Raw genomic sequence first — 57671 nt, forward strand, 5'->3', positions numbered from 1 at the left:
AAATCTTACCAAAGAATGGAGAGCTTATGTAAGCATGAATTACTACGGAAAACGTTTTCAGGATGAGAAAAATGCGCAGACTCTGCCTTCTTTCTCAGAATTTGGAGCGGGAACTTCTTATCAGTTAGGCAAAATCCGTTTTGCGGTAGACGGAACCAATATCTTTAATACCATCGGTATTACAGAAGGTGATCCAAGAGCCGGATCTCCATCGGGAGACGGAATTATTATGGCAAGACCAATTATGGGTGCTGCGGTAAGAGCTTCTATTACGCTGGATTTCTAAAATTACTTTCTTCATACAATTGATAAAACCGTCAGGATTTTTCTGACGGTTTTTTGTTATTAAAGAGTTTAAATGATTGCAATTTATATTAACCTCAGTTCGGAATAAGAAATAAATTTAAATAATTGATTTATAGCGTTGTATTATTTTATCGCAAAGAAAAACAAAAGATTTTTTTTACTTATTGAAAGTTTGTTAGCTAAACAAAGGCACTTCGTTTATTTAAAAAAGACAAAAATGGTATTACTTTGATAAGTTTTACGCCTTTGTATATCTTAAAAGCTGAATTCCTGATAATTGAATCTCTTTGTTTAACCTTGCGTTTAAGAAGACTTATCCCGCATTCAGGTTACATTATTCCCAGTTCTTTTTGCCATTCATATAATCCTCCGCTGTCAAATACATTGCCTGCAAGAAATCTTTGAAGAAACTCATTAACAGAAGAGGTCATCACTTTATCGGGATGGCTGTCGTTAAATATCTCAAACTCACCTTCTGACGTACGTCTCAGTCCCCACATCTCCGAATAAATCATATATTCGGAAAAATGAAACCAATTCTTCCCGAAGTTTTGCGGATATTTTCTGATATTTTGGAGAGGAATCATATTAAAGATATCTTCATTGCAGCCAAAACCATTGCAGGTTAAATAGAATTCTCTAAAGTCTGATGGTAGTGAAAAGCCGATTTCATTTTCAAATTCTGTAATGTCTGAAAATGTTGCCGGAGGATTGATTTCAATTCCGCTTTGATGATGTTTCTCTTGTATTAATTTGATTAGAATTTTTATATTCACAGTTTATAACTTTCTTTCAGTTTAAACATCTTGACCTTTAGCCAGTTTTCTCAAATTTTTCAATTTCTCGGTAATCTGATCTGCTCCTTCTTTGTTTTTTTCTTTTTTCAGGTTTTCTCTGGCTTTTTTGAAGGATTCAATATAATGATCAAACACTTTTTCTTTAATTAACGGGTCATCTACAACTTCGTATAATCCGCTTAAGATCCATTCGAAAATACCATATTGGCTTAAGCTTTCATCTAAAAAGTTAGTGAGACCAGAAACCATTTCTTTATTCCATACACTGGTATTCATAATAGTTCTAAATACAGCACTTGTCGCAGAATAGATCGACATAAACCATTCACTAAGATCGTGAAAATAGGTGGCTTCCTTATCTTTTCCTTGTTCTTTATAGTATTTTGAGATAGAATTACAGGCGGTTTTGCAGCTCATAAATCCATTGCTTGCCCATAAAAAACCGGACACATCAAATACTCTGTTCAGTAATCCATTAATAAAAACGGACAGCCCTAACAAATCATACTTTTTATCGGTGAGAACTAATTCTTCATGATTCGGTAGTTCTGTTATAATCTCGTCATATTTATCTTTCAAATCCTGATGGTTTGCCCAAAAAGGAAAAAGATTGACAAATAATGCACGTTCTATGATTTCCTGATTCAGTTCTCCGCCATTTTTTGCATAATCCGGCAATTCGCTACATGCTTCTAAATATTCTTGAAATGAATCTCCCGCTAATTTTTTTATCAGTTCTTCTTTATTCATGTTTAATAATTTTATTTTAAATTTTAGGTATTAGTTAATTTACAATTGTTGTTTTGAAAGAATATGAGTAACTTTTTATTTATATCCAAAAATTCTCAGTCCTTCTTCTGTTATTTCATATTCCAACAGTCCCAAATTTTTTATGATCTGTTCAATTTTATCTATCGGCTGAAAAAAAAATTCTGATGTCAGTTTTTCATTTCTGTTCCAGCGTTCTGTTTCATGTTTTTCGGGGATCATAATCCATTCAATTTCTTTATATCTGAATGGTCCTAGTTCGCTTACGTCCCCAAAACCATTTGTGTTAAAACCTCCAAGATGAAATTTGTACTTTCTGTCGTTCAGCAGAAACTTAATATATGCAGACTGAATATTAATTTCTGCATTCTGCATCTCTGTCAGTAACCTGAACCATTTTGAGTTGTTCATGTAGGAAACCCGTTTCAGAATTTCTTTCTCCAGTTTGTCCATAGAGAACTTATTTATTTTTTAGGGATAAGCTCATCAATGTATTTTAGCATAGTTTCTTTTACCGTACTTTCATTAAAATCTATGGTAACGGTTAAATTTCTTTCGTTTTCTGTAAATCTTATTGTATTGTTATCAGGCTCTTCAATCTGTCCGTCAACGATGAAAGTGAAGTTTTTTCCAAAAGCTGTTCGGGAAAGCTCAATATTCCAATCGGGAACATCATTAAAATTTAATTCTCTTACCGGAAAAATACTTTCAAAATTTAAAATAACAGAGTGATCTGTACGTTCTGTGGATAATAATTTGCAGGCACTTCGTTCTCTGTTTTGTACTTCAATAATTCCATCGGTACCAATATATTTGTTTAATTTCTGTTCCATATTTTTAGTTATTTGTTTTTATGAAAGTTATTCAATTTCAATAGAATGATAAGCCATCCAGCGTTTTAAATTTCCAACCATCCTTTTTAAATGATCTTCATTCAGGAAGATATTTGTCCAGAATTCAAATCTGTCGCACTGCACACTGATGTAATACGTTATGACAGCTAAACAGGCGTAAGATAAGAACTTTTTTTCTTCGTTGCTGATTGTTGTTACCGTGTCATAACCCTGTAAAAAACTTTCTGCTTTTGTCTGATATTCTTCCTCGTTCAGGTTGGTTGCCAGAAGCTGAAACAGAAAGTAAGAAATATCAAAACATAAATAGCCGTTTCCGCAGAAATCAAAATCGAAAAAAGTAACTTCCTTTTCATTATCAATGTGCAGATTATCAAACCAGACATCAAGATGTACGCTTCCGTATCTCATTTTTTGTCTGTCGAAAGTTTCGAATTTAAGGCTTAAAAATTCAGATAATTTCTCCAGAAAAATAACTTCCGGATTACCATCGTTAAAGAATTTTTTTATCTTTTCAACAGGGTTTGTAAGCAGATTTTTTAAATCATAAGAAATCCTGTTCAGTTCAAAATGCTCTGACGACTGATGAACTCTGGCTAAAGCCTGTCCGATCAGAAAACTTATTTCAGGCGAAAATTTTGCCGTCTTTATGCCTTTCGCATAAGAAAATAAAACCCCAAATCTTTTTCCTTCCGGGGCTTCAATTTCCTGAATATAGTCACTGAATTTATCTGCAATCGGAAAAGCAGCCTGCCGGTTTTCGTCTTTTAAATGAAGGAGAAGCTTTAGTTCTTCCTCAACTTCAGATTTTGTCCGCCAATGATGAGTATACACTCGGAAAACAAATTTCTTTTCCTCATCATGAATAATGTACAAATGATTCATGGCTAGGCGGAAAATGCTGCATTTTGTTTTGTTACTCAGCCCGTATTTTTGCTGAATAAGATATCCGAGATGTACGGGATCAAGCGTACTGTTTATAGCAGGGAATTTTTCTGTCATTAATTTAATTTATATAGTACTTTATATGAAACAACTTTGTTTGTAATCAAATGCAGGTGCAGGCAGTCTAAAACAACCCTGTTTGTAACCAAATGCAGTTTACATAACTCTGAAACAATCTGTTTGTAATGAAATGCAAATGCAGGTATTCTGAAACAACCCTGTTTGTAATCAAATGCAAATGAATGTAGTTTAAAACAACCTTGTTTGTAACAAAATGCAAATCAATTTAGATTAAAACAGAAAGGTTCGTATCTAAACTCTCTTAGTTCACCCACACTCAAACAGTCTTACTTAAAAAACGGATTATACTCCTTCTCAAACCCGATTTTCGTGGGATTTCCATGTCCGGAGAAAACCTGAGTGTCATTATCCAAAATGAAAAGTTTGGTTTTGATTCCTTCAATTAGCTGCTCGTAGTTTCCTTTATAAAGATCAGTCCTTCCGATACTGCCTTCAAACAGAACATCACCGGAAATAATGAATTTCTGATTTTCATTGTGATAAACCACACTCCCCGGAGAATGTCCCGGAACATGATAGATTTTGAATTTTTCTCCGTCAAAATCCAGTTCGTCACCCTCATCAATATATTGAATTTCCACATGAATATGATCCAGCTCAAAACCAAACCTCATCCCGCTGATCTGGAACATATTCAGCACTTCTTTGTCTTCTCTGTGCATCAGAACAGGAACTTTATACGTGTCAAAAGCCCATTGTAAGCCCAAAACATGATCAATATGAGCGTGCGTTAAAAGAATTTTTTCAATTTTCAGTTCATTTTCTGAAATGAAACTTTCGATCGCTTTGGTTTCCTGTCCGTTCATATTTCCGGGATCAAATAACCATGCTTTTTTATTTTCGTTATAAAGGATATAAGTGTTTTCGCTTGCAAAATTGAATACGAAACCTTGGATCTGAAGCATATTCTGAATATTTTTATTGAAAACAAAGGTAGCTACAAAAGTCTTGGTTTAAAAGTTTTAATAAATTTTTAATTGATAAAGATTCCCGTATTGTATGTTTAAAAACGATTTTTCGTTATCTTCGTCATAATGAAAACATTGCAGCTACTTTTACTTTCTTTGGGCGGACTGGTTTTTGGACAGAATATCCAGAGTATTCAATTGTTTAATCCACAGACCAATGACGAAACACCGGTTATTAATTTTAATCAGCAGTTGGTTTTAAGTTTCGATGATCTTACCAATGCAAGCGAAATTTACAGATACACCATTAAGCATTACAACAGAAACTGGGAAGACGATAATCTCTTTTTTACAGAATTTGCCAATGGAAGTTTAAACGGTTTGCTGGATAAATTTCAGTACTCTTTCAATACACTGCAATCATACACCCATTACACACTGAACTTTCCGAATGAAAAAATGCAGCCGAAAATATCCGGGAATTTTGAGCTTATTGTGTACAAAGATTCTGCTGAAAAGCCGCTTTTCAAAAGAAGGTTTTATGTGGTGGAAGATGCAGCAACTTTAGCAATAGGGGTTTCAAGATTTGCTGATGCACGAAATCCTGATGCGAACCAAAGGATAGAAGTGAAAGCAGTTCCCAAAGGCGGAGATATAACATCGAATGTAAATTCCATGACGCTGAATGTAATGCAGAACAATAATCCGAATGTTACAATAAATAATTTAAAACCTAGTGCGACATTGGGAAACCAGCTTCTTTTTCAGCAGCTTTCCTTGATATTTCCTGGGAATAATGAATTTTATTATTTCGATAATAAGAATATGAATATGGCTGCAGATATGGTTCGTGCAACCGAACTTTTGGATGGAGTTAACCAGACTTATCTTCATCCGGTCTGGGCTTTCCCGCTGAATTATCAGTATCAGCCGGACGTTAACGGCGCGTGGTATTACCGTAGAAATGATCTGGGAAGAGAAAGGGATGCTACGAGAGAAGCAGATTATTCATGGGTACATTTTTACCTTGATTCTGAGCCGGTCGACAAAGAAATTTTTGTTTTGGGAGGGTTCAATAATTTTAAACCAGGCAAAGAAAACCAGATGCAGTATGATGAGACATTAAAAAAATATGTGGCAAAAATATATCTGAAGCAGGGTTTTTACAACTATATTCTGGCAACAAAAAATCCCGATGGAAGACTTAATTTCGGTGAAGTGAACGGTAATTTCTGGCAGACGGAAAATCTTTATCAAGGATTTTTATATTATGCCCCTTTCGGAAGAAATTATGACGGATTAATGGGGTATGGTGAACTCAGAACGCCGGTGAGATAATCTCAATGAAAAGAATATTTCTGTCACTTTCTATTTGTTTTCTTTTTTTATCATGTAGAAAAGAATATGACGTTAATGATTTCAGTGGAAATTTAAAACCTTATTTGGAAAGGCTTTCTAAAGAGAAAGCAGTTCCTGTTTCTGATACAACTGCCAAAAATTTTCTGGAAAGAAATGCATCTAAAGAAGAATTGATAAAACTTATGGATGCAAAGAAACCGCTGTTGAGAGTTGTGGCTTACGGAGCTATTGTCAACAGAAATGAACCTGAATACTTTGATCTGCTGATTAACCATCTGAATGATACTGCTAAAGTAGAATGGTGGTATTATGAGGATGCGGTAGGCTATTTTTCAGTTTCAGATTTAATGATAAGAAAAGCTTTTGATGAAAACGGATTGTCTCCCATTCAGAAAAAAGTATTGACGGAAGAAGTATTGCTAAAACATCCTTATTTAGATGTCTCAAACTGGATGATCCAGGACATTGATCCTGATGAAAAATATTATCATTTGATTAAAGAACGTGCGAAAACTAAAAGCAAGGACTGTGGCAATCAGCTGATATCATGCTATGCATTAAGTAAATTTAGAAAAAAACAGGATGCTAAACTTTTGTTGTCTGTTTTTAAACAAAATATTAATGGCTATTGTCAGGAGAATATTTTTAAAAGTATCGAGATATTTCCGGATGCTGTATTTTTTCCTTTATTGAAAAGTTATTTTCAAGATAATATTAAAGATAAACTCTCGGAAAAGAAAAATTTAGACAATAATGTGCTTTATTTTGTAAAAGCTGTTGCTGCCTATAAAAATTCAGAAGCTTTTGAAATTCTAAATTATATAGCACAAAACAACACCTATATAAATAAAGGATTCTGGCCTCCTGCTAACAAAACGGATGTTTTGAAAGCTCTTAAAATTCATTATACTCCTGCTTATGATCCTCTAATAAAAGAAATCGAAAAAGAAATGAATCCTTGTGATTTACAATCACTGATTTCTGAGATTGGGTTTGAAATACGAGGAGATGACCGGCAGAAATGGTAAATCTACAATTAAAAAACCTCACAGATAAATCCGTGAGGTTTGAATATAATAATAGTCTGGAAGTTTTGGTGATTTATGTTTTGAATACGGCAGTTATTAAAATGTTTTCTTCATCTTCAAAAAGATAATGGATATTTACTGGGAAATCATGCATTGTTTCCACGAGAGTTTCCTGAATCTTTTTTCTCTCTTTTTTTGAAATTCCATTTACACATTCTTTTAATTCTTCTAAAAAATCAGTTCCTTTATATTCTTTTTCCGCATTAAAAACTCTCATAAGAAGTCTTATGTCGTTTTTGGCAATAGAAGAGAGTAATACATTCATTGTTTAGGCACAGTACTTTTTCAGCTCCGAGATATTTTCGTAGAAGTCCAGTTTAGTGTCGGGATTTTCCCTGTGAAACTGAATTCTATATAAAATTTCGTCCAGATAAAATTGCGATATCGCTGTTTTATTTTTCATTTCAAGACTTTCTACCATCTTCGCAAAAGTTTCCAGCATTTCCGGATTTAAGTTTTCGATTTTATTTTTTAGAATTTCGGCAGTTGCATTCATCTCATCTGTCTTTTTAATTAGTAATGTGATTTTATAGGGTAAAGGTAGTAAAAAATATTTATTTTCAAAATATTTGCTATTTAAAAAAGGGGGTGTTTTGTTTATTTTTAATTTTTTTTAAAAAAATTTTAAATTTTTTAAGGGGTGTAGATGTGTTTTTTATTTTTTAGCATTGTCGTGAATCTCTAGCTATTTCTTATATAATTCATACACCTTTGAATTATAATGCCCTGCATAGTGAAAAAAATAATTCATAAATTAATTATTTATGTTAAATATTTTAACATAAAATATATTTAATGGATTAAATTTTACATTAAACAAGTTGTTTATTGTAAAATTGTGATTATGATTTTTTTGCTGATTTATAAATTCTATTGAATATTTAATATTTATTTCGTTAATTTGGTATAAATATTTTGTTAATTAAATTTAAAACCAATAAATATTTATTATGAAAATGAAATTTATCTTAGTGTCAAGTGTTGCTGTATGTTCTTTTGTTTTCGGACAAAATGTACCATCTAAACTAATTCCAGCTAAAGACGGACTACATGCAGATTTTATGAGATTCGAAAAAGACAGACCTGCTTTTCAGGGCAGTCCGGTTTTATTTGATGAAACTTCACAAAGACTATCCCAAGCTCAGGGTCGCAAGTTGGGTTTTGAAAAAGATCAGTTGGGATTTGAAACGCACAGATTCCAGCAGACCATCGATGGAATTCCTGTAGAATACGGGATGATGGCTGTACAGACCAAAGACGGCAAAATTGTAGGAGAATCCGGAAAATGGATTGTTAAGACGCCTAAAAATTTAGAAAAAAGTGCTAAAATTTCCGAAAGCATCGCATTACAGAACGCGATGGCATTTGTAGGCGCAGATTCTTACAAATGGCAGAATAAAGAAGAGGAAGAATTTATTAAAAAAGAATCAAATGATGCCAGTGCATCTTTCGCTCCTAAAGGAGAAGTGGTTTATTATTCTGATCCTGCTGATGATAAAATGAAGGATTTGAAGCTGGCTTACAAATTCGACATCTATGCTGAAAAGCCATTAAGCAGACAATATGTTTTTGTAGACGCAAAAGACGGTAAGGTATTGGGAGTTGATGCAATTATCCACGAAGTTAATACTCCGGGAACAGCTGTTACAGGGTACAGCGGAACCAGAAGCATCGTTACAGATTCTTACAACGGAAGCTACAGATTAAGAGAAACAGGAAGAAACGGCGGAACGGCTGTTCAGACTTTTGACCTTAAAAAAGGAACCAACTATGCTTCTGCAGTAGACTTTACAGATGCGGATAATACATGGAATAACGTTAATACCAACAAAGATCAATATGCAACTGATGCGCATTGGGGAGCAGAAATGACGTTGGATTATCTGTATACTAAATTCGGAAGAAAGAGTATCGATAACAATCATTTTGCAATAAAATCTTATGTACATTACTCTACCAATTATTTTAATGCCTTCTGGGACGGAACCAGAATGACGTATGGTGACGGAAGTTCCACAACAAACGGAGGAAAACCTCTTACAGCTTTAGATGTTTGTGGTCACGAAATTACTCACGGGATGACCTCTAAAACAGCAAATCTAGCTTATCAGAGAGAATCCGGAGCTTTAAATGAAGGCTTTTCCGATATCTTTGGAAATTCAATAGAGCGTTGGGCAAGACCTACACAAAATAGTTGGAAATTAGGAGAAGATTTCAGTTATGTAATCAGAGACATGGCAAACCCAAATGCTTACGGACAGCCGGATACTTATCTTGGAACGTACTGGAAAGCAACTACTACAACAGGTTGTGCAAGTCCTACTCAGACCAATGATTACTGTGGAGTTCACACGAATTCAGGAGTTCTTAATTTCTGGTACTATTTATTGGTAACAGGAGGAACCGGAACTAATGATAAAGGATTTGCTTACAATGTTACAGGAATCGGTCTGGATAAAGCGGCAGCTATCGCTTACAGAACACTGACTACATATTTATCCTCTTCTTCCACTTATCTGAATGCAAGAACGTATTCTCTTCAGGCGGCTGCAGATTTATACGGTGCAGGAAGTGCTGAAGTTACTCAGGTTACCAATGCATGGAATGCTGTGGGAGTAGGAGGCGGAACGTCTGCTGCAGGAAAAACTGCCGTTTCAGATGCTTCATTATACACAATAAGTCCAAATCCGGCAACCGATAAATTTACCGTATCATTTGAAGGTAAAGAAGGAAGCGGAGTAGTAGAAGTAATGAGCTTGACAGGTAAAAGAGAAATTTCCGAAAAAGTGAAATTAACAGACGGAGCGAACAGAGTGGAAATTCAGCTTCCGGGTAGTATGCTTCCTGGTATTTATGTAGTAACTGTAAATGGACAAAAAGCAGGAAACTTAATTAAAAAATAACAGTAGTAATATCATAATTAAAAAAAGTAAGACCATAGGATTTTCCTGTGGTCTTCTTTATTATGTTAATATCAAAAAGATTATTATACGAGATAAAACTCATGAAGCTTTTCTTCGCAAAGTGTTTTTACCACTTCAATCCATCGGTCTTCATCATTAAGACATGGAATGTAATGGAAATTTTCTCCGCCGCCGTGTAAAAACTGCTCTTTTCCTTCCACTGAAATTTCTTCCAGTGTTTCCAGACAATCGGAAACGAAAGCAGGGCAAACAATCGCTAGATTTTTTACTCCTTTTTTAGGAATGGTTTCCAGTGTTTCATCGGTGTAAGGTTCGATCCATTTGTCCTTTCCTAATCTCGACTGGAAAGAAACAATAGTTTTTTCTTTGGGGAGATTCAGTTTTTCAATTACCAGATTCGTTGTTTTGAAACATTGGTGACGGTAGCAAAACGTATGACTTGGATTGCTTTCTCTGGAACAGCAGTCGTTCAGATTACACGTTTTCGTTGGATCGGTTTTATAAATATGTCTTTCCGGAACACCGTGATAAGAAAACTGCAAAGCGTCGAAATTTTCAGGAAGTTTTTCTCTGATGCTTTCCGCTAAACAGTTGATGTAAATATCACGATCGTAAAAAGGCTGAATATAATTGATCTTTACCTTCGGAAACTTTTGTTTTCTTACTTCTTCTGCTTTTTCCACCACCGTTTCTGTCGTGCTCATCGCATATTGAGGATACAGCGGGAAAAGTACAATTTCGGAAACTCCCTGATCTACCAGTTTCTGAATTCCGGCTTCAATACTCGGCTGCGCATATCTCATCCCGATTTCCACAGGAACATCCACCACTTTCTGAAGCTTCTTCTGAATTTTTTCTGTGATCACGATAAGCGGTGAACCTTCGTCCGTCCAAACCGTTTTATATGCTTCCGCAGATTTTTTCGGTCTTGTGTTCAGGATAATTCCCTGTACCAGAAGCGCACGGAAGAACCAGCGGTAGTCGATCACTTTTTCATCCATCAGGAATTCATCCAGATATTCTCTTACATCATTTACTGCCGTAGACTTCGGCGAACCAAGATTTACTAATAAAATTCCTTTCATAAAATATAAATAATGAGTAATGGTAATGAGTAATTTAAAAGAGCTTATTACTGATTACTTATGTTTTTATCCGTTTACAGCTTCCACTTTTTCTACTAAATCCGGAACAAACTGTTTTAAAATATTTTCAATTCCGCCTTTTAATGTAGCTGTTGAGCTTGGACATCCTGAACAAGCGCCCTGTAAAAGCATTTTTGCGGTTTTATTTTCTTTGTCATATTCCATTAAAGAAATTTTTCCGCCGTCGTTTTCTACTGCAGGAGCTACATATTCATTTAAAATATCTGAAATTTTCTGTTCGTCGTCTGTATATTCTCTGTTGATGATTTTTTCAACCGGATTTTCATGCTTTTGAGCCTCAATATTTGAAATTTCGCCACCGTTCTGAAGATATTCTGCAATTAATGCGCGAACCGTCATCATTACCTGATGCCATTCCACAGAATTGTCTCTCGTAACTGCTACAAAATTATCTGAAATGAAAACTTCCTTCGCAAAATCAAATTCATTGAAAATTGCCTGAGCCAAAGGAACGCCTTCAGCTTCCTCTCTCGATTTTACCTCTACAAAACCTTCAAGCAATAATTTGTTCGAAACAAATTTCATTACATTCGGGTTCGGAGTCATTTCCGCATAAATCTGGTACATTTCTTTCTTCTTCTGAAGATAAATTCTAGGGTTTGCAAGCAATTCATCCTCAATTACATTTTTAAGGCTTTCTGCCACATGTTCCCATTCTACCGTATCCTGTTTTGCAACTGCCACAAAATTTGCCGTGATGAAAATTCTTTCCACAAACGGATAATTGAAAAGTTCCTGAGCAATCGGAATTTCTGAAATATCTGAATCTCTGTCCAACTCCAAAGATCCCGGAATGAGATTGTAATCTGCTACAAATTTCATCACTTTCGGGTTTTCGGTTGGCTCTATAAGTATCGTACGCATTTTTTCTTTAAATTTGAGATACAAAAATACGCATAAGAAGTGGGATTGAAGAAAATGGATAGTTAGATTTTTGCTATTAGTGTTATTATTGATTTGAATCCATGAATTTCAGTTATAAAATTTCCTTATTTAATATTCTCGCTCTGATACTCTTCATTTTTGCTTTGTATACAGCTTGTAGAACAGAAGGGGAGTTTTTGCTTTATGGAGTGGTTTTGTTTTTCGGAATCTTTGTTCCCATTTTATTGTTAATCATTGATTTTGGATTTCAATATGTTATTAAAAGTAAACTAACCATTCTTTTTTTAGAAATAATAGTATCAGTGATAGGAGGAATGCTCATTTATCTTTATGTGTCACTTTTAAATTTGTTAAATTAACATTACATACATATGGCTTTAATAAAAGAACTTTTAGGTAAAACACCACAAATAGGAGAAAATACTTTTCTGGCAGAAACAGCAACAATCATTGGCGATGTTACCATGGGAAAAGACTGCAGCATTTGGTATAATGCGGTGATTAGAGGAGATGTTCATTACATCAAAATGGGGAATAAAGTAAATGTTCAGGATAATGCAATGTTACACTGTACCTATCAGAAACATCCTCTGAATATCGGAAATAATGTATCTATTGGTCACAACGCAATTGTTCATGGTTGTACTATTAAAGACAATGTGCTTATCGGAATGGGAGCGATTGTGATGGACGACTGTCTTGTGGAAGAAAACTCAATCATCGGTGCCGGTTCTGTGGTAACGCAGGGAACGCATGTGAAATCCGGAGAAGTCTGGGGCGGTGTTCCGGCAAGAAAAATTAAAGACATCAATTCACAGCTTCTGGAAGGAGAAGTAAACAGAATTGCAGATAATTACGTGAAATATTCTTCTTGGTATAAGGAAAATGTGAAAAATGTAGAAGGATAAATTTTAATTCAACGATGAATGGTGAATTTGCTTCGCAGGTAAATTTTCACAATAAATTCAAATTCATAAGAACAAAAAAGCATTGCTGAAAATCTTAGCAATGCTTTTTTTATCCTTAATGAAATTCCTGAAAGAATTTAATGGTTTTAATTAGTAAATTAGTTCGGCTTTGCCTTTTATACATTTAATTGCAGTAGGAGGATTCACCATCATGCAGTCCGACATAATTCCGTATTTTTGGTTAAATGCTTTTACTTTTTCAGTATAATCATCAATTCTGCTTAAAATACTTTCTTCCATTTTTTTAGGATAGGCAATATAGAATTGAGGTCCGCCACAGGATTTTGCACCCATCGGAGCGAAAGCCCACTCGTTTGCATTTGTGCATTTTTCTTTTGCAACTTCAGATTCTATGGAAACCCGGATTCTGTCGAGCTGTGCCTGATCGTATTTCTGGCTGCTTTCATCGGCAGGTCTTTCCGCGATATCCTGAGGAAGATTGGCGTTTGCTTCTTTTGCGGTTCCACACGAAACAAATAGCACCGAAACACTGAATAATACAGCAGAAATATAAGAAAGAGGTTTTAGCATAATTACTTTTTTCTGTTTCAAAATTTTCAAAACTTATGCCAAGATAAGGATTTTAAGTTTCATTTCCGTAATTTTGACGACGATGAACAATCATTTTTTTGACTTAATAGAACATACCAACCGAAGCGTATTTTTAACGGGAAAAGCAGGAACAGGAAAGACGACTTTCCTCAACGATTTTGTAAAACGTACCAGAAAAAAACACATCGTTGTGGCTCCTACAGGAATTGCAGCCATTAATGCAGGTGGCGTAACCATTCATTCTATGTTTGGACTGCCGTTGAGAACGTTTTTACCGACCACGGAAAGAATTGATACGAGTCTGGCAAATAATATTGCCGACCTGATGCCTCATTTCAAATACAGAAAAGATAAGCTTAAACTTCTGCGTGAAGTAGAGGTGATTATTATTGATGAGGTTTCCATGCTTCGATCTGATGTTCTGGATATGATGGATTTTTCTCTGAGATTTATCCGTAGAAATAATCAGCGTTTTGGAGGCGTTCAGATGTTGTTCATCGGAGATTTGTATCAGCTTCCGCCGGTTGTGAGGGATGAGCATATTCTTAAAATGTACTACAATTCGCCTTTCTTTTTTGATAGCCATGCGATTAAGGAAATCCCATTAATTACCATAGAACTTACCAAAGTTTACCGTCAGTCGGATGAAGATTTTCTTGCCATTCTGAATGCCATCCGTGACGGAGATACTGCGAATATAGATTTTGAAAGGCTAAATGAAAGATATGATCCGGATTTTAATTCCGGAGACGAACCTTATGTTTATCTCTGTTCACACAATAAAATGGCAGACGATATCAATCAGGAAAAACTCGACGAAATAAAAATAACTTCTAAAACCTACGAAGCGAAACTTTTCGGAGAATTTAAAGAAAATCAGTTCCCGAACGAACAGTTTTTAGACCTAAAAATCGGAGCGCAGATCATGTTTATCCGAAATGATATTTCAGGAGAAAAAAGATATTTCAACGGAAAACTGGGCGAAATTTCTGCTTTGGACGAAAACGAAATTAAAGTAATTCTGGATGGAAGCGAAAGAGAAATTACCGTAAAGCGTGAAGTCTGGGAACAGAAAAAATATTTTCTGGATACCGATAAAAACATCAAGGAGGAAGTTTTGGGAAGCTTTGAACAGTTCCCGATAAAACTTGCCTGGGCGGTTACCATTCATAAAAGTCAGGGTTTAACCTTTGACCGTGTGATTATTGATGCCGGAAAAAGTTTTACCGCAGGACAGGTATATGTTGCCTTATCGCGTTGCCGTACTTTGGAAGGGATTGTTCTGAAATCTAAAATTACGCCTGAAGTTATTTTCAAAGACAACAGAATCCTTCATTTTCATTCCGATACAGTTGCCAATGATCAGGTTGATAAGATTTTAAATAACGAAAAATACGATTACAGCATCAGGAAAGTGCTTCGTGCAGTCGATTCTCAATGGCTTTTAAAGGAAATTGAAGACTGGAACAATCTTTCAATCGTAACGAAAAGTCTGGATCATCTTAAAACGAAGCAATTATATAATCAGTTAAAACCTGAAATCGTCAATCTCGGAAAGATTTTCGAAAAACTGGAAAGGGTTATTTCCCAAAAGGTGAATAATTTCATTGAGCAGAAAGAAGAATGGTCTGAAATTGAAAGCAAAACCAAAGGTGCGGTGAATTTCTTTTTTACCGCAATCAGAGATAAGGTTTTCAGTCCGCTGAAAGATTTTTATGCCGAAATTAAAGGAACAAAAGGTCTGAAACAATATAATGAAGATTTTCGTGTTTGGCTGGAAGATATTGAAGAATATTTAAACAGTTTAAAGGAAATTCATTTGCTGGAAACAAAACTTCTGGATGAGATCAATAACAAGGAAGTGAGCATGAAAGTCGCAAAGGTTCCGTCTCAGGTTCTCACGTTTCAGTTGTTTGAGCAGGGGAAAACCATCGGGGAAATTGCTTTGGAAAGAGGACTGGTGAAAGAAACCGTGATTGGTCATCTCGCAAAATTTGCAGAACAGGGATTGCTCGATATTTCAAGAGTGGTTACTTCGGATAAAATAAAAGCCTTTGAAGATATTTTCTACAAAGATCCCAAAGAAACTTTAACGGAGTGGAAAAATGTTCTCCCAAGTCATTTTGAATTTAACGAAATCCGTATTCTGATCAATCATTTCAATTATCTGAAAGAGAAAAATCAATAAAATATTGCTGATTTATCAGTGACAAACCTCACAGGTTTTTAAAACCTGTGAGGTTTTTTCATCATAAAATTCTGGAAGAATAAAATTCAGATGAATTTTTGTATTTTTAGATCTTAAATCCTCATCACAATGAAATATCTATTTACTTTTTTGTTTGCGTTTTTACTGAATGCAGATCACGGTTCCAAATTCAATTATGATCTGCTTATCGGTTCGTGGTCGCAGAAATCCATTGCGAACAGCAATTCTACTGGAATATTCACCTTTAAAAAAGACAGTACGGCAAGTCTTGAAATGATCGATCAGGCTTCCAACGGGATGATTGGCGGAATGAACGGACCTTACAAAATTGAAAGAACCAAAGGAAATCTGAAAATTACGTTACTGGGAAAAGAAAAAACATTTGAAATTCAGGAACTGAGCAAAGATATCTTGGTAATTCAGAATAAAAAAGAAGGTAAGGAAAAACAGATTTTTAAACGGTATACCGAAGAAAAATAAGACTTTTCTGAAAAAAATAAAAGGTCAGCAATTGAGAAAATTACTGACCTTTTTTTATTTGCTAAGCATATCCTGATTGACACGATAGCCTACAATTTTTATATCTCCGTTTTCATCTTTTTCTAAAGTGAAAGTTTCCTGTGTTTTTTCAGTTCCTCTTTTCACATCGTAAACGAAAAGATATTCACTCTTGGGATTGCTGCCTTTTACAACCATTGTTTCCCAGTGAGAAAGATTATATTCTTCAACCGGACCTATTTGCCCTGTTACATTTAAAAGTTCTATAAGTTTTTCTTTACTCGTTACGCTGAAAAATTTTTCTCCAAACAGCTTATAAATGTCGTCCTGATTTCCACCATATCGGATTTCCCAATAGAACTTCTGCGGCACTTTTTCACCATCTGCTTTATCGGATTCCCGGTCTTTGTAAAACTGGTTGAAGTTGCAGCTTAGTAACAGAAAGGATAAAAGAAGTAGATAAATGCTTTTCATTTTAAATTATTTTTTTTAATCGTTATATGTTATTTTTTCTTTTGCTGAATTTTTTGAAAATTTAGTAGTAATTATATTGAAAATGCTGTGCACATCGAAGATAAAATAAATTTGTAATCAAGAGATCAATTTCGTTAACAAATCCATTGAGCTCCTGAATCCGCTCAGTTTTTTCCTTTGCTGTAGATTCTTTATCAATTTTAACCTCGTCGTCGATCCTTTGTCTCAGAGACTGTATATAAAGTTTCTTTTGTTTTGAAACATCATATTCATCTTTGGATTGACTGTTATCTGATTCAGAATGAAGATAGACAGCATATTCAGCATCTGCAACAAGGCGGGATTGCTGATGCCCGAAAAATGTTCCGCCATTCGCGAGATAGCCAAAAATCGAATTGATAGCAGAGTAAATTCTGATTAATTTTTTACGATGTCGGGCATTCTTTTCTATTCCGTTTTTTTGTGCCAGAAAATAAGCGTACAGATTATAATACTGATCTTGTCCGGCTTCACTGCTGAAATCTGAACCAAAATTTCGGTAAGTAATATCTGGGCTTTGGATTATTTCATCGAAAAATTCAGGGTGATTATCTACTATTTTGTTGAAATCTTGTCTGCTCAGTTTTAATAAAAAATCATTTTCATTACGTATCACTACAGTATCGAGTGTTGTATAATGTTTTGAATTTAAATTTTTTATTTTTTGACTTTCATATTTTTTCTGTTTATCTTCAGCAATCTTTGAAAAAATATCTTTGTTTGTAGTCAGTGAATCTTTGTTTTCAGTTGTCTCTTTTACAATTTCGTTTTTTTCACAGCTTATAATGAATAAAAGCAGTAAGATTACACTTTTCTTTTTCACCGTTTAGTTTTTAGAATAATAAAGATATAACATAAAAGGCATATATTAAATAGTAGAGAATTAAAATTTTTCTACCGAAATAAAAACGCCTTTATGATCACTCACCACATTTTTATCCACAAAAATTCTGCATTCTGTATCGTCTGAAAAAACTTTCGGAATCACAATATGATCAATATTTTCTTTAATTTCTGAAGTTACAGGGATGATATTCAGTTCATCAAAAAGATTTTTTAAAGCTTCTGTTGTTTTTAAATTAATTGAAAATTGTTCCTCTCCTTTTCTGAATGATGTATTAAAATCACCAACGATAAAAATATTTTTGTTCTCTGCATAAATTTTTCGGCAGTCGTGGATGGTATTCTGCAATTCGATATCAACAAAAGGCTTTCGGTTAAACCAAGTTCCGATAATCGTACAATAGAAAACAATTTTTCCCAATTCTGTTTCAAATTCCAAAGCGAGATTGGTTTTTTCATCCGTCACAGCATATTTTTTCGAATAAGGAATTTTAGAGTACAAAACTGTCCGGAAAGCTTTTTCTCCTTTTAAATATTCCGAATAATTGAGATTTTCATAAACGGTGTTCTCAGGGATTGGCGAACAGAGATATTTATACGGAAAATTTTTAAGATCAAGATTGACGGCTTCCGTAAGAATAAGGAAATCAAAGTCAAACTGATTGAGAAATTCTGCGGTTCCTGAAGATTTCTTTTTTATTGCCCAATCGATATTGAGGGTTGCAATTTTCAATATTCCCTGTTTAAAATTAATTTCCGTTGATTGTTGTCATAATAACTTGCATGACGACTTGTATCTTTGAAGAATATTTCTTCATTTTCTATTTCATTAAATCTTTGCTTATCGGTTTTTGCAAAATCAATCAGCGTATATGTATTTTCATCTAAAACAGTAAAATCAACGAGTTTTAAATATTCAGGAACAGATTTTCTGTCGATCATAATCTTTCCGCCGCCAAGTTGATGTCTGTCCTGTCCATTTTTCTTCACTCCGGAAACCCAATATTCTTCACCGGTTTCAATATCAAAATGATTTCCCGAAATGCCGGGAATTTTAAGTTTTTTAAGAGCTTTATTATTGAAATATACCGTTTGTCCGGATTTTGAAAATTCAACCCAACCAATCCACGCAGATCCGTGATGACCGGAAGATTTATTTTCGATATACCTTATTTTTGATTTCATGTTTTAATTATTGATCTTATCTTTTTAATTTCTCAAAGTCATATAAAGTAATGAAATCAATTTTATGCCCCCATATTTCATTCATTTTCGCCTTGGGAAAAACTCCTGAAATAGAGGTGTTTTCAAATTCATCCTTGAAATAATATTTTATATCCGCTTTATAGATTAAAGATGTTTTTACATTGCTTTTTAAAGATAAAAGAGATTTCCAGTCTTTATCTTCCTTCCCTTCGTTATAGTAAGCTCCTGTGAAAAAAACTTCAATCGTATTTTCTTTAATATCTTTTGAGAAAATATCCTTCTCCTTACTTAAAGGATAATATTCTTTATAAGGTTCCATGCTCAAAACGCGGTATTCATATTTATTGCCATTTTCTTTCAGTTCTAAAATAATTTTTGAACCTAAAGGAAAAGTAAATGTTCCATATTCGGTGGGAAATGTAGTAGGAATATTCAGTTTTTTTTGAGAAAATATTTTTCCTGTAAAAATTAAAATGATAATAAGAAATAAGAGTTTTTTCATGGTTAAATTTTGAATTGAAATCAATACCAAATATACAAAAAGTGATTATTCAAAAAAGCAATTTAATATTAGCCTGATTTCTCATAGTTTTTCCCTGAACCTCACCATTAATCCTATCGATTACAAAAAGTAACTAATGCAGTTTATTAGTCTTATCTTTGTTGCGTAAAATTTAAAATAATGAAACCGACAAAAGTTTACGAAATGCTTTTGTCTAAACAGAATATCCCGATATGAAAAATTTTGAAATATCAGTATTGGATCTTGCTCCCGTAAAACAGGGGAAAACTGTTCATGATACCTTTCAGGACAGTTTATCATTAGCCAGTCATGCTGAACATTTAGATTATAAAAGATTCTGGCTTGCCGAACACCACAATATGGAAAGCATTGCCAGTTCTGCAACCTCCGTTCTGATTGGTTTTATCGCCAACGGAACCAAAAAAATAAGAGTGGGCTCCGGAGGAATTATGCTTCCGAATCACAGTTCATTAGTGATTGCCGAACAGTTCGGAACCCTTGAATCCCTATTTCCCGGAAGAATTGATCTTGGTTTGGGAAGAGCTCCCGGAACAGATGGTTTAACCGCTCAGGCTTTAGGAAGAAATCCGGGAATGATTAACCAGCAGTTTCCAAGACAGATTTTAGAATTACAGAAATATTTTTCCAAAGAAAACCGTGATGCTTTGGTTCGTGCCATTCCGGGAGAGGGACTGGATATTCCGATGTATATCTTAGGTTCCAGCACAGACAGTGCATTTCTAGCCGCGGAATTGGGACTTCCGTATGCTTTTGCGGGGCATTTTGCGCCGGAGCAGATGGAAATGGCTTTCAATATTTACAGAGAACATTTTGAACCGTCAAAATACTTAGACAAACCTTACATCATTGCCTGTGTAAACGGAGTTGCAGCAGAAACTTCGGAAGAAGCGCATAAAATGTCCACAACTTTGTTTCAGGCTTTCATTAATATTGTAAGAAACGACAGAAAGCCTTTTGCGCCGCCGGTTGATGATATGGACGACATCTGGTCGCCTATGGAAAAATCCATGGTTTTGCAGAAACTGAGATACACTTTCATTGGAGATCAGAATGAAATCGAAGAGAAATTGAAAAGTTTTCAGGAAAAATTTAATGTGGATGAACTGATGATTAATTCTCATATTTATGACCATCAGAAAAGACTGGAGTCTTATCATATTTTCAGAAAAGCTAAAAACTCCGTATTTGGCGAATAATAAAGAATTTATAATATTGGGAGATGCATATTTTTATAAGTATCTTTGCAAAAATTTAAAAAGTAAAAATGTCTGATATTAAGTTAAATACTATTCCAGAGGCAATAGAAGACCTTAAAAATGGTAAAATAATCATAGTAGTGGATGATGAAGACAGAGAAAACGAAGGAGATTTTCTTTGTGCGGCAGAGCTTACAACACCTGAAATTATCAACTTTATGGCGCTTCACGGAAGAGGGCTTATCTGTATGCCGCTTCCCGAAAAAAGATGTGATGAGCTTGGTCTTGAAGTAATGGTAAGCCGAAGCAGTGATCCGAAAGAAACAGCTTTTACGGTGTCTGTAGACCTTTTAGGAAACGGAACTTCTACCGGAATTTCTGCAAGCGACAGAGCAAAAACCATTCTGGCTCTGATGGATGAAAAATCCAAGCCGACAGATTTCATGCGTCCCGGTCATATTTTTCCGTTAAGAGCCAAAAAAGGAGGTGTTCTGAAAAGAGCAGGACACACAGAAGCTGCAATAGATTTAACTTGTCTTGCCGGTCTTAAAGAAGGAGGGGTAATCTGTGAAATCATGAATGAAGACGGTTCTATGTCGCGTTTGCCTGAGCTTTATGCTTTTGCACAGAAACATGATATGAAAATAGTTTCCATTGAAGATTTAATTCATTATCAGCTTAAAAAAGGAAATCTTATTGAAAGAATTGAAGAAAGAAAAGTAAAAACCGCTTACGGAGATTACGATTTCTTTGCTTTCAGAGAAACATCCAACGATCAGATCCATTTTGCCTTAACCAAAGGTTCATGGACGGTTGATGAGCCTGTTTTGGTAAGAGTTCAGTCATCAGATTCTTATTTTGATGTTTTAACGAGGCTGAATAACGGAGAGAAACCTCAATTGGAAAAAGTAACCTCTATGGTAAATGCAGCAGGAAAAGGAGCCATTGTTTTCATTAATAATGTTTCAAACTCTGAAAATACATTAAGAAAACTACAGCAGTTCCTTAATTATCAGGACGGACAACAGCAGCATCCGACTTTAGCATTCAACTACAGAGATTACGGAATCGGAACTCAAATTCTTAAAAATCTGGGAATTAATAAATTTAAAGTAATTACCCAGAATCCTAATGTGAAGCCGCAGGTTGGCGGATATGATGTTGAGGTAACTGAAATGGTACAGCTATAAAATGTGAATTGTGAATGGTCAATTTTGCTCTGCAAGTGAATACAATGCTAAAATTGATAATGAAATGAATTCACTGTTGACAATTCACTTCGACGAAATAAAAATGGCTTGAGAAATCAAGCCATTTTTATTTCGTCGAAATTCCTGAAACCGTTCAGAAAATCTTTGATGTTCATTCTCTTTTTTCCTTCAAGCTGTAATTCTGATGGAAAATATTCTCCGTCTTGGGTAAAAATCTTAAATCCGGTTTTAGAGATTTCCAAACTTCCGGCTGTTTTTCCATGATCCGAAATTTCAAATTTTCCACCGAAAATTTTAAGTCCTTTTTCTTCTTCGCCTATCTTTAAAGTGGTGAACGCTGCAGGATAAGGAGACATTCCCAAAATAAACTGATGAATTCCTTTCGAATTTTTCGTCCAGTCGATTCTTGTATCTTCTTTAAAAATTTTAAATGCATTTTTCGGATGCTCAACTTGAGGCTGTGGTTTTTCTGTAATTGAATTTTCTGCCAATCCGTTTAATGTTGTTACCACAAGTTCAGAGCCCATTTCCATGAGTCTGTCGTGAAGGCTTCCTGCATTTTCATCCGGTAAAATAGGGAGTTCTTCCTGAAGAAGAATATTTCCTTCATCAATTTTTTCATTGATAAAAAACGTTGTAGCTCCTGATTTTTCTTCACCGTTAATAATCGCATAATTGATCGGTGCAGCACCTCTGTAATCGGGAAGTAAAGAAGCATGAAGGTTGAAAGTTCCCATTTTTGGCATTTCAAACAAAACTTTCGGCATCATTCTGAAAGCGACCACCACAAAAACATCGGCTTCCAGTTTTCTCAATTCCTCTAAAAACTCGGGATTTCTAAGCTTTTCAGGCTGAAAAACAGGAAGATTATTTTCTACGGCAAAAACTTTTACCGGAGACTGATTGATTTTCTGTCCTCGTCCGCTCGCTTTATCTGCAACCGTTACAACGCCCACAACTTCGTGATGAGAATGATGAATGGCTTCCAGAGAAGCTTTGGCAAACTCCGGAGTTCCTAAAAATACAACTTTCAATGATTTCATAGTGCAAAGATAAGGTCTTTGAGGAAGGATTGAAAGATTTGATTTTAAAATTGACAGTTGGAATCAGAAAAATGTAATGCTGAGCTTACTGAAGTATCTTAAGCCAAAGCATACGTTCTGAAATTCAGCATTTTTACTTTACCGGTATCCAGAAGAAAAATTAAATTTTCCAGAATATTCTCTTTTGAATGATAGCTCAGCTGGATAGAAAGTTCTTCAATCGTTGCCGGTCTTTTGCCGAGCAGATTCAGAATCTGGTGTGAAATATTTTTCCCGAAGATTGACTGTTTATTTCGCTCACAGACAGAGCATTGCCCACAGTTTTTAGCATTTTTTTCACCGAAATAGTTTAGGATGAGCTTCATTTTACAGTATTTTTCATCTTCGATGTAAAATTTCATTTCTTCCCACTTCTGGATTTTATTTTTCTGAATATGTTCAAAAAGTTTCCAGTACACAGAGCTGTTTAATCTTTCATCTCTTGGTTTCAGAAATTTTACGCTGGTTAAAGCACCATCAATATATTCCACATATCCTTTTTGCTGAAGTTCTTTTAGTCTTTCTTTAATCAGTTCCACACTTGATCCGATTTTTCCGCTTACCTGCTGTTCACTGAACATCACTTTATGTGTAGTAATTCCGGAAATCGTACGAAGCATCAATTCTAAAAAATAGGCATCTTTTCGTGGCAGCTGATCGATTTCATGGGCTTCCATCAAAAGTTGTAGTGATGAAAGACTTTTATGTTCGTTAAAATAAATAATTTCCTGATTGTGAAGAAAATTGAGAACGTTTCTGATCTTCGCATTCGAAAGTTTCGTGAAATTATAAATTCCGTTGATATTCAGTTGAAAAACTTTTTCCGGAAGCTCAAATTCAGCAACCTGAAAAATAGAGTAGAGGTAAGTGACGATTTTTAGAAATTCAGCTTTATTGGGAATCTGGTTCTTTAAAATCTGATCAAAATTTAAAAGTTCCTGCTTATTCCAAAGCAGAAATGCAAAACTTTCTTTTCCGTCTCTTCCGGAACGACCGATTTCCTGATAATAATTTTCAATGGAAGGAGCAGGAGAGTAATGAAGTACAAAACGTACATTATCCTTATCAATTCCCATCCCGAAAGCATTGGTGGAAATTAAAACATGGTTACTGCTTCTGTTCCATATTTCCTGTTTGGTATTTTTTTCTTTCGTGGATAAACCTGCGTGAAAGTAATCTACATTTTTAAGCTGATTTTTTTTCAGAAATTCACTGAGGAGTTCGGCTTCTTTTCTCGTTCTCACATAAACGATTCCCGATTCGTTGGAGAATTTTAAAATATCGAAGACTTTCTGAAATTTATCCGAAACTTCTTCCATGAAAATTTTAATATTGTCTCTTTTAAAACTTTTTTGAAAGACTTGTGGATTTTTCAGTTCCAGTTTTAATTTTATTTCCTCCAGAACTTTTGGCGTAGCAGTTGCCGTTAAAGCCAGACACGAAATTTCAGGATTGTTTTTTCTGAATTCTTTGATATTCTGATAACTCGGACGGAAATCCTGTCCCCACTCTGAGATGCAATGCGCTTCATCTACTGCAATGAATGACAGTTCGATTTCTTCAATATTCTGCAGAAACTGTTTATTGGTAATTCGTTCGGGAGAAATATACAGCAACTTTGTCAGTCCTTCTTTGCATCGGTCATAGATATTTTCAGCATCATACTCATCCAGTTCCGAAGACAGATATTCTGCTTCGATTCCTCTTGATTTCAATTGGTTTACCTGATCTTTCATCAAAGCCAGTAAAGGGGAAATAACCAGACAAGTTCCTTCTTTTAATAAAGCAGGAAGCTGATAGCAAAGCGATTTTCCGGCTCCGGTCGGCAGAAGAACAAGAGTGTCTTTTTCATTGATAACAGAATCGATAATCGCTTCCTGAGAATCCCGAAAACCATCATAACCCCAGAAATGTTTCAGGGTTTTAAATTTTAGCTCTTGAAAATCTTGCTGAGAAATCATGGGATAAAAGTAATAAAAGTATTCCGACAAAAAAAGCCACGCAATGCATGGCTTTTATGTATTTAATAATAAATTTAATTATTTAGCTTCGAAGTAAACTCTTCTGTTTGCTCTGTTTTTCCATTCAGGGCATTTTGTAGCAGGGTTACATTCAGGATACTTAAGATCTTTTTCACCTCTACCTACTGCGTTTAATTTACCAGACTGAACTCCGTTTTTAATTAAATAATCTTTTACGTTGTTCGCTCTTCTTTCGGAAAGTTTTTGGTTGTACGCATCAGAAGCTCTTGTATCTGTTGCTCCAACTACCGTATAAGATCCACTGGAAGAATTAATGTAATTTACTGCGTTGTTAAGAATTGGAGTGTTAGAAGGTAAAATTCTGTCTGAATTCAGATCAAATTCAATTCCTTCCAGAGTTCTTGTAGAATCAGTTACAGGTCCAACCGGAGTAGGAGCTGTTGTAGGACAGCCTTGGTTTTCAACTGGTCCCGGAACGGTTACACACTTATCGTAAAGATCGATTACACCGTCAAGATCAGTATCAAGAGCTACACCTGCACCGTCCACTCTTGCACCTGCAGGAGTATCAAGCTGTCTGTCCCAATCGTCGCAAACACCGTCGTTATCAAGATCTCCTTTCTTACAAACTTCAATATCCTGGTTTTTGTTAGCCAAAACATCTAGTTTATAGTAGATCTCCTGAAGCGGATCATGCCACATTAAGTGAGATTCGTGTTTTCCAAGTTTTAGAGAAACCCCTAAAGTAGCATTAAAGAAGTTATCAGAAACCTGTTCTTCACGCTGGTTGATCGGATCGTATTTACGGCCTCCACCATCGAATTCATCATCTCCGGTCATTACATACATTAATCTACCTTCTATGTCGATTCTTCTGTTTACTTTAAATTTCACACCGGCACCTGCCTGAGCGAACATTGAACCAAGCTGGAACGGCTTAATTTCCGCAGCCAGTCTTTGTCCTTTTTCATCCTTCTGGAAAGCTCTGTATGCTATTGTTCCCACACCTGCATATCCGTGTAAAGCCCATCTGTAAGGAGAATGGTTATCAACTCTTCTGAATAGGTTTGAGAAGTTAATATCTCCTAATAATGAGATCGCATCATATTGCGTTCTTGCACCTACGTGCTGAGTTGCAGAGGCATCACTAGGGGCAGAATCTTTGGTATTGAACCATCCTTGTCTGGTTTCACCTCTGTCATATTGTAAATTAATACCAAAAGCATGAGTAATAGCTTTATCAATACTCACATATGCAGAATAACCAAAAAGGTTTTTACCGTTTCCGTTTTTTATAGATGTTAAATCTGAAGACTGCATTAAAGGTACACCAGCACCGAAAGAGATTGCCCAATCGTTAAAACGTTTAGATTTATTGGTAAACGGGGAAACATTTGCAGAGCCCGATGAGAACGTATTTGGATATTGCCCGTTTGAAACTACCGCAGTTGAGTCCTGTGCAAAGGCAACTGTAGGAACAGTAAGTGCTAATGCAACAATTGCTAAACTTAATTTCATAGTGTATTTTTTATTTAGTTAATTAAATGATTTAGTTATAGTTATTTAGTTGTAGTTGGACAACCTTGGTTTTCAACCGGCCCCGGAACCGTTACACACTTATCATATAAATCGATTACGCCATCCAGATCCATGTCTAAAGCAACTCCGGCTCCGTCTACTCTTGCTCCTGCAGGAGTATCAAGCTGTCTGTCCCAATCGTCACATACTCCGTCGTTATCAAGATCTCCTTTTTCACAAACTACAAGATCTGTACTTTTATTTTCCAGAACATAGGCTCTGTAATAAGCTTCCTGAAGCGGATCGTGCCATGCAAGGTGAGAATTGTGTTTTCCTAATTTGAAAGAAACTCCCAGGTTAACAGTCCATGCATTGTCTGATCTTCTTTTATTAAGCATATTATATTTTGAAACTTTTGAAGTAACATCATAATCTGCCGGACCTGCGTTACCGCCACCGTCGAATTCGTCGTCTCCACTGATGATATACATTGTTCTTGCTTCAATGTCGATAAGTTTCGAAACTTTATACTTCAAACCGGCACCAAACTGATAATAAACCGAGTTGATGTCTAATTTTTGGTTGATAAATAAAGGTATTCTGGCAGGAGTAGTGCTCCATCTGAACTCATTATTATCGTACAAAGAGGTATTATAGTTCATTAAACCGATACCTGCATAACCGTGCAATGCCCATCTGTATGGAGAATGATTGTCTACTCTTCTTAAGAGATTAGAAAAGTTAACATCTCCCATTAAAGCAACCTGATTATATTTTGTTTTTGCTTCTGCAACTCCGGCAGCTACACCTGCAGCACCTTCAAGCTGCCCTCTCTGATTGGTTTCACCTCTCTGATAAATAAGGCTGATTCCTACAACGTGGTTAATCTGTTTGTCTAAGCTTACATAAGTGTTGTATCCCCAGTTGATCTTTTTATCTGTAATAGATTTAAGATCGGAGTGTACCATAAAAGCAGCACCTCCACCTACTGATACAGACCAGTCGTTAAATCTTTTAGCTTTTGTGTCGAAAGGTTGAACATTGGCAGAACCTGAAGAGAATGTATTTGGATACCTATCATTTGAAGTAACAGCTATACTATCTTGTGCGTAAGCAGCGATAGGCAACGTAGCCAATAATAATAAACCTAATTTCATACAATATGTTTTATGTTTTATTTGATAAAATGCTTTAATAATGTTCTGGAAAATTCTCTTTCAAAAAGATGCTTTTTGTGAGGGATTTCCAATCTTTCTGAGACAAATTTTAATTCATTATATGTAACGATATCTATGTCTATTACTCTATCAGAATATCCTCCTGAAGCTTTAGAATCGTTAGTTCTTCCCATTTCTTGTTCAATACTTTTAACAAAATCAAGCAGTTGAATAGGCGAAAGATGAGTCAACATTATCAGTGCAATATTACAAAAAATATTAGAACTGGCAAATTCTACAGGCTCGGATATTAAAAATTCACTTAATTTTAATATTTCATTTCCACCATTTTGCAGTTTTTTTATAGCGGTTTCAAGATTTTTTTTTTGATCTCCAAGATTACTTCCGAGTAACAAAACGACTTTATGTTGCGACATATTATTAAAATGATTGATTTATGAAAAGTTTTTTTAAAAATGTACTGGCAAATATAGTGGCAATTGTCATTTTATGCGCTGTGTTTTTCTTCTTTTTCGTCATCATGCTTGTGTTCAGCGCGATGGGAAGTGAGAAATCCGTAGTGGTAAAGAAAAATTCTGTCCTTACGATTAATTTAAAAACCAATATAATAGATAGTCCTACAGAAGAGCAGAAAGGACTTTTTAATATTAGCGAACAAACAAAAAATGTGTTGATTTATGATGCTATTGAAGCCATCGAAAAAGCAAAAACCGATGATAATATTAAAGGAATAAGTATTGAAGCCGATTATTTAAATGCAGGAATTACTCAGATTGACGATCTCAGAAATGCTATTCAGGATTTTAAAAAGAGTGGGAAATTTGTTTATGCTTATGGAAATACGGTTTCTCAGGCGGCTTATTATTTAGGATCGGTTGCAGATCAGTATTATCTTAATCCTTCGGGAATGATCGAGCTTAAAGGTCTGGCAACGGAAGTCGCTTTTTATAAAGATTTTGCCGATAAATACGGAATCGGGATTGAAGTTATCCGTCACGGAAAATTTAAATCTGCTGTTGAACCTTTTTTGAGAAACGATATTTCTCCGGAAAATAAAGAGCAGTTAAGCACACTTTTAAATGATATCTGGAAAAACACTTCTTCAAGAATGGCGGTTTCAAGAAAAATAGATACGGCACAGTTCAGAACGGTTGTGGACAGTCTTTACGGAATGATTCCTGATTTAAGTTTAAAATATAAACTGGCAGATAAGCTTATTCAGAAAACAGAATACGATCAATTAATTAAATCGAAGTTAAATTTATCAGGAGACGATAAGTTAAATAAAATTTCTTTAGGTAAATATATTGCTTCTTATTCTGATGATGAAAAATCAGGAGACAGAGTAGCAGTTCTGTATGCTTCAGGTTCTATTAATGGAGGAGACGATTATAATGATATCCATTCCGAGAAATATATTAAATACATTAAAGAACTTCAGGATAATGATAAAGTGAAAGCGGTCGTTTTCAGAATTAATTCTCCGGGAGGAAGTGCAAACGCTTCGGATGAAATTTTGTTTGAACTTCAGCAGTTGAAAAAGAAAAAACCATTAATTGTTTCCTTTGGAGATTATGCGGCTTCCGGAGGGTATTATATAGCAATGGCGGCAGATAAAATTTATTCTGAACCCAATACACTTACGGGATCGATCGGAGTTTTCGGAGTAATTCCTTACTTCAAAGATATTGCGAATAAAAACGGAATCCGTTCAGATATTGTCTCTACCAATGCGAATTCTCAATATTATTCTTCTCTAAACGGAGTTACGCCTTATGGGGTGAGTTTGATTACAAGAAGTGTGGAAGGAACTTATAAAAGATTCGTGCATTTTGTAACGCAGAATAGAAAACAGACTTTTGAACAGATTGACAGTGTAGGAGGAGGAAGAGTATGGAGCGGAACAAGAGCCAAACAGATCGGTCTTGTTGATGAATTGGGAACATTGAATGATGCCGTAAAATTTGCTGCTCAGAAAGCAGGATTAAAATCTTACGAAGTTTCTTCTTATCCTAAAAGCATGACCCCTTTCGAGCAGATCTTTAAAGATCTTAATGAAGATGATATTTCTGCAAGAGTGGTGAAAAACAAAATCGGAAAAGCAAATTATGAACTCTTAGAACAGATCGTAGAGGAAAGAAAACTACAGTCTGAAGTGAAAATGGAAATGCCTTACCAGATCAAAATCAACTAACTAAATTATATATATTTTACAAGAAACGGCGGATTTGAATTTCAAATCCGCCGTTTTAATTTTTTATCCTAATCGAGTTTAGCTTTTTTTGGTAAGCATTCCGTAGATCCACAGAACAATTAAAGCGCCTCCCACTGAAAATATAATGGGCCAGAAGTGAAACATTCTTTCGTCGCTTGCTCCGCCTCCTCCAAAAACAGCATTGGCAATAAATCCGCCTACTAAGGCACCTATAATTCCTAAAATACAGGTCATTAACCAACCCATGTTTTGTTTGCCCGGCATAATCATTTTAGCCAAAGCTCCTACAACTAGTCCAAAGATAATCCAAAGAATAAATGTAAACATAATAATTATTTTTTTAAAATTAGTGTTAATAGATACAACTAATTTATAAAAAAATATTAGTTGTTATCTTTTCTTGAAAAAAGAATCTACAAACTCCGTACCATTAAACAACTGCAAATCCTGCATCTTCTCTCCAACGCCGATATATTTCACAGGAATCTGGAATTGGTCTGAAATTCCGATAACAACGCCTCCTTTTGCAGTTCCGTCGAGTTTGGTAACCGCTAAAGCATTAACTTCCGTAGCGGCTGTAAACTGTTTTGCCTGTTCAAAAGCATTCTGACCGGTAGAGCCGTCAAGAACCAGTAGAATCTCATGAGGAGCATCCGGAATAACCTTCTGCATTACTCTCTTGATTTTTGAAAGCTCGTTCATCAGGTTAATTTTGTTGTGAAGTCTTCCTGCCGTATCAATGATAACCACGTCTGCATTTTGGGCAACCGCACTCTGTACCGTATCAAAAGCAACGGAAGCCGGATCTGATCCCATTTCCTGCTTTACAATAGGAACTCCGACTCTTTGGCTCCAGATCACCAACTGATCTACTGCAGCGGCTCTGAAGGTATCTGCTGCTCCTAAAACCACCTTTTTCCCTTCTGAAGTAAACTGATGTGCCAGTTTTCCAATAGTGGTCGTTTTTCCTACGCCGTTTACACCAACAACCATAATGACGTAAGGCTTTTTGGAAGTGTCGATATTTCCGGTTCCGGCGTGTGGATTTTCAAGCAGAAGACCTGAGATTTCTTCACGAAGGATTTTATCAAGTTCGTTTACACCAACGTATTTGTCTCTTGCAACACGTTCTTCAATTCTTTCTATAATTTTGATGGTGGTGGATGCGCCAACGTCGGATGCAATGAGTACTTCTTCAAGATCATCAAGAACTTCATCATCTACTTTGCTTTTGCCGACTACGGCTTTCGTCATTTTTTCAAAGAAACCCTGGCTGGATTTTTCCAATCCTTTATCTAACGTTTCTTTTTCTTCTTTTTTAAAAATATTCTTAAACCAACTCATCTTATGAATTACGGAATTTTATGTTTTAATGATGGAAGCGGGAGATGGAGGATTAAAGTTTACAATCTTACTTTACAATGATATGTAATAAACTTCCGGCACCCAGCTTATGACTTCCAGATTAGATTAAAAGCAAAGATAACAAAAAAACTACCCAAAATATGAGTAGTTTTTTATATTGTAAATAAAGTGAAGATTATTTTTTCAAATAACCGTCAACTTCGTCTGCATTCATTACTTTTTCTTCGAAAACGTAAGCTCCTGATTTTGGAGACTTCACCATTTTCACCACTTTGGTCATTTTTTTAGACCCGGTTTGTAGGGTTGCTACTACTTTCTTTGCCATGGTAAATTATATTTTATAAATTACTTGATTTCTTTGTGAACTGTAACTTTCTTAAGAACAGGATTGTATTTTTTCAATTCCAATCTCTCTGTAGTGTTCTTTTTATTTTTTGTAGAAATGTATCTTGACATTCCTGGCATACCGCTTTCTTTGTGCTCTGTACATTCAAGGATTACTTGAACTCTGTTTCCTTTTTTTGCCATGATTTAGTTCTTTTTTATCAATCCGTTTCTAGTAGCTCTTTCAATAGCTTCCTCGATTCCAATCTTGTTAATCACTCTCAATCCATGAGCTGATACTTTCAGTGTTACGTGCTTATCCTGCTCCGGAAGGTAAAATTTCTTCTCTAATAAGTTAATTTCAAAACGACGCTTCGTTTTGTTATTAGCGTGAGAAACGTTGTTACCAACCATTGCACGCTTTCCTGTTATTTGGCAAATTCTTGACATATCTCGATGTTCTTATTTGTACTATAATATTTGAGTGTGCAAAATAACGAAGAATTTTTCAGATAGACAAATCTTTTACAAAATTATTTATAAATAATATACAGATTATTAATCCCGATTTCTGGTAATATCACTCACAGCACGCACTGGCTTTAAGAATGATTTATTTCATATTCCGGAAATAATAATTTTTAAGCCTTCTGCGTCTTTCTCTGAAACCAGCGGATTAAAAAATAAAACAGCAGAAATCCTAAAGCAAAAATGGAGAATCTTGACAGAAGATCTCCTGATCTCGTATAAAAAGTCATCCCATCATACAGGTTTATTTTAGAAAATAAAGCGGTTTTATCGCCGTAAAAAGTATCTTCCATGATTTCCCCTTTCGCATTAATATGCGCAGAAATTCCGCTGTTTGCAGCTCTTGCGATTTCTCTTCGGGTTTCAATAGCTCTTAATTTTGCGTAGGAAAGAAGCTGTTTATGCCCTTCTGTAACGCCCCACCATGAATCGTTGGTCATGATGGCTAAAAAATTGGCGCCTTTTTTTACATACTCTCCCGTAAATTCACCATAAATACTTTCATAACAGATGATCGGAGCAACTTTTCCTTTGTTGAAAGGATTTGAAAAAGCAACCCTTTCTTTATCGGTTCCCAGAGAAGCTACTGTTCCGCCCAGATTAATCATCGCATCACCCAAAAGAGGCTTTAAATAGTTCATATAGGGGAAGATTTCCACACCCGGAACGAGCTTTCCTTTGTGGTAGACTTCTACCTTTTGATTAGGAATAACCTGCACCGCCGAATTGAAACTTTCCACCCAAAGTCCTGTATGAATCTGGTAAGCTTCTTTCGGCAAATTGTTTTCACTTGTAAAAAAACGATGCGAAGAAATTCCTGTTGCGAAAACCGAACCCGGATGTTTAGTTAAAAATCCTTTAAGATTGTTTAAAATAACACTCTTTTCAAAAGCGGTTTCCGAAATAGAACCTCTTCCCGGAAGCGCAGTTTCGGGCGCAATGTAATAGTCTATTTTTGTTTTAGAATTTCTTTCGGCAAGGCTTAGAAGATCGTTTTCGATGGTTAAGCTGTCCTGCGTATACTTTTCTGCATACGGATCCAGATCAGGCTGAAGCATCAGAACATTAACGCTTCCGATGGGTTTTTCATCAAAATTATTATATTTCACCACAGAAATAATCATCGGAATAATGATTAAAGCGGCGACAATGGAGGTGTTCTTAATAAGTTCTTTTCTTTTTCTTCCTGCTTCCCAGATTCTTACAGTGTAGAAAATCAATACATTAATGAGCAGGATCCAGAAGCTTCCGCCGGTTGCGCCCAAAGTATCGTACCACTGGATAAGTTTAGGATAATCGGAAAAAACATTTCCAAGATTCAGCCATGGCCACGTTAATTCCCATCCTAAATGGAACTTTTCAAAGCTCATCCAGATTGCGATCAGAAATCCTAAACCCCAATAGGTTCCCTGTGCATTTTTGTACCAGTGATAGCACTGGAAAACCAATGAATACAGGAAAGAATTGACCAGAACCGGAAATACAACCGCCATCATAGAATGGCTTCCGTCCGGATTTTTGGAACCATAAAGCCATCCTGTTGTTACCACATTCCAGATCACAAAACAGAGGTAGGAAAGTCCGAAAACCACCCAGCTTTTTCTGTTGTAATCTGAAAATTTAGACACGCCGTGTTCCATCATCAAAAGCGGAACAAGCGCAAAAAATATAAAAAACGGAACGCCGTAAGTAGGCCACGAAACGGACAAAAGCATCGCTGAAATGAGCGTAAGTAAAACGTATTTCATTAAATTGATTTAACATACAAATTTAATGTTTTTGAAATGAATAAATTTGCAAACGATGTTAAAGAAATCTTATAAAATTATTATCGTTCCCTACACGCTGTTTTTGCTGTACCTCATGTTTTTCGGGATGGGCAGAACGCAGATGGAAGATAATCTGTTAACCATAGAGCCGATATTTTCTACCATTAATTTCATTAAAGGATGTATTTCATGGAAAGAAATCGTGACTATTGTTGTCGGAAATGTGGTGATGTTTATTCCCTTCGGATTTCTAGGCTGGATTTTTCCTAAACTTCAGGATTTACAGAATCTTCTTTTTACGTTTATTTCGGCAATTACCATTGTAGAGGCACTTCAGTACTTTTCCAGAATGGGAATTTTTGAGGTGGATGATATTATTCTGAATACTTTTGGGGTATTTCTAGGCTTTTTGATGAAGAATTTTATCGAAAAACGATTTCCAAGCGGGATGGTTTGAAATATTTAAGAATACATCAATAGAAATGGATTTTAGTTTATTATAATGATAAAAAAACTCAGTTTGGATAAGAAATAAGTTTAAATAATTGGTTTGTAGTATTGTATTGATTTATCGCAAAGCAAAACAAAAGATTTTTTTTACCTATTAAAAGTTGATAAGCTAAACAAAGGCACTTCGTTTATTTAAAAAAGACAAAATGGTATTACTTTGATCAGTTTTACGCCTTTGCATATCCTAAAAGCTGAATTCATCATAATTGAATCTCTTTGTTTAAACTTGCGTTTAAGAAGACTTATCCCGAACTCAGATTAAAAAAAGAAAATCGGCTTTAGCCGAAACTTAGTATAAATTCAGGCTGAAGTCGATTTTATTTATCCTCTGAAAAAGTCTGATTATCCGTTCAGTTCCTTCGCACGTTTTTCTGCACTGAGAATTCCATCCTTCAGAATTTCCTTTAAATTATTTTCATTGAATGATTTCAGGGCAGCTTCAGTGGTTCCGCCTTTGGAAGCCACATCTTTTATGAGTTCTTCCAGACTTTTATCCGAATTGTTGATTAAATGATACGCTCCCAACATCGTCTGTTTTACAAAAAGCTGGGAAAGATTTTCTTCGATTCCCATTTCTACACCCGCTTTTATCATCGCATCGATAATGTAGTAAAAATAAGCAGGTCCGCTTCCCGAAAGCGCGGTAACGCTGTCTAACAATTCTTCATTTTCCAGATAAACAGATCTTCCGGTAGAATTTAATAGTCTTTCGATATTGATTAACTGGCTGAAAGAAATTCCTTCCGCAGAAGTGTAGCCTGTAATTCCCATTCCGAGAAGAGTAGGAGAATTGGGCATGGCTCTTACAACCAATGGATGATTTAATAATTTCTGAATTTTCTCAATTTTAATTCCTGCCATAATCGATAAAACCATCTGGTTTTCTTTTAACTGAAACCGGAAATTTTCCGCTACGTGCTGAAAATCCTGAGGTTTTACGGCAATGATAATTAAATCTGCGTCTAAATCTTTCACTTCATCGAAAGTAGAGATCTTAGATTTTGGAAATTCTTCCGAGATTTTTGAAAATTTAGACTGGTTTCTTGTAATTAAATGAAGGTTTTCAGGCTTTATCAGTTCGTATTTCAAAAAAGATTTTGAAAAGGATAAGCCCATATTTCCGGCTCCGAGAATTGCTATTTTCATATTTGTGTGTCTTTATTATTCTTTTAAATATTTTCTGAAAGTTAATGAATACTTATCATTGAAAGTTACAAACTCTATATTTTTGAAAAGTATTTTACTTGGTTTTTTATCAATTTTTCCGGTTGCGTCATAATTTTTTACAGTTACTGACTTTTCATTTACCTCCAGTATTTCTCCTATTGTAAAGGTAAATTTATCTTTTTTTATTCCTTCAATGATGCAGTGGAAATTTTGGTCTTTTATTGATTTAAATAAAGATTCAAAGTTTTTTAAAGAAGTGTTTTTTATAATGTCTTGATCGAATGTAATCAGCATTTCTTGAGAAAATATTCGTTCTGATGCTTTTTCGAATTTATTATGACGGAAGCCTGAAATTCTGTTATACGGAATCACTTTTATTCCGTCCAGAGTAAAGTTGTGACATTCCTGAAGCATCAAAAAAGTATCAGAAAATTTAATGATGAAACCCGATGTCAAATCTTCTGAACTTTCGTCAAAAAAGTAAATTTTTATGTAATGTTTTTTACGAAAATGTTTTTCGATCTGCTTTTCGAATTCTTTTTCTGATAAATTTTGTGACATGATCAGTTTTTAAATAATATTCACCTCCCTTTCCAGTTCAATCCCGAATTTTTCTTTCACGGAATTAATAATCTCTGTTGAAAAATCAAAAATTTCCTTTCCGGTTGCGTTTCCGGTTGCGTTAACGATGACCAGAGCCTGTAATTTGTGAGAGGCAACATTTCCTATTTGTTTTCCTTTCCAGCCGGATTGTTCAATCAGCCATCCTGCAGGAACTTTTACAGAATTTCCGTTCGGATATCCCGGAATGTTTTCAAATTTCTGCTGTAATGTTTCAAACTGAGCCAAAGGAATCGTCGGATTTTTAAAGAAACTTCCCGCATTTCCTGTTTCTTTAGGATCGGGTAATTTGCTTTGTCTGATATTGATAACCGCTCTGGAAACATCCTGAATTGTAGGATTTTCAATACCTAAACTTTCAAGTTCAGACTGTATTGCGCCGTACTCTGTTTTGATTTTATGATTTCGGAAGGTAAGTCTGAACGAAACTTCTACAATCACATATTTACCTTTTCCTTCCTGCTTAAAAATTGAGTCTCTGTACCCGAATCTGCATTTTTCAAGATCAAAAGTTTCAATTTCCAGTGTTTCAAGATTTAAAACCTTGCAGTCATAGAAAACATCTTTAATTTCAGTTCCGTAAGCTCCGATATTCTGCATCGGCGAAGTTCCTACGTTCCCCGGAATTAAGGAAAGGTTTTCCAGTCCGCCAAAATTCTTATCCAGACAGAACATCACGAATTCGTGCCAGTTTTCGCCTGCTTTTGCCGTAACCAGAACTTCGTTTTCATTTACAGGCAGCACGGAAATTCCTTTCAGGTTTAATTTAATCACCAATCCGTCAAAATCTTTTGTAAATAAAACATTGCTTCCGCCTCCTAAAAATAAAGTATTAAGCGAATGAGAGCGGGAGAAACTAATAGCTTCTTTAAGTTCTTCAACGGTATGTATTTCGGTGAAATATCTTGCTTTTACATCTACTCCGAAAGTATTGTATGGCTTTAGTGAATAATTTTCGTGCATTGTTTTAGTTATATTCTGTTGGAAGAAGGACGTTAATCTGGTCTTTTAATTTCTGAAGCTGTTGATAATAAATAGTATCTGAATACGAATTTACATAAACGTGGTATTTTTTCGGTGTTCTGATCTGGAAAGTTTCATCAAATCCGTCAACCGGCTGTTTGCTGGGAGAGCTTTCGATTTTGTCTAACGTTTTTACATTAAGAGACGCCGTTACTCTTTTCCAGATTTGCGGGGTTATTGCAGATTTCCATTCTTTATGGATTTTCTTTGCTGAAACTCCCTGTTCTGCAAAAACAGAATCCTTGTTAATTTTTACGATTTTGTAATTTCCGAGATCTCCACCGATATCCGAATAGCTTATTGAAATAATTTCGTTGGCGTTTCCGGAATAATTTTCTTCCTTTTTGCTGTTACATGAAAAAAATATCAGCAATAAAATAAATAGTGAGAACAATTTCAAACTATGATATTTTATTGCTGACATATTATGTTAGTTTAAATTAAAGACTGAATTCTGATTTGTATTTTTCAAGAGCATCTTTAAGGATTGCTGCGCTTCTTCTTAAATCTTCCTCTTTCAGAACGTAAGCAATTCTTACCTGCTTTTTCCCCAGTTCCGGATTGCTGTAGAATCCTCCTGCAGGAGCCACCATAATGGTTTCGTTATTGTGGGAATAGCTTTCCAGAAGCCACTGTGCAAACTTTTCAGTATCATCTACCGGAAGTTCCGCAACGCAGTAGAATGCGCCTTTCGGTTTCGGGCAGATTACTCCCGGAATAGCGTTCAGTAAATCGACAAGGACATTTCTTCTGTGGGTATATTCTTCCCTTACCGCTCTGATGTAAGCTCCGTCATTTTGGTGAGCCGCCGTTGCCGCGATCTGTCCCAGTAAAACAGGGCTTAATCTTGCCTGTGCGAAAAGCATAGCCGCATCGTGAATTTTTTTAGAACGGGTAATCATACATCCGATTCTTACGCCGCACATTGAATAGCGTTTTGATTCTGAATCGATAATGATGCAGTTTTCTGCCAGTTCAGGAAAAGCCAGCATAGAAACCTGCTGTTTTCCGTCGTAAACATACTCTCTGTATACTTCGTCTGAAATAACTACGATGTCATATTTTAAAGCAATCTCTGCTAATTTCTGAAGTTCTTCACGGGTGTAAAGATAACCGGTAGGATTTCCGGGGTTGCAGATAACGATGGCTCTTGTTTTTTCGGTGATTTTTTTCTCAAATTCTTCAACCGGAGGAAGTGCAAAACCAGTATCAATGGTAGACGGAATCGCTACTACATTTACATTGAAAGTACTTGTAAATCCGTTGTAATTCGCATAATAAGGTTCAGGAATAATTACTTCATCACCATCATCACATAAAGTAGAAATGGCGAAATTTAAAGCTTCTGATCCTCCGTTGGTTACAATGAAATTATCCGGTGTAAGATCTGTGAAATCCAAAGAATGATAATATTCTGTAAGTGCTTTTCTGTAGTCGATATTTCCTTCAGAAAGTGCGTATTCCAATACTTTTAAATCGATATTTTTTAAAGCATTAAGTGCCGTTTCCGGAGTTTCAATATCCGGTTGCCCGATATTAAGATGATAAACTTTTGTCCCTTTCTGCTTCGCTTTTAGGGCGAAAGGAACCAATTTTCTTACCGGCGATGGCGGCATGTGGAGTGCTCTGTTTGAAATATTCGGCATTGTTCAAAAAATTTGTATGGCAAAAATAAGATATAATTTCGCAATAAAGAAATAAAGCTTATAAAGAAAGAATTTTAACGGGTTAAGTTGAATGATTTACTTTAAGGGTTCCTGTAAAATGAATATTTCCTTAATAATAGATACAGAAAGTGTTTTATTAATAATTTATTTTACTTTTGCGCGGAACTTAAATAGATATATGAAGAAATTAAATTTACTTTTTCCTGTCGTTTTGTTTTCGGTTCAGTCTGTATTCGGACAGAGAATTGATAAAGAAACCATCAGTTTTCAGTTGCTGAAAGAGCCTGTTTTTACAACAGATCTTGCCAACAGAAATTACACCATCACGGTAAAATCTCCTTATAATATTACAAAAGATGATGTTTTAAGGATGTCTAAAGAAGAGTACCAGAATCAGGTAAATAATTATCAGACGAATGTAGAAACAGCAAAGATCGAACATCAGGAAAGGCTGAAAGATTATGAAGCGGAAGTAAAAAAGCTTCAGGAAAAATTCAAGCTGGAATCTGCCGAGTACAATAAATTATCTGCGGTTGAAAAAATAGCCGCTGTAAACGGAGCGCCAATTTTAAGGCTGCCTTCAAGACCTGTTCTCAATATTCCGCCGATGCCGGTGTACAGACAGCCCGATCTTAAAGATGCTCTCATTGTCGATAATAAAATTCTTGCTTCACAGATGGATGTAGCGGGTTTTTCTAAAGGCGGGAACTATCTTGATGTGCTTGTTGAAATGGAGAGAACCAATTTTCAGGACAATCAGGGGAAAACATTTGCCAATCAGCCGGTGCGAATTGTCGGAAAACAGAACGGAGTGGTGAAATTAGACAAAACCTATTTTTCAGACTTTGCCGAAATTGCAAGTGTACCTACAAATGAAATTAACCTCAATGTCCACGAAAAAAGATATCTGCAGAGAACAATGGACCGTACAAGAAATATCATCAACGACAATTTCGGATATCAGACCATCAATTCATCGGTAACTTTAGAAACGGTAAAAAATAAAGGGGATTACGATGATCTGGAAAAAGCGTATATCTATGTAACCACCAATCTTAAAAAGCTTCAGGCAAAATCCGATTACGCGCCCAATAAAGTAGCCATGGAAAATATGCAGAAGGGAATCGAAATGTGGAAAACAGCGCTTACCAAAGTCAATTACAATGATAAAAAAGCCCTTTACAACCAGAAAATAGGAGAGTACCTTTATTTCAATTTAATAAGGCTGAATCTTGCTTTGGGAAATTACACAGAAGCAGAAAAATATTTAAACGAACTTCAGGAACATTTGGTAGACATTAAGCTGTCTTATGATGCCAACCTCGAATTAAAAAGATTAGAAGAAAAAATTTATAATAACTAAAGAAAATAAGATGATTAAACAGATTATTGCCTCTGTAATGATTACCGCTTCTGTATGCGCATTTGCACAGGTAAAAGTGGTGGAGGGAACAAAATTTACTACGGACGACAATCTTGAAACCGACGAAAAGCTGGTTTTGGCAGACGATTACAATTCTTATATGTTCAGCGCGATTAATATCGACGGATTGATGAGAAACGTATTTCCGCATAAAAAACTGCTGATGAGAAAACTCGATCAGAACGGAAGCCTTGTAGATACTTACATTCAGGATTACGCGAATAAAACCAACGGTGTTCTTCACAATTATCTGGGTTCTCAGCAGATTGATGAAGACCGATTTGTGGCATTTACGGAAGAATATTTCGGAAAAGAAAACAGAAAAGAGGTTTTTCAGCACGTTTTCAGCAAAAAATCGGGAACTTTCACCACAAAAAGTATTGCGAAATATATAATTGAATCTACGAACAAATCGGGAACGACCTACGTGGTTTTTTCTGAGAACGGAAAATATGCAGCCGTTTTCAACGACCGATATGCCACGAAAAAAACGGATAACATCAATGATGCTTTGGTGATTGATTTAAGAACATTAACGCCGCTTTGGAACAAAGAAATTTCTCTAAGCAGCGATTATGTGGAAAAATCATTAACCTTAACCAACTCCGGAAAAATTGTACTGCTTCGTAAAGCTGCAGGCTGGAAAGAATCCTATAAAATTGAGATGGTTTCCAACACGGAAGATAAAGATCTGCCTTTTGACGATAAATATATTCCTGAAAAATTATATGCCATCAGCAAAAACGACAGCGATTATCTGGTAACCTTCGGAAGAAAAAATCAGGCAGTTACGATGGGCGGAAGTACATTCGGAACAGTGATGTTCTACGACATCAAATCCGGAAAAGCCGTAATCAGCAATACCAATCTTGCGGGTGCTAAAGATATGAACGATGTGAAAGTGATTAAAACCATCGTAAAAGGAGATGAGGTTTTAATGGCGGTGCAGCAGGAAACAATTTCGAGACCGATGCCGACTGCAATGAACCGTTTTCCGGATCCTGAATATAAGCTTGATGTGGGTGTTTTAATGAAATTCAATAAAGAAGGAGAAGTAAAGCAGTTTGTACCGCTCGGAAGCAATCCTTCGGGAAGAAGAGTTCAGGTGATTGAGTCCGGAGACAATCTGTATGTTTCTGCATTCTATCCGAAAGGAGCATTCGGAAATACAGGTTTCTCCATGAAATCTTTCGATTTTGACACTCTGGCTCCGAAAGAACTTACACTCGATTATAAAGGGAGAAATTTCTTCCAGAATTATGGTTTCACAGACGGAAACTTAGTACAATTTGTTCCGGCAAACAATAAATTGTTGTTTCTGAACAAAAACGGGAAGGACGTTCAGATGTTCAGCGTTTACAATTTTGTGAAATAATTTAATCAAAATAATATTGAAAGAATCAGCCTTAAATTTTTAGGGCTGATTTTTTTGATTTAAAATAGTTCATTTTGATGATGAGAAATCGTTGCAAAACCATAAAATCGAATATTCTTAAAACCATTATTCATTGTTAAGTGTAACGGCTTTGTGAAACTAAAAAGATTTAATAATTAAAAAAATCCTTAGTGAGCATTGTGTTCAATTAAGCAATCGCCTTTCCAGAGCCACCGCCGAAAGGAGGAAGCCTTCGGGAACAGCCGAAACCATCTCGCCGGGAGGAGTAAACTTTCGGAACTCTCCGAGTGTATTCCGCCCAAGGTTACATACTATCGGGAACTTCCGAAACCACCTCGCCAAAAGGAATATGATTTCGGAAACCTCCGAAGCTAAAACGCCAGAGTGAGCATATTTTAGGAACTTCTTTAAATTAATTTCGGAATTAACCGCAAAAGATGGAAAAGATAATGATAAAGCGAATTCCCAGAATAATCAAAGCGCTCAAAAGAATAAAAATCAAAGATTTTTAAAAACTATTGTGTTCTTCTTATTTATAATCACCAGCTTTAAATAAACATTTAGTTTATCTTTTGCGACTTTTGCGGTTAAATAAACTTCTTATAAAAAGTTAGCAGTAAAATGAAATAATGTTTTAAAACGGCTTCTGTCAGGGGTTTAACATAATAAAATTTTTCTCTTTTGTTTGATTTATAACTATATATTTGCTGTTCAATTTTAAAAAAATATACAATTATGAAAAAAGTATTTTTCGTCGCTATGCTTGGTGTAGCGGTTCTTGTTAGTGCTAAAGGAACACCGGTAAAAAGCTTAAATCTTAAGGCTGCAAAAAAAATAGTAAGTACTAAAGTGCTAAAAAAGACAAAGAAAACGGCTAAATTCAAGAGCACTTTTGTTACTTATACTTCTTGTGGTGTAGCTGCTACCACTACTCAGGACTGGACTAACGAACAAGGACAAATTTGGGCCAATATGGTTGAAGCAATTTATTGTGGACACGGTTATTAATAGTTAAGAAATAACAAATCTTCATTTGCACATATGGTTTTATATGTGCAATTTTTCATAATAAAAAGCAATAGCAATGTCTTATCATAAAAAACTATTTCAACTATTCGTTTTATTTTACAGTATTTTATTTTATTCTCAATTGAATACTAAAGATTCATTGCGAGGAGAGTTCATTTACTTATTGAAAGCTAAATTAAATACGTTAAATCCTAATCAGACAGATGAAGAACTATTCTCACTTCAGGTAGCTGATTATCGTACATTTTTTAGTAGTCTTAATTCTTTGAAAAGAGATTCTGTAGCCGGTATTGTTTCAAGAAAAGCAATTAATAATGGTGGAGGGGTTTTTGATTTCAGAGGGACGTCAATGCCACAAACAAAGTTTTCTTATACGATCATACAAACCAATGAAAATATACAGTATTTTCAAAGAGTTGCCATGTCTTTACTGTCATATAAAGAATCGGCAATAAAAGATTGGAAACTTATTGATGAAACAAAAATAATAAATACAATTAATTGCAAAAAAGCAGAGGTTTCATATAAAGGCAGAAATTGGACTGCGTGGTATTCTGCAGAAATTCCATTGCCTTATGGTCCGTATAAATTCAGTGGATTGCCGGGATTAATCATAAAAATAACTGATAATAAAGGGGATTATGATTTTGAACTGGTAAGATCTGTATCTAATTCTAAATTGAAAGACAGATTGGTAAATATATACGAAAACAGATACACTAATTCAACGGTAAGAACTAAAACAGAATTAGAAAAAACGTTACAAAATTTCATAGAAAACTCATTAGGAATACTGGAAAGCCTTGGAACAAGTGTTACTCCGGAACAAAGAAAAATCATCATGGAAAGACAGAAAGAAATGCAATTAAGGAAAAAGGGAGATAACCCTATAGAATTAAATTAGTATAATAAAACAGGAATGAAAAATATTATACTATTATTCAAAATGATAGCCTTTATTCAGTTAAAAATCGTTTTTCAGCTTTGTATTCAATCAAGCATCAAGATTAAAACCTACGAATCAAAAAAAGTTAAGAAAACTTTCCCTTATTCTTCGTTAAGTGTAACGGCTTTGTGAACCTAAAAACACTTAATAATTAAAAAACCTTTGTGAGCTTTGTGTTCAATGAAGCATCAAGATTAAAACCTTCGAATCAAAAAAAGTTAAAAAAACTTTCCCTTATTCTTTGTTAAGTGTAACGGCTTTGTGAACCTAAAAACGTTTCATAATTAAAAAGCCTTTGTGAGCTTTGTGTTCAATTAAGCATCAAGATTAAAACCTACGAATCAAAAACTTAAAAAAAATTTCGCTTATTCTTCGTTAAGTGTAACGGCTTTGTGAACCTTAAAAGGTTTCATAACTAAAAAACCTTCGTGAGCTTTGTGTTCAATTAAGCATCAAGATTAAAACCTTCGAATCAAAAAAGTTAAAACAAAGTAATTCATTTAAAATCCTGTTCCGGTAAAATTTTGTTAATTTGAAGAATTATTAAAACTGAAAAATATGCAGATTCCATCCGTTTCCGTTGACGACTATATTTCTCAAATTCCCGAAGAAAGACAGGAAATATTCAGAAAGATGTTTAATACAATTAATGATAATTTACCCGAAGGTTTTACGCAGGGCTCAAGCTACGGAATGATCGGTTGGGCGGTTCCTCTGGAAACGTATCCCGATGGTTATCACTGTACACCCGGATCGCCTTTGCCTTTCATCAGCATTGCCTCCCAGAAAAATTTCGTTGCGTTGTATCACATGGGAATGTATGCGAAACCCGAACTGCTGAACTGGTTTGTAGAAGAATTTCCGAAACATTCCAAAAAAAAGCTGGATATGGGGAAATCCTGCGTCCGCTTCAAAAAAATGGAAGATATTCCCATGGAATTACTGGCAGAAATGAGCAAAAAAATGACTGTTGAAGAATGGATTGATATTTATGAAACCAATTTTAAAAAGAAATAATTTTTTGCTGAAAGTTTTTGCGGCTTTTTACCTTTTTGTCCTAATAATGGGGTGTAAAAACTCGCATGTTTCAGGTTTGAAAAACGGAGATTTACTTTTTGTAACGGCAAAAGATACGGGACTTTCAGGGGCAATCAATAATGTCACCCAAAAGCAGAAAAATGCTTCCTTCGACCACATCGGTATTGTGGAAAAAAGTAAAGACGGAATTTTCGTACTTCACGCCGCTCCAAAAGGCGGTTCGCAGAAGCAGGAGATAAAAGATTTCCTGAAAGACCAGTCTGAGGAAGGACAGCGGATTATAGTATACCGTCTGAAATCCGAATACCAGAAATCGATTCCTTCCGCGCTTGAAAAGGCAGAATCGATGGTAGGTAAACCTTACAATTTCAATTATATTCTGGACGAAGATTCCTATTACTGTTCAGATTTCATAGAAAGAGCTTTTCGGCAGGATCATATTTTTAAATTGGAACCGATGACGTTTATTGATCCGAAAACAGGAAAAACCAATGTTTTTTGGGAAGAATTCTATCAAAAGAAAAATCTCAAAGTTCCTGAAGGAGAGTTAGGCTGTAATCCAAATGGTCTGGCTGCTTCCGAAAAGCTGGAAAGAATAATGGAACTAAATAAAAAATAAATTATATTCAGATTGAATAAGAACGGGCTAAGCTCGTTTTTTTTATGAAAAAAAATCAAATGATTTTAACCTAAAATTAAACATCACCACAAAAATTTGAATAAAATTAAAAAATATTACCCTACTAATTTGGTAGACTAATATTTTTTTCTATTTTTGTCATACAATTAACGCAGAGAAATAAGATAGAGATTCTGAAACTCAGTTTTCTCTGAAAGTCTAACCTTAAAATATTGAGTTATGATTACACCAAATCCGGGACTACAGGTTTTGCCAAACCCATTAAATGTGCCAAAAAAAGAGTGGATACTGGAAATAGAGCTGAATGGCAAAATGAAATTTGAACATTTAATGAACACCATTTACCAACAGTTCGGGATCTGTCATAAGGTGTTATCTGCAAATGTTGAGTATGTGGACGGAAGAAGTTTCGGTACAGTTCAGTTATATATTAATGTAACTTCAGAAGATTTTAAGAAGTTAGAATTTTATCTTGAAAAAAATAGGCTTTTGAGTACTACTGTAGAATATATCTGCAGAAAGTACACTTAAGAGATTCATATAGTTTTAATTACGACAAACGACCGTTGCATTTTTGTGAACGGTCGTTTTTATTTTTCATTAAAAATTAAGATTCTCTTAAATTTTTTATAATTCTTTTTTACATCTTATTTTAACCTGAGTTCGGGATAAGTCTTTTTAACCGCAAGGTTAAACAAAGAGATTCAATTATCAGGAATTCAGCTTTTAAGATATACAAAGGCGTAAAATTGATCAAAGTAATACCATTTTTATTTTTCTTTGTGATAAATTAATATAATTCTATAAATCAATTATTTAAATTTATTTCTTATCCCGAACTGAGGATATTTTAGAAGAAAAGGCAAATAAATTTGCTTCACGAAGCCAGAGATCAGAGGCTGATCAAATCAGCTTATTCTTTACTCACTTTATAACAAGAAATGTAAGTGTAATTTTTGTGTAAAAAAAAGACCACTCAAAAAAGTGGTCTCAATATTTTAAAATAAAAATTAAATTCTTTCAATATCCGCTCCGATTGCTTTCAGTCTGCCGTCGATATTTTCATATCCTCTGTCGATCTGTTCAATATTGTGAATAATAGATTTTCCTTCTGCGGAAAGCGCAGCAATTAACAGTGCATTTCCTGCTCTGATGTCAGGAGAAACCATAGTGGTTCCTCTCAGCGGAGTTTCCTGATTAAGCCCGATTACTGTTGCTCTGTGCGGATCGCAAAGGATAATCTGCGCACCCATATCAATCAGCTTATCCACGAAGAATAATCTGGATTCAAACATTTTCTGGTGAACGAGAATGCTTCCTTTTGCCTGAGTTGCCACGACTAAAATAATCGATAATAAATCGGGTGTAAATCCTGGCCATGGAGCGTCGGAAATCGTTAAAATAGATCCGTCGATAAATTTTTGAATTTTATAATTTTCCTGAGCAGGAATAAAAATATCGTCATTGCTCTGCTCAAGCTGAATCCCGAGCTTTCTGAACGTATTCGGAATAACACCAAGCTGATTCCAGTTGACGTTTTTAATGGTGATTTCAGATTTCGTCATCGCAGCAAGACCAATCCAGGAACCGATTTCCACCATGTCCGGAAGCATTGTGTGTTCCGTTCCGTGAAGATGAGAAACGCCTTCAATAGTTAATAAATTGGAACCGATTCCTGAAATATTGGCTCCCATTCTGTTCAGCATTTTACAAAGCTGCTGAAGATAAGGTTCGCATGCAGCGTTATAAATTCTGGTTTTTCCTTTTGCCAAAGCGGCAGCCATTACAATATTTGCCGTTCCCGTAACGGAAGCTTCTTCAAGCAAAATAAATTTCCCTTTCAGTTCCTTTGCCTTTAAAGAGTAAAAATACTCCTCCTCATCATAATGAAATTCAGCACCAAGCTCTACAAGCCCCTGAAAATGGGTGTCTAATCTTCTTCTTCCGATTTTATCACCTCCCGGAGTCGGCATGTACGCTTCACCATATCTTGCTAACATAGGACCCATCAACATGATCGAGCCTCTCAGTTTTGCGCCGTCTTTTTTGAACTCGCTGGATTTTATATAATCAAAATTTACTTTGTCTGCTTTAAAAGTATAATCTCCGTGTCCGTTTTTGGTAACCTTTACTCCAAAATCACCCAGAATCTCAATTAATCGATTAACGTCATGGATATCCGGAATATTTTTAATTCTAACTTCCTCATCAGTCAACAAAACAGCACAAAGAATCTGAAGAGCTTCGTTCTTAGCCCCCTGTGGAGTAATTTCGCCTTGCAGTCTTTTTCCTCCTCTTATTTGAAATGTTCCACTCATGTTTACTTTCTTTTATTATGATTGTTATTGTTGTTGTGTCTTCTTTTGTTGTTTTGGTTGTTTCGGTTGTTATTCCTGTTGTTATTGTTATTATTTCGGTTGTTATTGTTGGTGGTGTAATAGATTTTGCTCTTTTCAAGAGAATCTATTCCGGTAAGATCCAGCCTGTTTTCCGAAAGTTCTTTCAGATGACGGAAAATAACATCATCTGTTACGTGTTCCTTATTATATACATTGTAGGACTTCTTCATATTATTGGCAATCACTTCGATTAGCGCTTCCTTTTCGTCGCCCTGTTCCAGTTCGATTGCTTTTTCTATTAACTGAAGAATACTTTTCCCGTAAAATTTAAAATCTCCCTGAAGTTTAGGATATTCCATCCTTTTTGGTTTTTCTTCAAGTTCTTCCTTTGTAGGGAAAGGATAGGGAGAATCTACATCCAGATCATGGTTGGCTAAAATGTATAGATGATCCCAAAGTTTATGTTTATAATTTTCTTCGTCTCTCAATTGCGGGTTTCTCTGACCCATAAAATCAATGATTGCCATTGCCATTTCGCTTCGCTCTTCTTTTGTAGGAAGCTCTTTGCAACGTTCAACCAACTGTTGTATAATTCTGCCGTATTCAGGCAAATGAAGCTGAGTTCTTTGGGTATTGTATTCCATAGTATGCAAATATATGGAATAATGGAAAAATTGTACCGAAAATCTTAAAAGTTTATGATTTTTTAATGATTGGTCCTGTTAGCGATTTGATGGGATTTTTAAAGAAAAAATAAAATTATTTCACGTGGTTTAGAATTTTTTTAATAAAATTGTAATTTAGTTAATACTTTAATAATTAAAAATTTTTAACATGAAAAAAACACACATTTTACTTTCATTGCTGGCTTTAGGTATGGTAAGTTCTTGCCAGAACAATGATGAAACAATTAGCGAAAGCTCAAAACAGTTAGAAATTCATGATAAAATCGTGAATGTTACAAATCACGACGGGCGTCCTTTCAGTACGGGAGCCGGAACTTCTTCAACTTCAAAATTCGTAGCCGGACTGGGCGGAAGTGTTCTTATGCAGGGATTTTACTGGGATGTTCCCGATGGCGGAAACTGGTGGAATACCGTAAAAGCAAAAGTAACCGACTGGTCCAATGCCGGAATTGGCGCAATCTGGCTTCCTCCGGCGTCAAAAGCACAGAACGGAGCTTATTCTATGGGATATGATCCTACAGATTATTACGACTTCGGAAACTTTAACCAGAACGGAAGTGTAGAAACACGTTTCGGATCCAGAGCAGAACTGGAAGCATTAATTACGCAGGCTCACACTGAAAACATGCAGGTGTATGCTGATATTGTCATCAATCATAACAGCGGTGGTCAATCGGAGGCGAATCCTTACACGGGAACCAATACATGGACCAATTTTTCGGGTGTGGCATCAGGAAAGTTTACAAGAAATTACAACGATTTTTACAAGAATGCCTATGGTAATAATGATGAGGGCGCTTTCGGCGGTTTTCCGGATCTTTGCCATGCCAATCCCTATGTGCAAAGCTGGCTTTGGGAAAGAGATGATTCTGTTGGTAAGTATTATAAAAACGTTATGAAGTTTGATGGATGGAGGTTCGATTATGTAAAAGGTTTCGGACCATGGGTGGTGAATAAATGGAATGCGAATGTGGGAGGATTTTCTGTGGGAGAATTATGGGATTCTAACGTAAACACGCTGGAATGGTGGGCGAATAATGCCAACAGTTCCGTTTTCGATTTTGCAGCCTATTATAAAATGGATGAAGCATTTGATAATAATAATTTAAATGCTTTGAATGATGATATGATGTGGAAAAGAAACCCTTTCAAAGCAGTGACTTTCGTGGCAAATCATGATACGGATATCATATACAATAAAATGTTGGCTTATGCGTATATCTTAACTCACGAAGGGTATCCTACGATTTTTTACAGAGATTATGAAGAATGGCTAAACAAAGAGAGATTAAACAATCTGATCTGGATTCACAATAATAAAGCTACCGGAACAACTTCTATTCTGTATACGGATAACGACGAGTATATTGCAAGAAGAAACGGCTATAACGGGAATCCGGGATTGGTAGTCTACATCAACAATTCTTCAACGTGGCAGGAAAGATGGATTCAGACGAACTGGGCAAGTCAGCAGATTAAAGATTTTACCGGAAGTTCAGGCTGGTATCCTACAACTCAGGGCGATAAATGGGTGAAAATTCAATGCGCTCCGAAGTCTTATTCTGTATGGTCTTTAAACCAATAATAGAATCAAGGTTTTAAAATGAAAAAGACTGTTTCGTAATTGAAACAGTCTTTATTTATTTACAGCGTTTATCATTTAAAGATAAATCAGACTTCTATAAATTTTTTTCTTTCATCGGGAGTCGGAAGATAACATTTCTGATTTGACAGTTTCATTCTGTTTCTTGATACAGCATCATAAATTTGATCGCTTAAAAATCCGGGAATGATTTTTCCGATGGCTGAAAGTTTATAGATCCCTCCTAAAAGATGGGCAATTTGCAGAACGGCTTTGGATTTTTCGAGATAATAATGATTCGGTTTCCACAAATAAAGCGTATTGAAAACTTCCGTATTCAGTTTTCTTTCGGTTAAGAACTGTTGTCCGAAATCCGACTGTAACGAAGCAAAAAGAAACCGGTCTTTCTTATCTCTTTTAAGAATCCACTGAACCCAGAAATTGCAGACTCCGCAATCACCGTCAAAAAATACAATATGTTTCCCCATCCATTTTTCCTCCATGATTTTTGATTTTTAAAGAGCCATTTTTCTTTCAGTCTCAGCTTTTTCTTTTTTGAAATAATCTACCAGTATTTTTCGCTGCTCATCCGTAAGTTTTGCATCCTGATGTCCGATATAATACGATTCCAGAGGCATTTCTTTTTTTTCGATCATTTCAATACATTCATCAAGCTTATGAGCCTGCTGTTTGGGAAGGTACGTGGCAAACGTAGAGAAATTGAGTTCTTTTCTCCCTTCATCGATATGATGCTTCAGAATCCATGAAGCAGGGGCAATGTTAGAATACCACGGATATTTTGATTCATTAGAATGGCAGTCGTAGCATGAATTGGTAATCAGTTGAGCCACTTCCGGCTGTACATTTTTAATCTTCAAAAAATCCATTCCGGGAGTAGGAGCAGGATTTGTTTTGTCGATCGGAAAAAACTGTATGATGATAAAAGCGACAAGAACGATGACCAATATTTTTTTCATTGCTAAAATTTTATGTTTTCTGAATAGATAAAGATAGTCAAATTTTTGAGATATAAGAAGTTTAAAATGCAGTACACATTGCCTTGTCTTTAATGTTTCTAAATATCTGTATCAGAGATTGAATATTATTCAAATTCAGATAAAAAATGCTTACCTTAAATGAATTATTACAGATTCATCTATTTAAAGAATTGCAAAACAGTAATTTAAAATTAATTATTGTTTTTAGCTATCATAAAAATAATTTCAATAGATTGTATTTATTTTATAACAGTTGTATGTTTGCATTGTTCAATATTTAAAAAATTGTTAATCAACATAAAAATTTAAACGATATGGAAAATACTTCAGGAGACATCAGCAAATGCCCTTTTCACAACGGAACGATGAAAAAAGAAAATGTAGCAGGAGGTGGTACTAAAAATATAGATTGGTGGCCGGATCAGTTAAGAGTAGATATTCTTCGTCAGCATTCTGATCTGTCTAATCCGATGGAGAAAGATTTCAATTATGCAGAAGCTTTTAAAAGCCTCGATCTGGAAGAAGTAAAAAAAGACCTTCATGCTTTAATGACGGATTCTCAGGATTGGTGGCCTGCAGATTTCGGACATTACGGACCTTTGTTTATCCGTATGGCTTGGCACAGCGCAGGAACGTATCGTGTAGGTGACGGGCGAGGCGGAGCAGGAGCCGGACAGCAGCGTTTTGCCCCTTTGAACAGTTGGCCGGATAACGTAAGTCTGGATAAAGCGAGAAGACTTCTTTGGCCCATTAAACAAAAATACGGGAAGAAAATTTCCTGGGCAGATTTAATGATCCTTACCGGAAACATTGCCTTAGAATCCATGGGATTCAAAACGTTCGGATTTGCGGGAGGTCGTGAAGATGTTTGGGAGCCGGATCAAGATGTGTATTGGGGAACAGAGAAAACATGGTTGGGCGGAGATCTTCGCTATGCACATGGCTCAGACGGAGTGGTAGAAAACAGAGGAGTTCTTCCTACTGATGATAATGCAGACGGAGATATCCATACAAGAAATTTAGAAAAACCGTTGGCTGCGGTACAGATGGGACTTATTTATGTAAATCCTGAAGGTCCGGACGGAAATCCTGATCCTATTGCAGCAGCAAAAGATATTCGTGATACGTTTGGAAGAATGGCAATGAATGATGAAGAAACCGTTGCTTTAATTGCGGGCGGTCACACATTTGGTAAAACACACGGAGCAGGACCTGCGGATCATGTGGGAGAAGAGCCCGAAGCGGCAGGAATTGAAGCGCAGGGATTTGGATGGAACAGCACCTATAAATCTGGAAAAGGACCGGATGCTATTTCCAGCGGACTGGAAGTAACATGGACGGAAACTCCGACGGAATGGAGTAATTATTTCTTTAAAAATCTTTTTGAAAACGAATGGGAACTTACAAAAAGTCCGGCAGGAGCGCATCAGTGGGTTGCCAAGAACGGAGAAGAAATTATTCCCGATGCTTTTGATCCTAATAAAAAACACAGACCAACAATGCTTACAACGGATCTTTCGTTGAGGTTTGATCCTGTTTATGAGAAAATATCAAGAAGATTTTATGAAAATCCGGATGCTTTTGCGGATGCTTTTGCAAGAGCATGGTATAAACTGACGCACAGAGATATGGGCCCTAAAGCCCGTTATTTGGGACCGGATGTTCCTGCGGAAGAATTAATATGGCAGGATCCGATTCCAGAAGTGGATCACGCGTTAATCAATAATTCAGACGTTGAAGCTTTAAAATCAAAGATTTTAGCTTCAGGTTTAAGTGTTTCAGAATTGGTTTCTACAGCCTGGGCATCGGCTTCTACATTCAGAGGAAGTGATAAAAGAGGAGGAGCAAACGGGGCGAGAATTCGTTTAGCTCCACAAAAAGACTGGGAAGTAAATAATCCGGCACAGCTTCAGAAAGTTTTAAGTATTCTTGAAAATATTCAGAGAGAATTTAATGAGAACCAAACAGGCGGTAAAAGAATTTCTTTAGCAGATCTTATTGTTCTTGCAGGAAGTGCTGCTGTTGAAAAAGCTGCAAAAGACGGTGGCTATCAGATCATCGTTCCTTTTGCGCCGGGAAGAATGGATGCTTCACAGGAACAAACCGATGTAGAATCTATGGGATATCTTGAGCCTGCAGCAGATGGATTCAGAAACTATCTAAAGAAAAAATTCTCGGTATCTACAGAATCTTTATTGATTGATAAAGCACAGTTGTTAACGCTTACAGCTCCTGAACTTACTGTATTAATCGGAGGAATGAGATCTCTTAATGCGAATTTCGACGGTTCTTCTCACGGTATTTTTACGCAGAATCCGGGAGTGCTTTCCAATGATTTCTTTGTTAATTTACTGGATATGAGTACTCAGTGGAAATCTGCTTCTGATGATAATGAATTGTATGAAGGGACAGACCGAAAAACCGGAGAGAAAAAATGGACAGCCACGAGAGCGGATCTTGTTTTCGGATCGAATTCCGAACTGAGAGCTATTGCAGAAGTATATGCAAGTTCGGATGCCAAAGAAAAGTTTGTGAATGATTTTGTTTCAGCTTGGGTAAAAGTAATGAATCTTGATCGGTTTGATCTGATTTAGTATAATTAAAATATTTAACATAATAATTGAAAAGGCAACGGTTTTTGTTGTCTTTTTTTTGTTTTTATTTAATTTTAACAACTAAAAATTAGGATTTGTTTAAATAAAATATATTTTTGCTAAAAAAACAAATCTAAACATGATAAAAAAATTATTTCCTGCCTTATTATTGGTAGGCTCTTTTAGTTACGCTCAGATAGGAATCAATAATGAAAATCCCAGTGCAACATTAGACATTACAGGTAATCCGGCAGATCCGGCAAAATTTGATGGCATTATAGCACCGCGAATTACAGGAACACAACTAAGAGCAAAAAACTATACCGGCTCACAAAACGGAGCCGTTGTTTTTGTTACTCAGGAAGATACTTCTCCTGCAGGACAGACGGTAGATGTTACAGCTTCCGGGTATTATTATTTTGACGGAAGTTCCGGGAAATGGATAAAGCTATTGTCGGCGGCAGCAACTCAAAAAATAAAGTCAATGTCTTCAGGAACTGTTGCAGCAGATGATTATACTGTTTTAGTAGGGGGAAATATTACTTTACCTTCTGCAACCTCTACAAACAGAGGAAAAGTTTACCAGCTGATCAATGATACTTCCGGAAATGTAACGATAACAGGAACATTCAGGATTAATGGCGGAAATTTTTCAAATTACGGCTTAAATAACAGCGATTTGGGTAGAGGAATTGTCGTTCAGAGTACGGGATCGGCTTGGGTGATTATTTCGAGATATTAAGGAAGAAAAATTGGACAAATAAAAAAGGCATAATACTGAAAAATAGTTGGTAGAATCCTATCAAAACCTCATTGTTAGGCTGCTTGGAGGAAGTTTTATGAAACGTGTTTCATAAAACTTTTTCTTTGTCTGAAAAATGGCAAAAAAACGTTGTTGGTCTTGTTCAAGCCTGGAGGTAATTCGTTGGGGAAAACAAGGGGGAAAGCAAAGATTTAAATGTAAAAATTGCGGGATTTTATTTACTCAAAACAGAACGGAGCAGAGAATTAAAAATCGTTTTATCTGGTTCAAAAAATGGGTATTGGAAAGGCAGACCTACAAAACGCTTTGCAGAGACAGCGGTTATTCGAAAGATACTTTGCAGAAAACATTTTATACCATTTTAGAGCAGTCTCCTACCTTAAAGATCATCAAACGGGAAAAGGTGAATTTAAGAATGGATGCAACTTATTTTGCTCAGTTCTGTTTAATTGCTTATCAGGATGATTTTGATGGATATACACAGCTTATCCGTTTTACCGATGGAGAACATTATGAAGAAATCAGGGAAGATTTAAACAATCTTTTACGGCTGGGCGTAAAGCTGGAAAGCATTACTACAGATGGACATAAAAGCGTTTTGAAAGCCATAAATAAATCTGATGGAGACATCATTACTCAGAGATGTCTGGTTCATATTCAGAGAATGTGCCTGATCTGGCTCACAAAGTTTCCTAAACACATTGCCGGTCAGGAACTTCGAAAACACGTTTTATTATTACTGAAAATTAAAACACAAAACGATAAAATCTGGTGGAAAAATGAACTCAACGACTGGTATTTGAGACATCAGGATTATATTAATGAAAAAACAATTAATCTTGAAACCGAAAGATACTGGTATACCCACAAGCTTCTCAGACGATCGTATTTTACTATAAAACGGGCATTGCCCAATATGTTTCATTATCTGGAAAATCCCAATATTCCTAAAACAACCAATGGTATTGAGGGATATTTCAGCCATTTAAAAAATCATCTCGACCTGCACAGAGGTCTCACATTGAAAAACCGAATCAATTTCATCAAATGGTATATTTATTTTTCTAACGAAAAATAGAGTTTTTTTATTCATAAGGTTCATCCGATAATAAACGAAAAGGTGAGGGAAACCTCACCTTAAAACTATCGTTTTGAACATTAATCCTATTGCTGAAAAGTTGATCTCCACCAGTGCTTTTGTCCTCTTCGGATTAACATCCATAATTTATTAAAATATATCCTGAATTTCACCAACTATTTTTCAGTACATTACCATAAAAAACCGTTAATTATTTATAATTAACGGTTTTTTGTAGACCCACAGGGATTCGAACCCCAGATGACTGAACCAAAATCAGTAGTGTTACCGCTACACCATGGGTCTGTATTTCTATGACGCGAAATTATATAAATTATTTTAAAAATAAAAATGATATTGAAAGAAAAAGTGCTTAGTTATCGATTATTAATTGATTTACAAAGATTTATTTTTTAACTTTTTTATTCAAAATAAGCAGCATACGGTATTTTAGCTGAACTGAAGTAATACACACATCCCACATTACGATTTCTTGAACAGTCTACAGTACTGTTATTAACGGAATATCAAATTAAATAAAAAGCGTATCTTTGCAAAAAATTGGGCTCCAAAAGTTGGAGAAACCCATTAATAATCTTAATTATTAAACATTTTTATGTCGAATATTGTCGCAATCGTTGGGCGTCCCAACGTAGGAAAATCCACGCTTTTTAATCGTTTACTGGAAAGAAGAGAGGCCATCGTAGACTCTACAGCCGGTGTTACCAGAGACCGTCACTACGGAAAATCCGACTGGAACGGAGTAGATTTTACGGTAATTGATACCGGAGGATATGATGTAAACAATGATGACGTCTTTCAGGGAGAAATTTCAAAGCAGGTTCAGCTGGCGATCGATGAGGCAACTTCTATCATTTTCATGTTAAATGTGGAGGAAGGTCTTACAGATACGGATTTCGAGATCCACGAGATGTTAAGAAGATCAAACAAGCCGGTTTATATTGTAATCAATAAAGTAGATTCTTCCAAAGAAGAACTCGCTGCTACAGAATTTTATCAGTTGGGAATTGAAAAATATTACACTTTATCTTCTGCAACAGGTTCAGGAACAGGAGATTTACTGGACGATGTGGTAAAAGATTTCCCGACAACCGAATACAAAGATCCTTTCGAAGGTTTACCGAAAATTACCATTGCAGGTCGTCCGAACGTAGGAAAATCTACGATGACGAACGCTTTGCTGGATACGGAAAGAAATATCGTAACAGATGTTGCCGGAACTACAAGAGACAGTATTCAGACGCTTTACAATAAATTTGGACACGAGTTTGTATTGGTAGATACGGCCGGAATGAGAAGAAAATCCAAAGTTAGCGAAGATTTGGAATTCTATTCCGTAATGCGTTCTATCCGTTCCATCGAGTATTCTGATGTGGTAATTATCATGGTGGATGCTACTCAGGGATGGGAATCTCAGGATATGAACATATTTGGTCTGGCTCAGAAAAACAGAAAAGGAATCGTGATTTTGGTGAACAAATGGGATTTGATTGAAGGTAAGGAAACGAATACCATGCGTGATTTCGAAAAACAGATTAAAGACAAGATCGGGCAGTTTCAGGATATTCCTATTTTATTCGTTTCTGCATTAACGAAGCAGAGAATCCTGAAAGCGGTAGATATGGCAATGCAGGTGTATGAAGACCGTAAGAAAAAGATCAAGACATCTAAACTTAATGAAGTAATGCTTCCTATTTTTGAGCAGACACCTCCTCCTGCAAACAAAGGAAAATACATTAAAATTAAATATTGCGTACAGCTTCCGACGCCGTCGCCACAATTTGTATTCTTCTGTAACTTACCGCAGTACGTAAAAGAACCATATAAAAGATTTACTGAAAACCAATTGAGAAAAGAATTCGGGTTTACCGGAGTTCCTATCGAAGTGTATTTCAGACAAAAATAAATTATAATCCCTTTCAGATTTTTCTGAGAGGGATTTTATTCTTCATTAAATATATATTTTTAGATAAAAGCTTTTCAAAATAATGAACACAATCGTTTTATCAGAACAATTTTCTTTAGTTAATTCATGGATCAATGAGCTTCGAAATGTTGAAATCCAGCACGACCGTATGAGATTCCGCAGAAATATGGAAAGAATCGGCGAAATTGCTGCTTTCGAGATCAGCAAAACACTGGAGCAGAAAGAAATTGAAATTCAGACACCTCTGGATACGATTAAAGTGAAGGAAATCGCTGTTCAGCCGGTTATTACGACCATTTTGAGAGCCGGAGTTCCTTTGTTTGATGGAATTTTGAATTATCTTGATAAAGCAGACTGCGGATTTGTTGCCGCTTACAGAAAACACGACGCCAACGATTATTTTTCAATCAAGCAGGACTATTTAACGTGTCCGAATATCGAAGG

General features: G+C 35.6%; 60 protein-coding genes and 1 tRNA gene (2 of these 61 only partly in view). 24 read left to right on the forward strand and 37 right to left on the reverse strand.

From position 1 onward, the window contains the following. Window positions 1–286, forward strand: the 3' portion of a protein-coding gene (locus AC52CF_RS03245) for a TonB-dependent receptor (protein ID WP_375181939.1). The gene continues 2153 nt to the left of window position 1, outside the view; only the last 286 of its 2439 coding nucleotides appear in the window; its start codon lies beyond the left edge, outside the window; the stop codon is at window positions 284–286. Window positions 287–635: 349 nt separating this feature from the next. Here the strand turns inward: AC52CF_RS03245 and AC52CF_RS03250 are convergent, their stop codons facing one another. The 6 genes from AC52CF_RS03250 to AC52CF_RS03275 all read right to left on the reverse strand — a co-directional run bounded on the left by AC52CF_RS03250 (window position 636) and on the right by AC52CF_RS03275 (window position 4653). After that, on the reverse strand, window positions 636–1082 hold the full coding sequence (locus tag AC52CF_RS03250) for an SMI1/KNR4 family protein (RefSeq protein ID WP_375181938.1): 447 nt from the start codon (window positions 1080–1082) through the stop codon (window positions 636–638). Window positions 1083–1103: 21 nt separating this feature from the next. Further along, window positions 1104–1853, reverse strand: coding sequence for a hypothetical protein (locus AC52CF_RS03255; protein ID WP_375181937.1), 750 nt, complete (start codon window positions 1851–1853; stop codon window positions 1104–1106). A 75-nt stretch (window positions 1854–1928) separates the two neighbouring features. After that, window positions 1929–2324: a DUF6678 family protein gene (locus AC52CF_RS03260; protein WP_375181936.1), complete on the reverse strand. Its 396-nt coding sequence runs from the start codon at window positions 2322–2324 to the stop codon at window positions 1929–1931. An 11-nt stretch (window positions 2325–2335) separates the two neighbouring features. Next, window positions 2336–2704, reverse strand: a complete 369-nt coding sequence (locus AC52CF_RS03265) for a hypothetical protein (protein WP_375181935.1) — start codon at window positions 2702–2704, stop codon at window positions 2336–2338. A gap of 27 nt (window positions 2705–2731) precedes the next feature. Next, complete coding sequence (locus tag AC52CF_RS03270) at window positions 2732–3724, reverse strand: phosphotransferase (protein WP_375181934.1); 993 nt, start codon at window positions 3722–3724, stop codon at window positions 2732–2734. Window positions 3725–4014: 290 nt separating this feature from the next. Then, a complete protein-coding gene (locus AC52CF_RS03275) occupies window positions 4015–4653 on the reverse strand; it encodes an MBL fold metallo-hydrolase (RefSeq protein WP_375181933.1) in 639 nt (212 codons plus the stop codon). Between the two features lie 129 nt (window positions 4654–4782). Between AC52CF_RS03275 and AC52CF_RS03280 the strand changes: the two genes are divergently transcribed. Both AC52CF_RS03280 and AC52CF_RS03285 read left to right on the forward strand, forming a co-directional pair. Continuing rightward, complete coding sequence (locus AC52CF_RS03280) at window positions 4783–5994, forward strand: type IX secretion system plug protein (RefSeq protein WP_375181932.1); 1212 nt, start codon at window positions 4783–4785, stop codon at window positions 5992–5994. A gap of 5 nt (window positions 5995–5999) precedes the next feature. Next, window positions 6000–7043: a hypothetical protein gene (locus AC52CF_RS03285; RefSeq protein ID WP_375181931.1), complete on the forward strand. Its 1044-nt coding sequence runs from the start codon at window positions 6000–6002 to the stop codon at window positions 7041–7043. A gap of 73 nt (window positions 7044–7116) precedes the next feature. Here AC52CF_RS03285 and AC52CF_RS03290 read toward each other — a convergent pair whose 3' ends face one another. Together AC52CF_RS03290 and AC52CF_RS03295 are read right to left on the reverse strand one after the other, a co-directional pair. Next, window positions 7117–7368, reverse strand: a complete 252-nt coding sequence (locus tag AC52CF_RS03290) for a hypothetical protein (protein WP_336733180.1) — start codon at window positions 7366–7368, stop codon at window positions 7117–7119. 3 nt (window positions 7369–7371) lie between these two features. Further along, entirely contained in the window at window positions 7372–7599 is a 228-nt protein-coding gene (locus AC52CF_RS03295; protein ID WP_214590798.1) for a hypothetical protein, read from the reverse strand. Window positions 7600–8053: 454 nt separating this feature from the next. Between AC52CF_RS03295 and AC52CF_RS03300 the strand changes: the two genes are divergently transcribed. After that, the gene (locus tag AC52CF_RS03300; protein WP_375191098.1) at window positions 8054–10006 is read left to right on the forward strand and encodes a M4 family metallopeptidase; all 1953 of its coding nucleotides are present in this window, start codon (window positions 8054–8056) and stop codon (window positions 10004–10006) included. Between the two features lie 83 nt (window positions 10007–10089). On the opposite strand, the gene hemH is transcribed toward AC52CF_RS03300, so the two are convergent. Together hemH and AC52CF_RS03310 are read right to left on the reverse strand one after the other, a co-directional pair. Beyond that, on the reverse strand, window positions 10090–11112 hold the full coding sequence (gene hemH / locus AC52CF_RS03305) for a ferrochelatase (RefSeq protein ID WP_214590796.1): 1023 nt from the start codon (window positions 11110–11112) through the stop codon (window positions 10090–10092). A gap of 66 nt (window positions 11113–11178) precedes the next feature. Further along, entirely contained in the window at window positions 11179–12057 is an 879-nt protein-coding gene (locus AC52CF_RS03310; RefSeq protein ID WP_235129708.1) for a NifU family protein, read from the reverse strand. A gap of 392 nt (window positions 12058–12449) precedes the next feature. Here AC52CF_RS03310 and AC52CF_RS03315 point away from each other — a divergent pair, with 392 nt between their 5' ends. Continuing rightward, window positions 12450–12986, forward strand: coding sequence for a gamma carbonic anhydrase family protein (locus tag AC52CF_RS03315; protein WP_214590795.1), 537 nt, complete (start codon window positions 12450–12452; stop codon window positions 12984–12986). Window positions 12987–13136: 150 nt separating this feature from the next. Here AC52CF_RS03315 and AC52CF_RS03320 read toward each other — a convergent pair whose 3' ends face one another. Further along, window positions 13137–13577, reverse strand: coding sequence for a hypothetical protein (locus AC52CF_RS03320; RefSeq protein WP_496517845.1), 441 nt, complete (start codon window positions 13575–13577; stop codon window positions 13137–13139). A gap of 82 nt (window positions 13578–13659) precedes the next feature. Here AC52CF_RS03320 and AC52CF_RS03325 point away from each other — a divergent pair, with 82 nt between their 5' ends. Together AC52CF_RS03325 and AC52CF_RS03330 are read left to right on the forward strand one after the other, a co-directional pair. Then, the gene (locus AC52CF_RS03325; RefSeq protein ID WP_496517846.1) at window positions 13660–15786 is read left to right on the forward strand and encodes a helix-turn-helix domain-containing protein; all 2127 of its coding nucleotides are present in this window, start codon (window positions 13660–13662) and stop codon (window positions 15784–15786) included. Window positions 15787–15915: 129 nt separating this feature from the next. Beyond that, window positions 15916–16287: a hypothetical protein gene (locus AC52CF_RS03330; RefSeq protein ID WP_496517847.1), complete on the forward strand. Its 372-nt coding sequence runs from the start codon at window positions 15916–15918 to the stop codon at window positions 16285–16287. A gap of 54 nt (window positions 16288–16341) precedes the next feature. Here the strand turns inward: AC52CF_RS03330 and AC52CF_RS03335 are convergent, their stop codons facing one another. From AC52CF_RS03335 to AC52CF_RS03355, 5 genes are all read right to left on the reverse strand, one after another. Further along, the gene (locus tag AC52CF_RS03335; RefSeq protein WP_496517848.1) at window positions 16342–16779 is read right to left on the reverse strand and encodes a hypothetical protein; all 438 of its coding nucleotides are present in this window, start codon (window positions 16777–16779) and stop codon (window positions 16342–16344) included. Between the two features lie 61 nt (window positions 16780–16840). Continuing rightward, window positions 16841–17641, reverse strand: a complete 801-nt coding sequence (locus AC52CF_RS03340; RefSeq protein WP_496517849.1) for a hypothetical protein — start codon at window positions 17639–17641, stop codon at window positions 16841–16843. 60 nt (window positions 17642–17701) lie between these two features. Continuing rightward, complete coding sequence (locus AC52CF_RS03345; RefSeq protein ID WP_496517850.1) at window positions 17702–18394, reverse strand: exonuclease/endonuclease/phosphatase family protein; 693 nt, start codon at window positions 18392–18394, stop codon at window positions 17702–17704. Continuing rightward, entirely contained in the window at window positions 18391–18846 is a 456-nt protein-coding gene (locus tag AC52CF_RS03350; RefSeq protein WP_496517851.1) for a hypothetical protein, read from the reverse strand. The genes AC52CF_RS03345 and AC52CF_RS03350 overlap by 4 nt, the downstream gene beginning before the upstream one ends. Before the next feature lie 16 nt (window positions 18847–18862). Continuing rightward, window positions 18863–19369 carry a hypothetical protein gene (locus AC52CF_RS03355; RefSeq protein WP_214590787.1) on the reverse strand — a complete coding sequence of 169 codons (507 nt, stop codon included), beginning with the start codon at window positions 19367–19369 and terminating at the stop codon, window positions 18863–18865. 233 nt (window positions 19370–19602) lie between these two features. Between AC52CF_RS03355 and AC52CF_RS03360 the strand changes: the two genes are divergently transcribed. Together AC52CF_RS03360 and ribB are read left to right on the forward strand one after the other, a co-directional pair. Further along, window positions 19603–20607 (forward strand): LLM class flavin-dependent oxidoreductase, encoded by a 1005-nt coding sequence (locus tag AC52CF_RS03360; RefSeq protein ID WP_496517852.1) that lies wholly within the window; start codon window positions 19603–19605, stop codon window positions 20605–20607. A 68-nt stretch (window positions 20608–20675) separates the two neighbouring features. After that, window positions 20676–21797: a 3,4-dihydroxy-2-butanone-4-phosphate synthase gene (gene ribB, locus AC52CF_RS03365; protein ID WP_214590785.1), complete on the forward strand. Its 1122-nt coding sequence runs from the start codon at window positions 20676–20678 to the stop codon at window positions 21795–21797. Between the two features lie 116 nt (window positions 21798–21913). Here ribB and fmt read toward each other — a convergent pair whose 3' ends face one another. The 5 genes from fmt to folK form a co-directional block, all read right to left on the reverse strand. Beyond that, window positions 21914–22861 (reverse strand): methionyl-tRNA formyltransferase, encoded by a 948-nt coding sequence (fmt, locus tag AC52CF_RS03370; RefSeq protein ID WP_496517853.1) that lies wholly within the window; start codon window positions 22859–22861, stop codon window positions 21914–21916. Between the two features lie 98 nt (window positions 22862–22959). After that, entirely contained in the window at window positions 22960–24861 is a 1902-nt protein-coding gene (locus AC52CF_RS03375) for a RecQ family ATP-dependent DNA helicase (RefSeq protein WP_496517854.1), read from the reverse strand. A 78-nt stretch (window positions 24862–24939) separates the two neighbouring features. Continuing rightward, on the reverse strand, window positions 24940–26400 hold the full coding sequence (locus AC52CF_RS03380; protein ID WP_375180872.1) for an OmpA family protein: 1461 nt from the start codon (window positions 26398–26400) through the stop codon (window positions 24940–24942). Between the two features lie 41 nt (window positions 26401–26441). Then, window positions 26442–27557, reverse strand: a complete 1116-nt coding sequence (locus tag AC52CF_RS03385) for an outer membrane beta-barrel protein (protein WP_214590781.1) — start codon at window positions 27555–27557, stop codon at window positions 26442–26444. Window positions 27558–27574: 17 nt separating this feature from the next. Then, the gene (gene folK / locus AC52CF_RS03390; RefSeq protein WP_214590780.1) at window positions 27575–27994 is read right to left on the reverse strand and encodes a 2-amino-4-hydroxy-6-hydroxymethyldihydropteridine diphosphokinase; all 420 of its coding nucleotides are present in this window, start codon (window positions 27992–27994) and stop codon (window positions 27575–27577) included. Window positions 27995–28014: 20 nt separating this feature from the next. On the opposite strand from folK, the gene sppA reads away from it, so the two are divergent. Continuing rightward, window positions 28015–29772, forward strand: a complete 1758-nt coding sequence (gene sppA, locus AC52CF_RS03395) for a signal peptide peptidase SppA (RefSeq protein ID WP_214590779.1) — start codon at window positions 28015–28017, stop codon at window positions 29770–29772. Between the two features lie 78 nt (window positions 29773–29850). On the opposite strand, the gene AC52CF_RS03400 is transcribed toward sppA, so the two are convergent. From AC52CF_RS03400 to lnt, 6 genes are all read right to left on the reverse strand, one after another. Continuing rightward, window positions 29851–30120, reverse strand: a complete 270-nt coding sequence (locus tag AC52CF_RS03400) for a GlsB/YeaQ/YmgE family stress response membrane protein (RefSeq protein ID WP_214590778.1) — start codon at window positions 30118–30120, stop codon at window positions 29851–29853. Between the two features lie 63 nt (window positions 30121–30183). Further along, window positions 30184–31137: a signal recognition particle-docking protein FtsY gene (gene ftsY, locus AC52CF_RS03405; protein WP_087712363.1), complete on the reverse strand. Its 954-nt coding sequence runs from the start codon at window positions 31135–31137 to the stop codon at window positions 30184–30186. A gap of 196 nt (window positions 31138–31333) precedes the next feature. Further along, on the reverse strand, window positions 31334–31483 hold the full coding sequence (locus tag AC52CF_RS03410; RefSeq protein WP_087712364.1) for a DUF4295 family protein: 150 nt from the start codon (window positions 31481–31483) through the stop codon (window positions 31334–31336). Between the two features lie 20 nt (window positions 31484–31503). Next, the gene (gene rpmG / locus AC52CF_RS03415; RefSeq protein ID WP_027379950.1) at window positions 31504–31686 is read right to left on the reverse strand and encodes a 50S ribosomal protein L33; all 183 of its coding nucleotides are present in this window, start codon (window positions 31684–31686) and stop codon (window positions 31504–31506) included. A gap of 3 nt (window positions 31687–31689) precedes the next feature. Beyond that, window positions 31690–31932: a 50S ribosomal protein L28 gene (gene rpmB, locus AC52CF_RS03420; protein WP_002976757.1), complete on the reverse strand. Its 243-nt coding sequence runs from the start codon at window positions 31930–31932 to the stop codon at window positions 31690–31692. Between the two features lie 191 nt (window positions 31933–32123). Then, the gene (gene lnt / locus AC52CF_RS03425; protein ID WP_375180873.1) at window positions 32124–33758 is read right to left on the reverse strand and encodes an apolipoprotein N-acyltransferase; all 1635 of its coding nucleotides are present in this window, start codon (window positions 33756–33758) and stop codon (window positions 32124–32126) included. A gap of 55 nt (window positions 33759–33813) precedes the next feature. Between lnt and AC52CF_RS03430 the strand changes: the two genes are divergently transcribed. Beyond that, window positions 33814–34236, forward strand: coding sequence for a VanZ family protein (locus AC52CF_RS03430; RefSeq protein WP_375180874.1), 423 nt, complete (start codon window positions 33814–33816; stop codon window positions 34234–34236). Window positions 34237–34631: 395 nt separating this feature from the next. Here AC52CF_RS03430 and proC read toward each other — a convergent pair whose 3' ends face one another. The 5 genes from proC to AC52CF_RS03455 are packed head-to-tail and all read right to left on the reverse strand — an operon-like array spanning window position 34632 to window position 38746. Next, window positions 34632–35435, reverse strand: coding sequence for a pyrroline-5-carboxylate reductase (gene proC / locus AC52CF_RS03435; protein ID WP_235129724.1), 804 nt, complete (start codon window positions 35433–35435; stop codon window positions 34632–34634). A 15-nt stretch (window positions 35436–35450) separates the two neighbouring features. Next, entirely contained in the window at window positions 35451–36017 is a 567-nt protein-coding gene (locus AC52CF_RS03440) for a hypothetical protein (RefSeq protein ID WP_375180875.1), read from the reverse strand. A gap of 9 nt (window positions 36018–36026) precedes the next feature. Next, window positions 36027–37040, reverse strand: coding sequence for a UDP-N-acetylmuramate dehydrogenase (gene murB, locus AC52CF_RS03445; RefSeq protein WP_375180876.1), 1014 nt, complete (start codon window positions 37038–37040; stop codon window positions 36027–36029). A gap of 4 nt (window positions 37041–37044) precedes the next feature. Further along, window positions 37045–37524: a hypothetical protein gene (locus tag AC52CF_RS03450; protein WP_308003829.1), complete on the reverse strand. Its 480-nt coding sequence runs from the start codon at window positions 37522–37524 to the stop codon at window positions 37045–37047. A gap of 16 nt (window positions 37525–37540) precedes the next feature. Beyond that, window positions 37541–38746 (reverse strand): pyridoxal phosphate-dependent aminotransferase, encoded by a 1206-nt coding sequence (locus AC52CF_RS03455; RefSeq protein ID WP_076390929.1) that lies wholly within the window; start codon window positions 38744–38746, stop codon window positions 37541–37543. 199 nt (window positions 38747–38945) lie between these two features. Between AC52CF_RS03455 and AC52CF_RS03460 the strand changes: the two genes are divergently transcribed. The 7 genes from AC52CF_RS03460 (at window position 38946) to AC52CF_RS03490 (ending at window position 45770) form a co-directional block, all read left to right on the forward strand. Beyond that, entirely contained in the window at window positions 38946–40130 is a 1185-nt protein-coding gene (locus AC52CF_RS03460; RefSeq protein ID WP_375180877.1) for a hypothetical protein, read from the forward strand. 10 nt (window positions 40131–40140) lie between these two features. After that, window positions 40141–41565 carry a hypothetical protein gene (locus AC52CF_RS03465; RefSeq protein WP_375180878.1) on the forward strand — a complete coding sequence of 475 codons (1425 nt, stop codon included), beginning with the start codon at window positions 40141–40143 and terminating at the stop codon, window positions 41563–41565. A 756-nt stretch (window positions 41566–42321) separates the two neighbouring features. Then, a complete protein-coding gene (locus AC52CF_RS03470) occupies window positions 42322–42594 on the forward strand; it encodes a hypothetical protein (protein WP_302716017.1) in 273 nt (90 codons plus the stop codon). 76 nt (window positions 42595–42670) lie between these two features. Continuing rightward, complete coding sequence (locus AC52CF_RS03475) at window positions 42671–43519, forward strand: GLPGLI family protein (protein WP_375180879.1); 849 nt, start codon at window positions 42671–42673, stop codon at window positions 43517–43519. A 600-nt stretch (window positions 43520–44119) separates the two neighbouring features. Next, entirely contained in the window at window positions 44120–44578 is a 459-nt protein-coding gene (locus AC52CF_RS03480) for a DUF1801 domain-containing protein (protein ID WP_235129730.1), read from the forward strand. Between the two features lie 46 nt (window positions 44579–44624). Next, a complete protein-coding gene (locus tag AC52CF_RS03485) occupies window positions 44625–45218 on the forward strand; it encodes a YiiX/YebB-like N1pC/P60 family cysteine hydrolase (RefSeq protein WP_496517855.1) in 594 nt (197 codons plus the stop codon). 240 nt (window positions 45219–45458) lie between these two features. Continuing rightward, complete coding sequence (locus AC52CF_RS03490) at window positions 45459–45770, forward strand: NIL domain-containing protein (protein WP_214590765.1); 312 nt, start codon at window positions 45459–45461, stop codon at window positions 45768–45770. Between the two features lie 479 nt (window positions 45771–46249). On the opposite strand, the gene murA is transcribed toward AC52CF_RS03490, so the two are convergent. Beyond that, on the reverse strand, window positions 46250–47557 hold the full coding sequence (murA, locus tag AC52CF_RS03495; RefSeq protein WP_214590764.1) for a UDP-N-acetylglucosamine 1-carboxyvinyltransferase: 1308 nt from the start codon (window positions 47555–47557) through the stop codon (window positions 46250–46252). A 2-nt stretch (window positions 47558–47559) separates the two neighbouring features. Then, window positions 47560–48222 carry a DUF4290 domain-containing protein gene (locus AC52CF_RS03500; protein WP_214590763.1) on the reverse strand — a complete coding sequence of 221 codons (663 nt, stop codon included), beginning with the start codon at window positions 48220–48222 and terminating at the stop codon, window positions 47560–47562. 190 nt (window positions 48223–48412) lie between these two features. On the opposite strand from AC52CF_RS03500, the gene AC52CF_RS03505 reads away from it, so the two are divergent. After that, window positions 48413–49849 carry an alpha-amylase gene (locus AC52CF_RS03505; RefSeq protein ID WP_496517856.1) on the forward strand — a complete coding sequence of 479 codons (1437 nt, stop codon included), beginning with the start codon at window positions 48413–48415 and terminating at the stop codon, window positions 49847–49849. A gap of 86 nt (window positions 49850–49935) precedes the next feature. Here AC52CF_RS03505 and AC52CF_RS03510 read toward each other — a convergent pair whose 3' ends face one another. Both AC52CF_RS03510 and AC52CF_RS03515 read right to left on the reverse strand, forming a co-directional pair. Further along, a complete protein-coding gene (locus tag AC52CF_RS03510; protein WP_214590761.1) occupies window positions 49936–50349 on the reverse strand; it encodes a thiol-disulfide oxidoreductase DCC family protein in 414 nt (137 codons plus the stop codon). Window positions 50350–50361: 12 nt separating this feature from the next. Further along, complete coding sequence (locus AC52CF_RS03515; RefSeq protein WP_214590760.1) at window positions 50362–50823, reverse strand: heme-binding domain-containing protein; 462 nt, start codon at window positions 50821–50823, stop codon at window positions 50362–50364. A gap of 335 nt (window positions 50824–51158) precedes the next feature. Here AC52CF_RS03515 and katG point away from each other — a divergent pair, with 335 nt between their 5' ends. From katG to AC52CF_RS03530, 3 genes are all read left to right on the forward strand, one after another. Beyond that, window positions 51159–53438 (forward strand): catalase/peroxidase HPI, encoded by a 2280-nt coding sequence (gene katG, locus AC52CF_RS03520; protein ID WP_214590759.1) that lies wholly within the window; start codon window positions 51159–51161, stop codon window positions 53436–53438. 139 nt (window positions 53439–53577) lie between these two features. Further along, the gene (locus AC52CF_RS03525; protein WP_214590758.1) at window positions 53578–54180 is read left to right on the forward strand and encodes a phage tail-like protein; all 603 of its coding nucleotides are present in this window, start codon (window positions 53578–53580) and stop codon (window positions 54178–54180) included. Window positions 54181–54316: 136 nt separating this feature from the next. Continuing rightward, on the forward strand, window positions 54317–55279 hold the full coding sequence (locus AC52CF_RS03530) for an IS256 family transposase, variant Zn-binding type (protein ID WP_496517329.1): 963 nt from the start codon (window positions 54317–54319) through the stop codon (window positions 55277–55279). Between the two features lie 235 nt (window positions 55280–55514). Here the strand turns inward: AC52CF_RS03530 and AC52CF_RS03535 are convergent. After that, window positions 55515–55585 (reverse strand) — tRNA-Gln (locus AC52CF_RS03535). 310 nt (window positions 55586–55895) lie between these two features. Here AC52CF_RS03535 and der point away from each other — a divergent pair. After that, window positions 55896–57206, forward strand: coding sequence for a ribosome biogenesis GTPase Der (gene der, locus AC52CF_RS03540; RefSeq protein ID WP_214590757.1), 1311 nt, complete (start codon window positions 55896–55898; stop codon window positions 57204–57206). 82 nt (window positions 57207–57288) lie between these two features. Further along, window positions 57289–57671, forward strand: partial view of a uracil phosphoribosyltransferase gene (gene upp / locus AC52CF_RS03545; protein WP_496517857.1) — the 5' portion only. 271 nt of this gene lie beyond the right edge of the window; 383 of the gene's 654 nt are visible here — the first part of the coding sequence; its start codon is at window positions 57289–57291; the stop codon falls past the right edge of the window.

The sequence above is a fragment of the Chryseobacterium sp. 2P genome, from assembly GCF_059579425.1.

Bases quoted from the DNA above. Each gene is read 5' to 3' on its own strand.
- AC52CF_RS03255 (WP_375181937.1), bottom strand. From the start codon at position 1,853: ATGAATAAAGAAGAACTGATAAAAAAATTAGCGGGAGATTCATTTCAA.
- AC52CF_RS03260 (WP_375181936.1), bottom strand. From the start codon at position 2,324: ATGGACAAACTGGAGAAAGAAATTCTGAAACGGGTTTCCTACATGAAC.
- AC52CF_RS03265 (WP_375181935.1), bottom strand. From the start codon at position 2,704: ATGGAACAGAAATTAAACAAATATATTGGTACCGATGGAATTATTGAA.
- AC52CF_RS03270 (WP_375181934.1), bottom strand. From the start codon at position 3,724: ATGACAGAAAAATTCCCTGCTATAAACAGTACGCTTGATCCCGTACAT.
- AC52CF_RS03275 (WP_375181933.1), bottom strand. From the start codon at position 4,653: ATGCTTCAGATCCAAGGTTTCGTATTCAATTTTGCAAGCGAAAACACT.
- AC52CF_RS03280 (WP_375181932.1), top strand. From the start codon at position 4,783: ATGAAAACATTGCAGCTACTTTTACTTTCTTTGGGCGGACTGGTTTTT.
- AC52CF_RS03285 (WP_375181931.1), top strand. From the start codon at position 6,000: ATGAAAAGAATATTTCTGTCACTTTCTATTTGTTTTCTTTTTTTATCA.
- AC52CF_RS03290 (WP_336733180.1), bottom strand. From the start codon at position 7,368: ATGAATGTATTACTCTCTTCTATTGCCAAAAACGACATAAGACTTCTT.
- AC52CF_RS03295 (WP_214590798.1), bottom strand. From the start codon at position 7,599: ATGAATGCAACTGCCGAAATTCTAAAAAATAAAATCGAAAACTTAAAT.
- AC52CF_RS03300 (WP_375191098.1), top strand. From the start codon at position 8,054: ATGAAAATGAAATTTATCTTAGTGTCAAGTGTTGCTGTATGTTCTTTT.
- hemH (WP_214590796.1), bottom strand. From the start codon at position 11,112: ATGAAAGGAATTTTATTAGTAAATCTTGGTTCGCCGAAGTCTACGGCA.
- AC52CF_RS03310 (WP_235129708.1), bottom strand. From the start codon at position 12,057: ATGCGTACGATACTTATAGAGCCAACCGAAAACCCGAAAGTGATGAAA.
- AC52CF_RS03315 (WP_214590795.1), top strand. From the start codon at position 12,450: ATGGCTTTAATAAAAGAACTTTTAGGTAAAACACCACAAATAGGAGAA.
- AC52CF_RS03320 (WP_496517845.1), bottom strand. From the start codon at position 13,577: ATGCTAAAACCTCTTTCTTATATTTCTGCTGTATTATTCAGTGTTTCG.
- AC52CF_RS03325 (WP_496517846.1), top strand. From the start codon at position 13,660: ATGAACAATCATTTTTTTGACTTAATAGAACATACCAACCGAAGCGTA.
- AC52CF_RS03330 (WP_496517847.1), top strand. From the start codon at position 15,916: ATGAAATATCTATTTACTTTTTTGTTTGCGTTTTTACTGAATGCAGAT.
- AC52CF_RS03335 (WP_496517848.1), bottom strand. From the start codon at position 16,779: ATGAAAAGCATTTATCTACTTCTTTTATCCTTTCTGTTACTAAGCTGC.
- AC52CF_RS03350 (WP_496517851.1), bottom strand. From the start codon at position 18,846: ATGAAATCAAAAATAAGGTATATCGAAAATAAATCTTCCGGTCATCAC.
- AC52CF_RS03355 (WP_214590787.1), bottom strand. From the start codon at position 19,369: ATGAAAAAACTCTTATTTCTTATTATCATTTTAATTTTTACAGGAAAA.
- AC52CF_RS03360 (WP_496517852.1), top strand. From the start codon at position 19,603: ATGAAAAATTTTGAAATATCAGTATTGGATCTTGCTCCCGTAAAACAG.
- ribB (WP_214590785.1), top strand. From the start codon at position 20,676: ATGTCTGATATTAAGTTAAATACTATTCCAGAGGCAATAGAAGACCTT.
- fmt (WP_496517853.1), bottom strand. From the start codon at position 22,861: ATGAAATCATTGAAAGTTGTATTTTTAGGAACTCCGGAGTTTGCCAAA.
- AC52CF_RS03375 (WP_496517854.1), bottom strand. From the start codon at position 24,861: ATGATTTCTCAGCAAGATTTTCAAGAGCTAAAATTTAAAACCCTGAAA.
- AC52CF_RS03380 (WP_375180872.1), bottom strand. From the start codon at position 26,400: ATGAAATTAAGTTTAGCAATTGTTGCATTAGCACTTACTGTTCCTACA.
- AC52CF_RS03385 (WP_214590781.1), bottom strand. From the start codon at position 27,557: ATGAAATTAGGTTTATTATTATTGGCTACGTTGCCTATCGCTGCTTAC.
- folK (WP_214590780.1), bottom strand. From the start codon at position 27,994: ATGTCGCAACATAAAGTCGTTTTGTTACTCGGAAGTAATCTTGGAGAT.
- sppA (WP_214590779.1), top strand. From the start codon at position 28,015: ATGAAAAGTTTTTTTAAAAATGTACTGGCAAATATAGTGGCAATTGTC.
- AC52CF_RS03400 (WP_214590778.1), bottom strand. From the start codon at position 30,120: ATGTTTACATTTATTCTTTGGATTATCTTTGGACTAGTTGTAGGAGCT.
- ftsY (WP_087712363.1), bottom strand. From the start codon at position 31,137: ATGAGTTGGTTTAAGAATATTTTTAAAAAAGAAGAAAAAGAAACGTTA.
- AC52CF_RS03410 (WP_087712364.1), bottom strand. From the start codon at position 31,483: ATGGCAAAGAAAGTAGTAGCAACCCTACAAACCGGGTCTAAAAAAATG.
- rpmG (WP_027379950.1), bottom strand. From the start codon at position 31,686: ATGGCAAAAAAAGGAAACAGAGTTCAAGTAATCCTTGAATGTACAGAG.
- rpmB (WP_002976757.1), bottom strand. From the start codon at position 31,932: ATGTCAAGAATTTGCCAAATAACAGGAAAGCGTGCAATGGTTGGTAAC.
- lnt (WP_375180873.1), bottom strand. From the start codon at position 33,758: ATGAAATACGTTTTACTTACGCTCATTTCAGCGATGCTTTTGTCCGTT.
- AC52CF_RS03430 (WP_375180874.1), top strand. From the start codon at position 33,814: ATGTTAAAGAAATCTTATAAAATTATTATCGTTCCCTACACGCTGTTT.
- proC (WP_235129724.1), bottom strand. From the start codon at position 35,435: ATGAAAATAGCAATTCTCGGAGCCGGAAATATGGGCTTATCCTTTTCA.
- AC52CF_RS03440 (WP_375180875.1), bottom strand. From the start codon at position 36,017: ATGTCACAAAATTTATCAGAAAAAGAATTCGAAAAGCAGATCGAAAAA.
- murB (WP_375180876.1), bottom strand. From the start codon at position 37,040: ATGCACGAAAATTATTCACTAAAGCCATACAATACTTTCGGAGTAGAT.
- AC52CF_RS03450 (WP_308003829.1), bottom strand. From the start codon at position 37,524: ATGTCAGCAATAAAATATCATAGTTTGAAATTGTTCTCACTATTTATT.
- AC52CF_RS03455 (WP_076390929.1), bottom strand. From the start codon at position 38,746: ATGCCGAATATTTCAAACAGAGCACTCCACATGCCGCCATCGCCGGTA.
- AC52CF_RS03460 (WP_375180877.1), top strand. From the start codon at position 38,946: ATGAAGAAATTAAATTTACTTTTTCCTGTCGTTTTGTTTTCGGTTCAG.
- AC52CF_RS03465 (WP_375180878.1), top strand. From the start codon at position 40,141: ATGATTAAACAGATTATTGCCTCTGTAATGATTACCGCTTCTGTATGC.
- AC52CF_RS03470 (WP_302716017.1), top strand. From the start codon at position 42,322: ATGAAAAAAGTATTTTTCGTCGCTATGCTTGGTGTAGCGGTTCTTGTT.
- AC52CF_RS03475 (WP_375180879.1), top strand. From the start codon at position 42,671: ATGTCTTATCATAAAAAACTATTTCAACTATTCGTTTTATTTTACAGT.
- AC52CF_RS03480 (WP_235129730.1), top strand. From the start codon at position 44,120: ATGCAGATTCCATCCGTTTCCGTTGACGACTATATTTCTCAAATTCCC.
- AC52CF_RS03485 (WP_496517855.1), top strand. From the start codon at position 44,625: ATGGGGTGTAAAAACTCGCATGTTTCAGGTTTGAAAAACGGAGATTTA.
- AC52CF_RS03490 (WP_214590765.1), top strand. From the start codon at position 45,459: ATGATTACACCAAATCCGGGACTACAGGTTTTGCCAAACCCATTAAAT.
- murA (WP_214590764.1), bottom strand. From the start codon at position 47,557: ATGAGTGGAACATTTCAAATAAGAGGAGGAAAAAGACTGCAAGGCGAA.
- AC52CF_RS03500 (WP_214590763.1), bottom strand. From the start codon at position 48,222: ATGGAATACAATACCCAAAGAACTCAGCTTCATTTGCCTGAATACGGC.
- AC52CF_RS03505 (WP_496517856.1), top strand. From the start codon at position 48,413: ATGAAAAAAACACACATTTTACTTTCATTGCTGGCTTTAGGTATGGTA.
- AC52CF_RS03510 (WP_214590761.1), bottom strand. From the start codon at position 50,349: ATGGAGGAAAAATGGATGGGGAAACATATTGTATTTTTTGACGGTGAT.
- AC52CF_RS03515 (WP_214590760.1), bottom strand. From the start codon at position 50,823: ATGAAAAAAATATTGGTCATCGTTCTTGTCGCTTTTATCATCATACAG.
- katG (WP_214590759.1), top strand. From the start codon at position 51,159: ATGGAAAATACTTCAGGAGACATCAGCAAATGCCCTTTTCACAACGGA.
- AC52CF_RS03525 (WP_214590758.1), top strand. From the start codon at position 53,578: ATGATAAAAAAATTATTTCCTGCCTTATTATTGGTAGGCTCTTTTAGT.
- AC52CF_RS03530 (WP_496517329.1), top strand. From the start codon at position 54,317: ATGGCAAAAAAACGTTGTTGGTCTTGTTCAAGCCTGGAGGTAATTCGT.
- der (WP_214590757.1), top strand. From the start codon at position 55,896: ATGTCGAATATTGTCGCAATCGTTGGGCGTCCCAACGTAGGAAAATCC.